The organism is Corynebacterium sp. 122RC1 (assembly GCF_024580955.1).
Classification (GTDB): Bacteria; Actinomycetota; Actinomycetes; order Mycobacteriales; family Mycobacteriaceae; genus Corynebacterium; species Corynebacterium kozikiae.
Window position 1 is genome coordinate 113,876 of the sequence record NZ_JANIKD010000005.1, and the last position, 54,129, is coordinate 168,004.

The following is a 54,129-nucleotide window of genomic DNA, read 5'->3' on the forward strand; positions in this document are numbered from 1 at the left end:
AATATCAATGATGGACAGACGGTTAAAGCCGAACACCGCTTGCTCATCGTGCCAGGTCCCGGCCTCATCGGGGCCGCGGTGATACATGCACGGGAGGGCGTTTTCCACTGCGCCTACAAAATCTTTGGCGTTGTTATTGCTGGTCAACATGCCAAGCAATCCGCACATGGTGAACATCCTTCCAAACGTCAATTGGGCCGCTCAGATTCCCTACTACGGCCAAGATACGTACACGAGCGTACTACCTCGCCCAGACGCGGCTCTCGCGCCGCACCGCCTCGCAGGAGCTTTCCGACGTCCCCGCGTTTGCTCAACACGAGGGGAGGGTATCCATAAGGTTGATACCAAGGCGTTCAATTGTGATATGCCTCATAGGATTTTTGTGTACAAGGCGCCGTTTGCTGTGCGAACGCTAGGAAACTGAAAAGGTGCTGGGAAAATGCCCTCTACACAGGGGGGATCAGCCTGGCAAAACATTCCGCCTTTGCTGGGGCTATGCGCTATCCTGCGTAAATAGACGTGGGCACAGTGCCTTCGTTCTGCCCTGTTTCCCCATAGCCAAGAAGTGCAATGGGGGAGCGTGGTTGGCGGAGGGACTGCGTTTCAAAGAACTATTGCAACAGGAAGGCAGACGCGCGTGGAACAGCAGCAAAAGCGCAGCTTGGGCCGTAAGGGAATGCTCGGTGCGGTCCTCGCACTCGGTGGTACAGCCTTGGCAGGGTGTGACGTAACGCCACCAGGTGGTTTTATTGGGGACTTCCTTGCTTTCGGCTGGCCAAAGGGCATCACCCCTGAAGCCACCGCAATGTACAACTTCTGGTCCTGGGTGTGGGTTGCCGCATGGATCATCGGCTTCGTCATGTGGGGCCTGTTCATCTACGGCATGTTCGCCTGGAGCGCCAAGAAGGCAAAGAAGGCTGGCAAGGATGAGTTCCCACGCCAGACCCAGTACAACATCCCCCTGGAGCTCGTGCTCACCATCATTCCAATCGTGATCGTGATGGCGCTGTTCTTCTTCACCGTGCAGACCCAGGACAAGGTGACCGCGCTGAACAAGAACCCAGAGGTGACCGTGGACGTCACCGGCTACCAGTGGAACTGGAAGTTCGGTTACAACCGCATCGGCGCAGAACTTTCCCCAACCGGTTCCGAGTACAACGGTGTGGACGAAGAGCGTCAGGCTCTGGCACTTGCTTCCCGCGAGGATGAAAACGGCGAGAACCCAATCAACGGCCGTTCGAAGTCCGACGTCTCCTTCCTGAACTTCAACACCATCGAGACCGTTGGTACCACCTCCGAGATTCCAGTTTTGGTTCTCCCAACCAACACCCCGATTGAGTTCAGCCTGGCATCTGCTGACGTGTCCCACGCATTCTGGGTTCCAGAGTTCCTCTTCAAGCGTGACGTGTACGTCAACCCAGAGGCGAACAATGCAGAGCGCCGCTTCCAGATTGAAGGCATCGAGCGCGAAGGCGCATTCGTTGGCCGCTGCGCTGAAATGTGCGGTACCTACCACGCAATGATGAACTTCGAAATCCGTGCAGTCTCCCCAGAGCGTTTCGCTGACTACATTCAGTTCCGCTACGACAACCCAGAGGCTTCCAACGCAGACGCCCTGGCGTCTATCGGCGAGGCACCATACGCTACTTCCACCCAGCCGTTCGTTTCTAACCGCACCGCAACCCGCGACGGTGAGAACTTCGTAGACAACAACGCGGCTTCCTAAGCGGCAAGAAGGGATCATCAATCATGAACGCATCAGCAAAGATCATGTACTCCCTGACTGCATTCCTGGCAGTCGTGACGGTCATCTACTTCATTGCCACAACCTATGTTCAGGATTCCGGCAACATCATCGGCCTTGAGTGGGCAGGTGCTACTGCGCTTGCGTTGAGCACCCTTCTCTGCCTCATGCTCGGCGGTTACCTGCACTTCACGGAGCGTCGTATCGACGTACTGCCGGAGGACTGGGAAGAGGCTGAGATTTCCGACGCCGCTGGCACTCTGGGCTTCTTCAGCCCAAGCTCCATCTGGCCAGCCGCAATGTCCGGCGCCGTGGCGCTGCTCGGCTTCGGCATCATCTTCATGCACTACTGGCTGATCGCCCTCGGTGCTGTGGCCCTGATCTGGACCACGACCATGCTGAACCTGCAATACGGTCTGCCAAAGGAAAAGCACTAGTTTCCTAGAAGGGCTACGCCCGCCACGTCTTTAACATTGCCCCGACGGTTCCTGAAACCGCCGGGGTATTTTGCGTGCCTGGCAGCGTCGGATTGCGATTGTAAAAAGTTCCCGAGGGCCCAAAGAATTCATCTATTGGTCGCGCACCGCACACCCATGGGGGAGCGAGGGGTGTTTGCGCTGGTGGGTGGGTTCAACCGAAAGTATGAAACTCGGCGAGGGTTCAGTCATCCGAGCTGTGAGATAACTCTCATGCGTCGAAATGGTGCCTCCGTGGCTCGGGATGGGGGATGCAACACTGTGATGTGCGTGACCTGCAGCAATGCGTAGTCGTATGAAAGTCCCAAAAAGTTCCCAGCTACTTTCCAGATTCTATTGCCATCAAAGATTGCTGCAGCGGGGGCAATTGAGCTGCAAATTCAACCAAAAGTACGGGGGCAAAGACGTGCATTTACCTAGCTAGGCCGCCATACTAATAGGCGTGACGAGCGCAATTGGAAATACAGAAATGGCAGCACCACAACGTGTTGCAGCACTGAACCGGCCAAACATGGTCAGTGTTGGCACGATTGTGTTCCTGTCTCAGGAATTGATGTTCTTCGCCGGACTGTTCGCGATGTACTTCACCTCGCGTGCAAACGGTGTTGGTAATGGTTCATGGGCAGAGGGTACTGAGCACCTCAACGTGCCTTACGCTTTGGCGATCACCGTCATCCTTGTGTCTTCTTCCTTCACGGCACAGGCTGGCGTGTTCGCAGCAGAGCGTGGTGACGTGTTTGGTCTCCGCAAGTGGTTCCTCATCACCATCTTGCTGGGCACCACCTTCCTCGTGGGCCAGGCATTCGAGTACTACGAGCTGGTGACTCACGGCCTGACCATCCCATCCAGCGTGTACGGATCGGTCTTCTTCATCACGACCGGCTTCCACGCAGCACACGTTTTGGCCGGTGTGCTGGCATTCGTGGTTGTGCTGCTCCGTATCCAGAAGGCAAAGTTCACCCCCGCACAGGCAACCGCCGCAATGGTGACTTCCTACTACTGGCACTTCGTGGACGTGGTCTGGATTGGCCTGTTCATCACGATCTACTTCGTGCAGTAACCCTTTTCGGATCAGCAAGACAAAAATCCGTTCCGGGACGTTCTCCGGGCAGTTTTAGGACTTCCCTCCACTTTCCAACATTCGAGACCAAAGGGAAATGATGGATACCAATAACTCTCAAATCGAGTCCACCAGCGGTGTGACCTCGGCTGAGGCTCAGAAGGTGCGCAAGCGCCGCAAGCTTCGCCGTACCGCTGCCGGCGCACTCGCTCTGACCATGGGCCTCACCGGTGCCGGCATCATCGTGAATGCTGTCACCCCAGATGCTCAGGTTGCCATCGCACAGCTTGACGATCAGGCACTTATCCAGGAGGGCAAGGACCTCTACGACGTTGCTTGCATCACCTGCCACGGTGTGAACCTCCAGGGTGTGAAGGACCGCGGTCCTTCACTCGTCGGCACCGGCGCCGGTGCAACCTACTTCCAGGTGCACTCCGGCCGCATGCCTATGCTGAGCAACTCCGCTCAGGCTCCGCGCAAGACTCCGCGTTACTCCGAGCAGCAGACCCTTGCCCTTGCCGCATACGTTGCAGCAAACGGTGGTGGCCCGGACATCGTATGGAACGAAGACGGCTCTATCGCAATGGAGTCTCTGCGTGGTGCGAACTACGACGGCCAGATTGATCCAGCCGATGTCGCTCGCGGCTCCGATCTGTTCCGCTTGAACTGCGCTTCCTGCCACAACTTCACCGGCCGCGGCGGCGCACTGTCCGGCGGTAAGTACGCGCCTGTCCTTGACCCTGCCAACGAGCAGGAGATCTACCAGGCAATGCTTACCGGCCCACAGAACATGCCAAAGTTCTCTGACCGTCAGCTCACCCCGGACGAGAAGAAGGACATCATTGCTTTCATCAAGGCTTCCAAGGAAACCCCAAGCCCAGGTGGCTGGAGCCTCGGCGGTCTCGGCCCAGTTGCTGAGGGCATGTTCATGTGGCTCGTTGGCATCGTTGTCCTCGTGGCAGCGGCACTGTGGATTGGATCTCGTTCATGAGTAATAACTTTGATAAGCAGTACACCGCCAAAGAACTCGACTCCATGAGCAACGAAGAGCTTGCTCGCCTGGGTACTGAGCTTGACGGTGTGACCGTTGCATACCGCAAAGAGCGTTTCCCAATTGCTGGCGATCCTGCCGACAAGCGCGCCGCCCGCGGTATCAGCATCTGGTTCGGCATCGGCATCGTTGCCGCCATCGCATTCCTTGCGATCTACCTCTTCTGGCCTTGGGAGTACAAGGGTCACGGAGATGAGGGCCTCTGGCTCTACACCCTCTACACCCCATTGCTCGGCCTTACCTCTGGCCTAGCCATCCTGGCACTTGGCATTGGCGCAGTCCTCTTTGTGAAGAAGCTCATCCCAGAAGAGATCGCAGTGCAGCGCCGTCACGACGGTCCGTCGGATGAGGTTGACCGTCGTACCATCGTTGCCCTCCTCAACGATTCCTGGAACACCTCCACCCTTGGGCGCCGCAAGCTGCTGAAGTCCCTCCTTGGCGTTGGCGGCCTGCTTGCTGGCCTCGTGGTAATTGCTCCGCTTGGCGGCATGGTGAAGAACCCATGGCGTAAGGGCGAGCTCGGCATTCAGGGTGATGGCACCCTGTGGACCTCCGGCTGGACCCTCACCGAAAAGGGCGTGAAGGTCTACCTGGGCCGCGACACCGGTGCAATCGCCGAGAAGCACGACACCTCCGTGGGCTCCCACTACACCACCCAGGGCGTTTCCCGCTTGGTGCGTATGCGCCCAGAGGATCTGGATGCAGCGTCCATGGAGACCGTCTTCCCGCTCCCTGCGGACCTGGTCAACGACGGCGAGAACTACGATTCCAGCGCAGTGGTCTACGAGGAGCACATGCACTCCATCCACGGCCCACGCAACGCTGTGATGTTGATTCGCCTCCGTGCCCGCGATGCTGCTCGCGTTGTTGAGCGCGAGGGTCAGGAAGACTTCCACTACGGCGACTACTACGCCTACTCCAAGATCTGCACGCACATCGGCTGCCCAACCTCCCTCTACGAGGCGCAGACCAACCGCATCCTGTGTCCGTGCCACCAGTCGCAGTTCGATGCATTGCGTTACGGCAAGCCAGTCTTCGGCCCAGCCGCCCGCGCACTGCCTCAGCTACCAATCACCGTTGACGAAGAGGGTTACCTCGTCGCCGCAGGCAACTTCATTGAGTCTGTTGGCCCGGCATTCTGGGAGCGTAGGTCCTAATGAGCAATAAACTGGCCGAAATCGGCAACAACATCGACTCGCGGTACACCGCCGCAGCCGGCATCCGCCGACAGATCAACAAGGTCTTCCCGACCCACTGGTCCTTCATGCTCGGTGAGATCGCACTCTACAGCTTCATTATTCTGCTGCTGACCGGTGTGTACCTCACCCTGTTCTTCGACCCATCCATCACCAAGGTGATCTACGAAGGTGCATACCTTCCACTCAATGGTGTGGAAATGTCCCGCGCATACGAAACCGCGCTGAACATCTCCTTCGAGGTTCGCGGCGGCCTCTTCGTCCGCCAGATGCACCACTGGGCAGCACTTATGTTCATGGTCTCTATGACCGTGCACATGCTGCGCATCTTCTTCACTGGCGCGTTCCGACGTCCACGTGAGGCAAACTGGATCATCGGCTGTGTGCTGCTGCTGTTGGGTATGGCAGAAGGCTTCATGGGTTACTCCCTGCCTGACGACCTGCTCTCCGGTGTGGGTCTGCGCATCATGTCCGCAATCATCGTTGGCCTGCCAATCATTGGCACCTGGCTGCACTGGCTGATCTTCGGTGGCGACTTCCCATCTGAGATCATGCTCGACCGCTTCTACATTGCACACGTTTTGATCATCCCAGGCATCATCCTCGGCCTGATCGCAGCCCACCTGGCTCTCGTGTGGTACCAGAAGCACACCCAGTTCCCTGGACCAGGCCGCACCGAAAACAACGTGGTTGGCGTTCGCATTCTCCCGCTGTTCGGCCTCAAGGCCGCTGCCTTCGGTCTGATCACTGCTGGCGTGCTTGCCCTGATGGCTGGTCTGACCACCATCAATGCGATTTGGGTCCTTGGCCCTTACAACCCAGCACAGGTCTCTGCTGGTTCCCAGCCAGATATCTACATGCTGTGGACTGACGGTGCAGCTCGTGTGATGCCAGCGTGGGAGCTCTACTTGGGCAACTACACCATCCCAGGCGCATTCTGGGTGGCCCTGCTCTGTGGTCTCCTCGTTGCACTGCTGATCGGTTACCCGTTCATTGAAAAGAAGATCACTGGTGACGACGCACATCACAACCTGCTGCAGCGTCCACGCGACGTACCAGTTCGCACCTCCCTTGGTGTGATGGGTATTGTGTTCTTCTTCCTGATCACCCTGTCCGGTGGTAACGACCTCTTCGCTTACCATTTCCATGTGTCCCTGAACGCAATGACCTGGGTTGGACGTATCGGCCTGATCGTGCTGCCACCATTGGCTTACTTCATCACCTACCGCATCTGCCTCGGCTTGCAGCGTAACGACCGTGAGGTACTCGAGCACGGCATTGAGACCGGTGTAATCAAGATGCTGCCAAATGGTGCGTTCATCGAGGTTCACCAGCCACTCGGCCCTGTGGACGAGCACGGCCACCCAGTGCCACTGCACTACCAGGGTGCTCCAGTGCCAAAGCAGATGAACCAGCTCGGCTACTCCGGCCACCCAGGCCGCGGCTCCTTCCTGAAGCCAGACGCCCCGGAGATCGCCTCCAAGGCTGCTCAAATTGAGCACGATAACCACCGTGAAGAAGTTGAGATGTACGAAAACCTCCAGAAGGCGAATCGTGCAACCGACGAGGAGAAGGGCCACTAGGCCAAGCGGTTCTCTCCAAACGGTCTCGAATACTCAAACGCCGGCCCCCAAAGGGCCGGCGTTTTTGTGTGCCTGCATTCACTTCGCGAACGCCCCAAACGCTATGAATAGCAATGATGTGAGCAGGGTCACAGGTCAATGTTCTCGGCAAAGGAGCTGTGCCCTGCGGACTAGGTTGTGCCGCTCTTCCTGAGAAGACCAAACCGTGAAGGCCGACCTCAGGTGAGGTGGGGAAGCAAAGTCTTTCGGTTTTCTCAGGTAACTACTTCTCGATTGACATCACATGACGGTGTAGATAACGGTGGTGTAACAATTGGAAATCGGCGTGGTAACTAGACATCGCCGTTGTGGTTTCGTAACCTAATCGAGACATTCAAAGCAATCCGCTTGGGATGCTTGAACAACCAAGAACGCAAGACGCCGTTCCTCACTCCTCTAAAACGCTTTGGGAGAGGGTAGCGGAGCCGCTCGGTATCAAGGGCTCGAAAGGGTTTGTGTGGGCCGAGTTGGTAGGCGCGATGAGATTTGGAGATTTTTGTGGCTAAGCACCGTAAACCAAGCAACAACGTTGCCCGGAACGCAGCGGCAGCCTCCGCTGTGGCAATGGGCGCATCTGCAGTCCTTGCAAACCCAGCACAAGCTGCTGAAGTTGTTGTGCCAGGTACCGCAATTCGCTTTGAAGTGGCCGGTATTGAGAACGTTCAGGGCATTCAGACTGTCCCAGGCGTTGAGCAGTGGATTCCTTCCCTGGGCCAGCAGGCCGGGGCTAACTACAACGCAGCCGTTACCGGCCCAGTTGTGCAGACCCCTTCCACTGGTCAGGCAATCGTGGATATTGCTCGCACCAAGATTGGTTCCCCTTATGTGTGGGGTGCAGCAGGTCCTAATGCTTTCGATTGCTCTGGCTTCACCACTTGGGTGTACCAGCAGGTTGGCAAAGCTATTCCGCGCACCTCCTACGCGCAGGCAGCTGGTGGTGTGAAGGTGTCCCGCGATCAGCTCCAGGCTGGCGATATCGTGGCCTTCTACTCTGGCGCATCCCACGTTGGCATCTACACCGGCCACGGCACCGTGATCCACGCGCTGAACTCCAGCACGCCGCTGTCCGAGACCCCGATCGACTACATGCCGTTCCACTCTGCCGTGCGCTACTAAGAGCGCACGAACCATGGCAAGAGCATGGCAATAACCGCGCGCGGTAGCAGTCCCTCTCCCTACCAGGAGGGGGACTTTTTTTCGTTTAGTCGCCGCCCTTGCGCCCCATTTCTTTAGTCACACTAGCCACAGTGGTCACTGTTTTGCTGGGCATTGTTATGCGTAGCGCGCACTGCGTTTATAGTGTGTACGTTCGTGTTTTTCTTAGTTTGTCAGTCTTCTGGCTGATCTCTTAGCTGCCCCACCCCCAGGAATGTTTGTGAAGTTCTCCCGCCTTCTCCTTGTTGCTGCTACCTGCACTGCATTGGTGCCCATTACTTCCGCCACCATGGTGTCTCATGCTCAAAACATCGAGGAGCTGATCGCATCTATGGAAACTATTTCCACGGAAGCGGGCGCCAAGAACGAGGAAGTCAAGCAACTCGAAATTGACCTGGAGACCAGCGGGCAAGAGGTTGCGGAATTGAGCGCTCATGTGGCTCAAGCTACGGATCAAGTGAATGCGGCAATCGCCGAGCAGGAGGCGTACCGCTTTGAGGTGAACCGCATTGCCTCTGCGAAGTATCGCGGTGCCACTATTGACCCGCTCACCAACGCCATTTCCGCGGAGAATCCGCAAAACGCTCTTGACCGTGCGGCGTACATGACGCTCCTTGGGGACAAGGCAAATAGCGCCCTGGCGCAGCTCACTGAGGCGCGCGAGGAAGCCGTGGAGCGCCGCGGAGAGCTCACCCGCGCGAAGGCTCGTGCGCAGCTCAAGCAGTTGGATCTGGAGGAGCGCAAGAAGGAACTCCACACCCAACAGGAGGAGCTTGAGGCGAAGGCCCGTGAAATCCAGGAGAAGGTGAGCGCCCTCGGCCCCGCAGAGCGTGCGCTGTGGGAAGCGAAGAACGGCCCGGTTGAATATTCGCTTGCCGGCGTTTCCGGTTCCAACGCCGCGGGCATGGAGGCCCTCACCGCGGCAATGACCAAACTGGGTTCCCCGTACTCCTGGGGCGGAATCGGCCCAGACGCCTTCGACTGCTCGGGCCTGGTGTACTGGGCGTACCAGCAGCAGGGCAAGACGCTCCCGCGCACCTCCCAAGCGCAAATGGCTGGTGGCACTCCCGTGAGCCGCGCGGAGCTGCAGCCTGGCGATGTGGTCGGCTACTATCCAGGTGCCACCCACGTCGGTATCTACGCGGGCAACGGCATGCTCATCCACGCGTCTGACTACGGCATTCCCGTCCAGGTTGTTCCTGTAGACTCCATGCCGTTCTACGGCGCACGCCGTTACTAGTCACCACCAACGCCACCGCGGGTACCGACGGCGCGGCGTGGCAAAACACTCAAGGAAGGCAGGGCTGCAGGCATGGGCAAAGTGCTGCTTGTCACCAATGACTTCCCACCCACCATCGGTGGCATCCAGTCCTACCTGCGCGATTTTCTGTCCACCCTCGATCCCGCTGATGTGGTGGTGTTTGCCTCCACGCAGGATTTCGTCGCTGCAAGGGAATATGATGCCTCATTGCCCTTCCCGGTGGTTCGCTGGCCGCGAAAGGTGATGCTGCCTACCCCGGCGACGGCAAAGAAGATGACGCAGCTCATCAACGACTTCGGGATTGACACGGTGTGGTTTGGAGCCGCAGCTCCCTTGGCGCTCATGGCGAAGGCTGCGCACAAGGCAGGTGCGCGCCGCGTTGTTGCCTCCACTCATGGGCATGAGGTGGGGTGGTCCATGCTGCCGGGGGCCCGCCAGGCGTTGCGGTTCATCGGTGAGCACACCGATGTGATCACGTACATTTCCGGATATACGCTGGGGCGGTTTCGTCGGGCGTTCGGCCCTCACGCCTCGTGGGCGCACTTGCCCTCCGGCGTGGATCCGGAGCGCTTCGCCCCCTTGCCCACTGGACAGCGCGAACGGGTACTCGTAGACCTCAAGGCTCCCAAGGAGGCGCCGCTCGTGGTGTGCGTTTCCAGGCTGGTGCCCCGCAAGGGCCAGGACGCGCTGATTCGCGCGCTGCCACTCATCCAGGAACGTGTACCGCAGGCGCAGCTCGTGCTGGTGGGGCAGGGGAGCTATGAACAAAAGCTACGGCACATGGCCAGCTCTAGCCCGAGCGCCGATTCGATTCGCTTCACAGGCAGGGTGAGCGAGGAGGAAATGGTGTCCTGGCTTCAGGTGGCAAGTGTTGTTGCCATGCCGTGCCGGACCCGTGGCTGGGGTCTGGACGTAGAAGGTCTGGGGATCGTGTTCCTGGAGGGACAGTCCTGCGGCGTTCCCGTGGTTGCCGGCGATTCCGGTGGGGCGCCGGAAACTGTCACTGAATCCAGTGGCGTGGTGGTCGACGGCAGGAACGTACCCAAGGTGGCCGCGGCGGTAGCGGCGATTCTGGAAGATCCCGCCCATGCACAGGCAATGGGGGCGGCCGGGCGAAAGCATGTGCTGGAGGAATGGACCTGGGAAGTGATGGGCGCCCGCCTGCGAGCCCTGCTGAGCAATTAATCCAACAGCACTTGCTATACTGACAAGGTTGTCTGCATTTTTGCAGGTCAAGTGAGCAAGTGAAGGCGGATCCATGACCACCATGACCACCATGTCTAGCAAAGTCCCCACGGGGCAAAGCCTCACTGAGGGGCAAAGCCTCACGGTGGGAATTGACATCGGCGGTACGAACATGCGCGCTGGGGTTGTGTCGCCGCAGGGCGAAATCCTCGACTCTCGCCAACGCCCCACGGAAAGCACCACCGAGGCCTTGGACAAAGGCATCGTTGAACTTGTGGAGCAGTTGCAGCGAGAGTACCCGGTGGAAGCTGTGGGAATTGCTGTGGCGGGCTTCTTGGATCCGGAGTGTGAAACGGTGCGCTTCGCGCCGCATCTTCCGTGGCGCGACCGACCAGCGCGAGCAATCCTCGCCGAGAAGCTGGGGCTGCCGGTGCGTTTGGAGCACGACGCCAACGCCGCGGCGTGGGGCGAGTATCAATTCGGTGCGGCCCAGGGTGAAGACAATTGGGTGCTGTTCGCAATCGGTACCGGGATCGGGGCCACGGTGATGACCGGCGGGGAAATCTACCGCGGCGCGTTTGGCACCGCCCCCGAGTTCGGCCACCTCACGGTGGTGCGCGACGGCCGTGAGTGTGCCTGCGGCAAGCGCGGTTGCCTTGAGCGCTACTGTTCCGGCACCGCACTGGAAACCTCGGCACGTGAGATCTTGGCGGCGTCGGAACGCCCCTCCTCCCTTCGGGGGGTCTCCCGTTTGAGCGGGAAGACCGTGATGGAGCACGCTCGCGCCGGTGATCCCTTGGCGCTGGAGGTGTTCGCGGAGTTTTCCTCGTGGCTCGGCCAAGCGCTGTCCATTGTGGCAGATGTGCTGGACCCGGGATTGATCCTGATCGGGGGTGGCCTCTCCGACGCGCAAGATCTTTATCTTGAGCCCGCTCGAAAGGCCATGGCGCAGCAAATTGTGGGGGCGGGGTATCGCCCTTTGCCGGACGTTTCGGTAGCAAAACTGGGCGGTGATGCGGGTATGATCGGAGTATCTGATCTTGCCCGCGGGCTGCTCTAGCGCATGCCATAGCACCTGTGCTTCCACCCTCTGGGCAAGGCGGCCCACACACCCCTGCCGAGGACCAGCCGAGGAGCGCACGATGCAGCAAAACAAGTGGTACTGGACGTTTAAGCACATCCTGGTGGGGCCGCTGTTACGGGTGTACAACCGGCCAGAGATCATTGGCGCACACAATATTCCGGCAACGGGTGGGGCGCTGCTGGTGTCCAATCACCAGGCCGTGATGGATTCCTTTTACCTGCCGCTGTTGTGCCCACGCCAGATCGTGTTCCCGGCGAAGAAGGAGTACTTCACCACCGAAGGCGCGGTGGGCAAGCTGCAAAAGTGGTTCTTTAGCTCGGTGGGGCAAATCCCCATTGACCGTGACGCCCCTGATGCCATGGATAAGCTCCTCGCCGCGGCAAAGAGCGTGCTGGACGCAGGCGAGGTCTTTGGCATCTACCCGGAGGGCACCCGCTCGCCAGACGGCCGCATCTACCGCGGCAAGACCGGCATGGCGCGCATTGCGCTGAGCAACGAGGCGCCGGTGGTGCCGGTTGCCATGATCGGCTCCCGAAACGCGAATCCTATCGGTTCCTGGGTGCCTCGCCCGGCAAAGGTCATTATCAAAGTGGGGGAGCCTATCGACGCGCGCGCGTGGGCAGCGGAGCAGGGTTTTGCCCCGGACTCACACGAGGCAGTACGCGGCTTCACCGACAAGATGATGCATACTCTCGCTGAGCTCGCGGGGCAGCCGTATGTGGACATGTATGCCGCGGACGTGAAGGCCTCCCTCGAAGCCGGTAAGGGATATCCGGAGGGCGCGCGCTGATCAGGCTGGTGTTGGGGTTGTAGGTGCCCGCCAACCGCCACACAGCACCACCGCGGGCACCGCTACGAGCAGCGCCAGGGTGAAGAGGATGTAGGCCTCGGATAGCACAAGGGCGGTGCTGGGAAGCCAATGTGGGCCCACGCCAGCGATTAACGCCGTAAGCCCGCTGACTGCCACCAGTGCTCGCGCCTGCCTACGACCCCGCCCTTTAGCCCAATAGCGCTGTGCAAGCGCACCCGTATAGACCAACAGAATCGCCATCCACACCCAGTGGTGTGACCAACTCACCGGCGAGCACAACAGCGCCACCGCAGCGTTGGCAAGCAGCGCTGCCGGGAAGGCGCCGCGCCGCACGAGCAGCAGCATGACGATTACCACCAGCGGTATCAACCCAAGGCTCAAGCCCAGCCAACTCGTCCCAGTAAGCTGCGGATTCCTTTGCAAGAATCCCTCAAAAGACTGGTTGGTCACCCACGCGAGGCCACCGATTCGCGATGGCTCGCGCACGGTCTCCATCCAGTACTCCCGTGAAGTGTCTGGAGAGATCACCCACGCCAGCGCACTGCACAACACTCCTGAAGCAACAGCGTAAGAAGCTGCCCTCCATTGCTTGCGTACCAAGAAATACAGCCCAAATACCGCTGGGGTGAGCTTGATCGCTGCCGCAATGCCAACGCCCACGCCTTGGAATTTGCCGAACAACCCTGAACTGCCTTTGCCGTGGAGGGTGTCCACCATCACCAGCCACATGAGCAGCACGTTGATCTGCCCGAAGCCCAAGGTCTCGCGCACGGGTTCCAAGAAGAGCAGCGGCAGGGTGATGACAGCGGCCAGTGTGCCTGCACGAGGCGTAGTGGTACCGACGTGCGCCAGCGTGAGCCGCACACAATGCCACAGGGCGGCCACGGTTGCCAGGGTAAACAAGGTGCTGCCGAGTTCCAGGGGGATCACTGCAAGCAGGCTAAACAGTAGGGCGGCAAATGGGGGATAGGTGAACGGTAGGTTGATCCCGGCTACGGAGTACAACTGTGAATACAGCGGTTCGCCTGCGAGAAATGCTGCGCCGCCGTGGCGGTAGACGTCGTAGTCAATGTGATAGCGGATCAGGGGGAGATCCTCGCGCCAGAATGAGAGGGGGTCGATGACCCACAAGCACAGTGCAACTACCGCAAGGGGTACAACGAGGAGCCCAAAAGCGGTGTTGAGGCGAGGGACACTGGCTTTCATGATGTGGTTGAGCGTAGCAAACGGGCGGACGCGAGGGACGCGAAAAAGGGGGTGTACTCTTGGCTTCCGAACGCTCTTGCTGCAAACAACGATTGGGGAAGGTCTGTGCGCTATTTTTATGACACCGAATTCATTGAGGATGGCCGCACGATCGACCTTGTTTCAATTGGCATCGTGGCTGAGGACGGCCGAGAATACTATGCGGTGAGCACAGACGCCCAGTTGGGGAAGGCGAATCGTTGGGTGCGTGAAAATGTGCTGGACAAGCTCCCGAACCCTTCCAGCGATGCGTGGCGTAGCAATGAACGCATCCGCGCAGATGTGCTTGCGTTTCTGACAGATGCCCCAACCCCGCCCCAGTTGTGGGCCTGGGTGGGTGCGTATGACCATGTGGTTTTGGCACAGCTTTGGGGGGACATGGCGGGCCTGCCAAATGCGATCCCGCGCTATACCAGGGAGCTGCGCCAGTATTGGGAGATGGCAGGGCGCCCAAAGCTACCGGAGTTGCCCGCCGGCAACCATGACGCCCTCGTGGACGCCCGCCACAACTTGCGCAAGTTCGAGGTGTGCGCGCGCGTCTTGCCATTGAACAAGAGGGGCGCGGTGGCGCGGTAGCCGCCTGGCGCTTTACAAAGCGCTGCGTGCGCAAACGCTGGGTTTAATAGGGTTTTTTGGGGTAATGGCACCAAAATTAATTGCGTGCTATGAATATGGGTGTGAGTTGGACAGTAGATATCCCCAAAGAAGCGCTTCCTGATCTCCCTCCTTTGCCTAACGGCATTCAGGAGCGATTTGAGGATGCAGTCGCACGCGATGCAAAGCAGCAGCCGAGCTGGGACCGTTCCCAGGCTGAGTATGTTCGCAAGATCCTGGAGTCTGTGCCGCCAATCGTGGTGGCTTCTGAAGTGCAGAAGTTGAAGGCTCAGCTTGCGGATGTTGCAGAAGGTCGCGCCTTCCTGTTGCAGGGCGGTGACTGTGCTGAGACCTTTGAGTCCAACACTGAGCCACACATCCGCGCAAACATCAAGACGCTGCTGCAGATGGCAGTGGTCCTCACCTACGGTGCTTCCACCCCGGTGGTGAAGATGGCCCGCATCGCTGGCCAGTACGCAAAGCCTCGTTCCTCGGACATTGATGAGCACGGCTTGCCAAGCTACCGTGGCGACATCGTCAATGGTGTGGAGGCAACGGAAGAGTCCCGCCGCCACGACCCCGCCCGCATGATTCGCGCGTACGCAAACGCATCCGCTGCGATGAACCTGGTTCGCGCACTCACCACTTCCGGTACCGCAGACCTGCACCGCCTGACCGAGTGGAACCGCGAGTTCGTGGCTTCCTCCCCAGCGGGTGCCCGTTACGAGGCACTTGCCCAGGAGATCGAGCGCGGCCTGCGCTTCATGGACGCTTGTGGTGTAGACGATGAGACGCTGCGTGCAGCAGACCTCTACGCTTCCCACGAGGCCTTGGTGGTGGACTACGAGCGCGCAATGCTGCGCCTGGCAAAGGACGAAAAGGGCGAGCTTGCCCTGTACGACCTCTCTGCACACCAACTGTGGATCGGCGAGCGCACCCGTGACATCAACGATTTCCACGTGAACTTTGCCTCCATCATTGCCAACCCAATTGGCATCAAGATTGGTCCGGGTATTACCCCTGAGGAGGCCGTGGCCTACGCGGACAAGCTCGATCCAAACTTCGAGCCAGGCCGCCTGACCATGGTGGCGCGCATGGGGCACGACAAGGTCCGCACCGTGCTCCCAGGCATCGTGGCTGCCGTTGAGGCGTCCGGTCACAAGGTGATCTGGCAGTCTGACCCAATGCACGGCAACACCTTCACCGCGTCCAATGGCTACAAGACTCGCCACTTTGACAAGGTGATCGATGAGGTACAGGGCTTCTTCGAGGTCCACCGCGCCCTGGGTACCCACCCAGGTGGTATCCACATCGAGCTGACCGGCGAAAACGTCACCGAGTGCTTGGGTGGCGCAGAGGACATCACGGATGTGGATCTGCCAGGCCGCTACGAGTCCGCCTGTGACCCACGTCTGAACACTCAGCAGTCTTTGGAGCTCGCGTTCCTCGTTGCTGAGATGCTGCGAAACTAACCCTTTACACCACCCTCAGGCGGATGGTGGAGCCTGGCTCCGCCCTTCCGCCGGATGGGGATTGCCACAGCACCCGCTCTGTTCCGTCAGGCGAGGTGCTGTTTGTGATTTCTACGCTAAACCCGGCATCCTCGAGGCGCTGCACGGCCGAGTCGAGCCTGCTGCCTATGACCCTGGGCACGTCGACAAGCCCCGCGAGGTTCAGCGTGACCCGTGCCTGCGATGGGTCTACCAGGGTGCCTTCGCGGGGGCTGAGGGAAGTGACTTCGTCGGCGCTTGAACCGCTTTCGGAATCTGCGCGGGCTACGCCTTCCACCACGATGCCGGCTTCGGCGAGGGCGGTGGTGGCTTCTTGGCGGGTCATGCCGACGACGTCGGGGATTTCCACGGCGGTGGAGATTTCCAGGGTCACCTTGGAGCCGCGTGGAAGCGTGGTGCCTGCTGCGGGGACGGTGCCAATGGCGTTGCCGCCCTCGGTTTCCGCGTCAAACTTGCGGGTGACGTTCACGTCCAAGCCCTCCTCTTCCAGGGCTTTGAGCGCATCCTCTTCGCTGAGCTGCGCGACGTTCGGAATGGTGGTGGGTGCGGGCCCCTTCGAAACGGCAACGCGCACCTCGGAATCCACGGCAACGGTACTGCCAACGGCGGGTGAAGTACTGCTCACGTACCCCGCCGGCACATCATCCGAGTACTCCTCCTCCGCCTCCACGGCGCGAAGCCCATACTGGCTCAGCACGGCGGCGTAGCTTCCAAAGGTGTCCTGCGCGCTGAAGCTAGGCACCTCGGGTTGGCCCAGCGACACCAGCACCGTCACCTCGCGCCCGCGAACTTGCCGCTCGCCCTCGCTCGGGACGGTGCCAACCACCTGCGTCTCGGGAACTTCGTTGCTATACACGCTCTCCGTGCTCGCGTTGAACCCGGCTTCTTGGATCACGGCGACGGCCTCCACCTGGTCCATGCCCAGCACCTGTGGGATCTCCCCGTAACGCCCCGAGCCGAACCACCACGCGCCCACGGCGATCGCGGCGGTGAGTAGCATCACGAACAGCGACCAGAAAAACGTGGCCGCCTTCGAGCGGTTCGTCACGGGTTTGCTCTGAACAGGAGCGGGGACAGGAGCGGGGACGGGAGCGGGGGCGGGGGCGGCAGGCACGGGAGCATTTCCGACGCCCCCAGGCGCTACAGGTGCAGGGGGAGCGACTACTTGCGGCTGCACCGTGGTTTCAGCCACAGGTGCCGGTTCAGGCGCCGGTTCCGGAGTGGGTGCGGAGGTGGCTGCGGGTACTTCTGTGGGTGCGGAGGTGGCTTCGGCGATGTGTTTGGTCACCATCGTGGCATCTTGGAGTGGCACCACGGCGGTGTGTTCGCTTGCGGCGGCATGCTGTGGGATGGGGATGGTGTAGGCGGGAAGGCCGAGCTCTTGGCTGACGTCCTCGAGTGCGTTGAGGAACTCGCCGGCGTTGGCAAAGCGCTCGCTGGTGTCCAAGGAGGTAGCGGTGGCCACGAGTTCGTCGAACAGCTTTGGCGTGCCTGGTGTGAGGCTGCTGGGCTGTGGCACTGGGGTGTGCAGACGCTGGTAGGCGTGGGCGAGTTCGGTGTCTCCGGCAAAGGGGGTTTTCCCGGTGAGGAGCTCAAACAGGAGGATGCCCGCGGAGTAGACGTCGGAAGCGGGCCCGATTTCATCCCCATTGACCTGCTCGGGGGAAAGGTAGGCCACGGTGCCCACGATTTGGTGCCCGGTTGCCTGCGCGGCGGAAGCTGCGCGGACCAAGCCAAAGTCGGTGAGTTTTACCAGGTGGTCCTGGTTAATCAGCGCGTTATCCGGCTTGATATCACGGTGGACCAATCCTGCGCGGTGGGCCACTGCAAGGCCCGTGAGAATGTCACGCATTACGGCTGCCGCGGCGTGCGGTGGCAGCGGGCCGCGTTCGGCGAGCAGTTCGCGCAGGGTGCCGCCGTGGATGAGCTCCATGATGAGGAAGATGTGTTCGCCTTCTGCGTTGAAGTCGTACACGCCCACGATGTTGGGGTGGGTGAGGTTTGCCATGGAGAGGGCTTCCCTGCGGAATCGCTGGGCAAAAACGGCGTCGCCGGCGTAGCGTGCGTCCATCACCTTGGCGGCCACGAGGCGCCCCAATCGGGTGTCGGTGCAACGGTACACAGTGGACATGCCGCCACGCGCAATCGGTGCTTCGATGCGGTAGCGGTTTTCCAAAAGATCGCCGGACTGTAGAAATGCCATGCCTCCCAGTATGGACGATCCTCAAGGGTTGGTGTGAAATGTGCGCTAGATTAGGTGGCGTGAGTTCAAAGTTTCCACCGCATACTGTTTTGCCCGAAGGTGAGCCAACGCTGACCGTTGCCGATTACGCTGAGCGTTTGGGCGTGCCCGTAACACGCGTGTTTGATCAGCTCGGCGAGCACAAAATCCTTGCGGTGCTCGAAGACGGCGTCAAGAAGATTCCCGAGGCCTTCATTTCTGCCAAGTCCACCACCAACCGTTTTGTCCCCGGCGTGATCGCCTTGCTTTCCGACGGCGGTTACACCGACGCAGAGATCCTGCAGTACCTCTTCACTGAGGATGAAACCTTGCCGGGAAGGCCTATCGACGCGCTGCATGGCCACCTTGCAAGGGAAGTCATGCGGCGCGCCCAGGCGTCTGCTTTCTAAGTTTCCAAGCGGCGAGCTTAGAAGTCCTTCATCTTCTCCACCCACTCAGGGTTTGGCTCGGTGGGCTCACCCTTTTCGTTGTAAAGGTAGAAGCCCTTGCGGTCTGCCTTGCCAGAGAAGCCCTGTTCGATTGCCTCTTTGAGAAGATTGCCGAACTTAATTTGGGCGGGGTCCTCGGAGTTGATCGCAATGTGGGAGGCTACGTTGAATCCCACGGTGTCGTAGGCAGTGAATGGGGCAACGCGGGAGCCTGTGGCAATGCGCCACGCCTTATCAATTTCCTCTGGGGTGCCAACGCCATTGACGTAGAGTTCAGCACCCGCGAACAGCCAGGGGATGAGCAGCGAGTTGAGGATGTAGCCGGGGGTTTCCTTGTGCACATGCACGGGAACCATGCCGGTTTCCTCGGCGTAGCGGATAGCGTCCTGCACTGCCTCGGGGTCTGTGGCCTCGGTACCCATGATTTCCGCGGTGTTGCGCAGCCACACGTTGTTTGCGTAGTGGATGGCCAAGAACCGTTCGGGGGAGCCGCTTGCATCGGCGAAGTCGCTCGGGAGGAGGGAGGAGGTGTTGGTTGCCAACAGGGTGCGGCTATCTACCAATTCGCCAACCTCCTGCCAGGTCTTGCGCTTGAGGTCGAGGTTTTCGGGGACGGCCTCGATGATGAGGTCGGTATCGCCGACCGCCTCCTTGAGGTCCGAGGTGGGGGTGATGCGCTCGACTGCGGCCTGGAAGGCTTCGTCACTGTAGTCGTCCAGGTCGCGGGCGTAGCCTTGGCGGATAAACTCCCAGCGGTCGGGGAGCTTTTCTAGGGCGGCGGGGAATGGGTCGTAGGCGATCACGTTCTTGCCGTGCCATGCCGCTTGCATCGCGATCTGGGAACCAAGAACGCCGCTGCCCAAAACGGTGACGGTGGTAAATGTGCGTGCCATGATCGTGCTCCTTTGTAGGGTCTTAAGAGATATCTGGTGGATATAACCTGTACGCTACTCCAGATAGCACAATCGCATAGGATTGTTTTCACTCAGGCATGAATGTTTTGTTGATCTGACAACAAAACTTCCCGCTTTTCCTGCTGCACCGTAATGCACATCGCCGCGACGAAGCCCAAAAGTGCCCAGATGGTCATCCAGAATGGCTGGTAGAGCTGGTGATTGCCGCTGCCCGTAAACGCCATGCCGATCGCCACACTCAGAATGATGGCGATCTGCTGGACCCTCTTGCTTGGCGCGATGAGTCCGAGCAGCGGCAGGATGCTGGCGTAGTACCAGGGGAGGGTTACGGCGTTGAAGAAGAAGGCCACCAGGTACGCAACCGTGGTGCCGCGCAGCGCCTGTACCTGGGAATTGCGGCCCCACCACCATGCCGCCACGCAGCCAAGGGTCATGAGTCCCATGGATGCCGTGCGGGTTACTTGCAGAACGCTGTTATAGGGGAACGGCTCAACAAACAGCGATCCCACCTGACTGACCAAACCCGCAAACAGGGATGGGAATGCCAGCGGATTGATCACCTTGGAATTGCCAGTGAGCGCCGCGATCCACCCCCAGGAAGCCCCAGAAGCATAGGTGATCAGGGCGAGCATCGCGATCGTGAGCGCAGCACCACTGAGCGCATAGGCCATAAACCAACCGAACGTGCGTTGCTTGTGCCGCCGGACCGCAATCCACACCACAAATGGCAAGCTGAATGCGGCGGTAACCTTCAGAGCCATTGCTATTGCGATGACTGCCACGGCGGGGTAGAAGCGCCCACGCAACGCCCAGTACAAGCCGAGCATCACTAGCCCCACCATCATGGATTCATTGTGCATGCCGCCCACCAGGTGGAACACCATCACCGGGTTGGCAACGCCCAGCCAGAGCGCCCACACGGGGTCCATCCCGAGGTGCTTCGCAATTGCGGCCACACTCCAGGCAATCAAGGCAAAACCGCCCACGCTGAGCACCTTGAAGATCACCACACCAGCAGTGATGTTGTCCCCGGTGACGCTGGTGATGGCCTCGCCCAGCCACAGGTGCAGCGGCCCGTAGGGAGTGGTGGTATTGCGCCAGTCCTGGGAAACCTCGGTGAGCAGCGGCCCAGGGTTCACTGCGGGGCCTTGGGTGTAGGCGTCAAAGCCGTCGCGCAGCAAGGTGCCCTGCATGAGGTAGGAGTAGATGTCCCTGGACATGATAGGCCCCGCGAACACCAGCGGCACCACCCACCACAGAAGCGCGCAGCGCATCTGATCCAATGAATAGCGCTGCACCTGCACCCCAAGTGCGATCCAGGCCAGCACAAACAGCAATGTGCCCAGCCACAACGTGACGTTGGAAATGCCGGCTCCGTGGCCGAACTTCAAGAACTCCAGCCCCAGGAACTCCAGCACACCGCCGCTTTGGCGGATCGCACCGCCGCCAAAGGACCCCAAAGCAATGAGCGCTGAGGCCACCACGCCCAACTTCACCGGGTCAATCGCCGCAAACAAGCTGCGCACCCGCACTATCAATCTGTCCATGCTATGCCTGCCGCTTCGTCATCCGCTGCGCCAAGTCACGCAACACCTCGCGCACAGCGGCGGGGATCGATGCCTGATCAAGACGGTGAAGGCCGCGTTCCACCAAGGCGTCAATCTGCTTCTCGACGTGCCCCGGCGCCCCAGTGTCCCAGATGAGCTGGGCAAGTGCGGTGATCTCCTCGGGGGTGCTTACCGATCCCACACCCGTGCGGATCTGGGCTGCGAGCTCGGGATCTTCCTGTGCCGCCGTTTGCACGGCCTGCGCCACCAATACGGTGCGCTTGCCTTCGCGAAGGTCGTCGCCGGCGGGCTTGCCGGTAATTTCCGGGTCTCCAAATACACCGAGCAGGTCATCGCGCAGTTGGAAGGCAATGCCGATATCCTCGCCAAAACCACGCAAAGCGGCAATCGTGGTTTCTTCGGCCCCGGCAATCGCGGCGCCAATATGCAACGGGCGCTCGATGGTGTAGGCGGCGGTCTTAAAGCGGTTCACCACGGCCGCCTTTTGGGGGTCGTCGCTCCCGGCGGCCTCCAAACTAATGTCCAAGAGTTGCCCCCCAATTACCTCGGTGCGCATCGCCCGCCACGCCGGCAAGCAGCGGCGGAGAGCATCGGGGCTCAGTCCCGCGGTGAGGAACATGTCATCTGCCCAGGAAAGCGCGAGGTCACCCACCAGAATCGCCACGGAAACGCCGTAATGGGCGGAGTTTCCCCGCCAACCCCGCTGCTCGTGGAACGCCTGCGCGCTGCGATGCACCGTGGGCTTCCCGCGCCGGGTGTGGGAGGAATCAATGATGTCGTCATGGATGAGCGCGCAAGCCTGAATCAACTCCAGTGCGGAAATCGCGCGCAGCACGGCGTCCTCATCCTCAACTGCCGCTGCTTCCAGAGAAGCCAACCCCGCCTGGTAACCCAACCACGCGCACATTGGACGCACCCGCTTGCCGCCGTCCAGCACAAAACGTTCCAGCAACCCCGCGGCCTCCTCAACCTCAGCACCAAGCTTGGCAACCTCAGGACGGCGCTGTGCAAACATTGCCTCTAAGTGTCCCTGCACGCGCTGGATCGGGAAGTCACTGCGGGCCTTGGCCGCGTCGGAAGGAGCTGGGTTGGGCACTGTAGTCCTTTCAAGAGTCCCGCGAAGGGCTTTCCTAACCCTTCCTATCCTTAGCAGTCTAGCGGTTGGGCTGCGCGACTCGACTTTGCACGGGAGAACACCGCTGGCGTGCGGAAAAATTTATTCACCTCGAGGGGGCGCTGACTGAGGTATCCGTGCGCGTGCCCACTACACTCATTGGGCATGCAGGAACACGCGGAACACAAGCCACGAGCGGCATACCAGCGCGCCATCACGGATGTTATTGCCTCGCCAAGCCCAGGCAGGATCCCTTTTTCCGTGGAGTTTATGCCCCCACGTGACGACGCCGCCGAGCAACGCCTCTGGAAGGCAGCCGAGGCATTCCACGACCTCGGTGCCGCGTTCGTGTCTGTCACCTACGGCGCCGGTGGCTCCAGCCGGGAACGCACCATGCGCATCGCGCAGCGCTTGGCGCAGTACCCGCTCACCACATTGGTGCACCTCACCCTGGTGAACCACACCCGCGAGGAGCTGCTGGAGATTTTGCGCGGCTATGCGTCGGCGGGCCTATCCAACCTGCTCGCCCTGCGCGGTGACCCACCAGGGGGCGACCCCCTGGGGCCGTGGACCCCAACCGAAGGCGGTTTAGACTACGCCGCGGAACTCATCGAGCTCGTCCGGGCAACGCAGGAAACGGAGCACTTTGAGGTGGGCATCGCGGCCTTCCCGGAAGGGCATTTCCGCGCGCCTTCGCTGGAGGCGGATACCGAGTTCACACTGGCAAAACTGCGCGCCGGGGCGGAGTTTTCTATCACACAGATGTTTTTTGATGTGGACTACTACCTGCGCTTGCGTGACCGACTCGCCGCCGCTGACCCCGAGCACGGTGCCAAGCCCATCATTCCGGGGCTCATGCCGATCACCAGCTTGCGGTCTGTGCGCAGGCAAATCGAGCTTTCTGGGGCAACGCTCGGCAAGAAGCTCGAGGAACGCCTCTACGCCGCGGCTGCTGGTGACGAAGAAGCGAACGCGCAGGAGATTCGCAAGGTTGGCATTGAGGTGTCCACTCTCATGGCCGAGCGCCTCATCGCCGAGGGCGTGCCTGACATTCACTTCATGACCATGAACAACGCCCGCGCCACCCAAGAAGTGCTCCACAACCTGGGGATGGCACCCGCCTGGGGCACTGCTTACGGCCACGACGCCGTCCGCTAAACCACTTTCCCCAACACCGCAAAGGGCCGCGCATCGCCGGTGAACAGGAAATTGCGAAGCACATCCTGATAGCCAAAGCTGCGGTACAGGTGAAACGCCCGGTTGTTTTCCGCTGGTACTTCCGGGGTGGAAAGGAGGATTGCCGACGCGCCCTGGCGCTGCTCTACTGCAGAAAGCAGGGCGCGGCCAAGGCCCAAGCCCTGAAATGCGGGGCTCACATGGATTTCTGCCAATTGCAGGTAGTTGTCCAAGATCCGCTGAGCGGGCGAATCTGGTGTGAAGCGTTCACGCCCATATTGCTCGCGGATGCCCCGCCGTAGTTGCTGATCCCACCAGTGTTCGCGCCTGCCCAAAAACCCGTAGGCGATGCCGGCGGGCTGGGAGTCCACCAAGGCACAAAAGCCCACAAAACCCTGTTCGAGCACCGCCCGGCGCCAGCTTTCAATGGCATTGCGCTTGAAGCTTTCCTGGTAGCCCATCGCTTCCACGTAGATGTCCACAAACGTGGGGACATGCGTGGAGAACTCCACGCGGCTTAATGCCACAATGGTGAATTCTTTGGAGCTGGTGCACGTCACGCTCTCAATGGAACCACTTTTTCATCAATCACACATGCGTATTGCCCGTTTGGGAATCCGTTGAGTTCGAAAAGACTGTTCCAAATTTCGAACAGATGTACTAAGATGGTGGGTAGTTGAGAGGTTGTGTGTCAGGGGCTGTGCATAGAGTCAAAGCCCATACGGATTCACCAAATGGATCCTGTTCGAACAAATTGCAGAAATCTTGAAAGGAGTGACCCCCAAATGTCTACAATCGTCTCCGCAACAACTAGTGCCATGCGTGGCGGAAATGGTGCAAGTAAGAAGCAGCGGCTTGTGATCAATGCTGAGTATTTGCTCGCGGAATCCTCCAAGAGCTTGCAGGCGGGGGACCAGGTCTGCGCCTTTGACTACGCCTATCAAGCCTCACTGCGCCTCGCCGGAGCGAGGATTGCGGAATCCCCGGTGGCCAAGCGAGTGCGTAAGCCTTCGGGTGCCTGGGATCAGCTCCGCATGGTGGATGCCCAAGCTGCCCAGTGGGCGGACGTATTTCAGCCGTATTCCCAAACCCACCGGCGCATGATTTCTGGGCTGAGCCACACTATGACGGCCGAGCGAATTTTGGCCTTCCAGTACAAAGTTTGGGAGTTCCACGCTGAACTCACGGGAATGCAGGAAGGTCCGGTTGCCGCCTAGGTGGCAGGTGGTTTGTGCTGTGGTTTCACCAATTTTCGCCACCATGGGAACTTTCCTATTAGTGTGGGGGTTATTAGGAGTGAATGGCACCCAAAAACTTGGGGGAGTACACAGCACAACAGGAGGTCCAAGGTGGCACTTTCAGAGCAAGAGCGCCGCGCGCTGCAAGAAATCGAGCGCTCCCTGCTTGCCGATGACCCAAAGTTCGGTGCAAGCGTCAAAGCGGCAGAGGGTACCGGGGGAAGCGGTGCCCTCACCCTACGGGGCGTAGCGGTTGTCGTCATCGGTCTGGTGATGCTCGTGGCTGGCGTCGCGTTGGCGCAACAATCCCTGGCCTTCATCGGCATTAGCATCGCCGGGTTCTTGGTGATGCTGGCCGGCGGCATTTGGATGCTCAAGTCCGGTGGGGGTGCCTCGGGTGCCGCGGCGAATGGCCAGGGGGCGTCCCTGTACCCGGCAGGCGGAGGCGCTCGAGGCTCGCAAACGAAGCAGTCCTCAAACGGCTTCAGCTCCCGTATGGAGGAAAACTTCAGAAAGCGCTTTGAGGAGTAACGAGCGCAGGAGCGCAGGAACGCATCATCGAAAGGCAGGCGGAAACGCCTGCCTTTTCTTATGCCCAAACGATGCCCCCACTTTGCCCCACATTCCCCACTTTGCCCCACCCAGTGTTTCCCTTCCTGTCCATGGGATGAACCACTGGGATTGCTGGAGTGTAGTGTGGCTCATGTTCCAGGCGTTTCAGTTCGGCGCACAGTCCGCGGTGTATAAGCTGCCCCACTGGCAGAGAACTCACAGAACTGCAGGCAAAGCTAAGAAAAAACTGCAAAAATCTTTTGAGAAATCCGGTGCCGCCTATTGTAGGTGGGGCAAAGTGGGGTATTGTGGGTCGCAGTGACGGCGCTGCTCCATGCAAAGGGGGTCTGTGCGGTTACTGCAGGAACATCCAAAATCTGGAAAAACACTTCAGTCCTCTGTGCACGGGTTCTGCGGTTGTCATGAAAAGGAGGTGCATGTGCCATGTTTTTGGGCACCTACACCCCCAAACTTGATGACAAAGGCAGACTCACCCTTCCCGCGAAGTTTCGCGATGACCTCGCGGGGGGACTCATGGTGACAAAGGGGCAGGACCACTCCCTGGCCGTGTATCCGCGTGAAGAGTTCACCGCGCGTGCACGGAAAGCGGCGGCGGTTTCTCGCACCAACCCTGAGGCACGTGCCTTCATCCGCAACCTGGCTGCCAGCGCGGATGAGCAACGCCCGGATAGTCAGGGGCGCATCACGCTTTCTGCGGCGCACCGTGAGTATGCGGGCTTGACCAAGGAGTGCGTGGTGATTGGTTCAGTGGATTTTCTCGAAATCTGGGATGCCCAAGCCTGGGAGCGCTACCAGTCTGAGACGGAGGCCTCGTTCTCCACCGCAGACGGTGAGTTCCTTGGAGACCTGCTCTAAAACACAACTGCATTCAAAGCTGGTGTTCGTAAGGACTCTGCTCGAAGCCTTGCGTTCTGGTGTACTTCCCCGACATCAGAAAGCGCTTCGGGTAGGGCTCTATGCACACCAGCCTCCCACCACACCGAGCGCACTCACATGAAAGGGGGGACGGCGCGCATGTCTCTACAGCACGAACAGCAACCACAGGAACAACCGCAAGCTGCTGAAGCAGCCGTCTCCTACGACATCCAAGAAAACCAAGGCCACGTCCCTGTCATGCGTCAGCGCATGGCGCAGCTCATCGCCCCGAAGGTTGAAGAGCTGGGCGAGAATGCCGTGATTTTGGACGGCACCCTTGGGGCCGGCGGCCACACCGAATACTTCTTGCGCACGTTTCCCCAGGCCAGCGTGATTGGTTTGGACAGGGATACGGATTCCCTGGCCAAGGCGAAGAAGCGCCTAGAGGGTTTCGGGGATCGCTTCTTGGGGCTGCACTGCCGCTTTGACCGCTTTGCGGAGCCACTCGAAGCAGCGGCCGCAACAGGAGGTAAGGCCCGTCCGGCGACCATCGCCCAGGAGTTGGGCTTCGCGGGTGCGCTTTTTGACCTGGGCGTTTCCTCCATGCAGCTTGACCAGGTGGAACGCGGTTTTGCGTACCGGGTAGACGCGCCGCTGGATATGCGGATGGACCCCACGCAGGGGCTCACCGCGGCGGACATTCTGAACACCTACAGCCACGGCGAGCTGGCCCGCATCCTCAAGACCTATGGTGATGAGCGCTTTGCCGGCAAGATTGCCACGGCGGTGCTCAAAGAGCGCGAGCGGGAGCCTTTCCACAGCTCAGCGCGCCTTGTTGAGTTGCTTTACCAGGTGATTCCCGCGGCCACCCGCCGCACCGGTGGGCACCCAGCGAAGCGCACGTTCCAGGCGCTTCGCGTGGAGGTGAATCGTGAGCTTGAGGCGATCGAGCAGGTTGTCCCCGAAGTACTGGGGCGGCTCGTAGAGGGCGGCCGCGCGGTGTTCATGAGTTACCAGTCCTTGGAAGACAAGATCATCAAGCGTCACTTCGCAGAGGCCTCCACTGCGAAGACTCCGCCCGGGTTGCCCATGGATCTGCCGGGTATGGAGGCCAAATTCAAGCTTGTTACCAGGGGCTCGGAAAAGGCCTCGGCGCAGGAGATTGAAGAAAACCCGAGGGCGGCATCAGTGCGGGTGAGAGCAATTGAAGCACTGCAACCCCCAGAACGTATCAGCACAACCGGCACCACCAACACGACTTACGGAAGCTAGCACCATGACGATCACTGAACCCACGCGGTCCACGCAGAAGGTACGTTCGCCACGCCCAACACGAAGCCAGCGTTCCCAAAGCCACCTCTCTCGCGACCTCAGCGGCCAAAGCTACCGTGAGGGCGCCGCTGTGTTGACCCGGACCGACGCTGCCGCCGGCGAACGTCGGAACGCCCCCCAAGCCTTCCGAAAGGCACCTGCGATCGACGCGCCCAAGCGCCGCAATTTCCAGCGCAGGGCTGGCTCGAATCAGGTGTTCTCCTACCGCGGGCGCAGAGTGGAGCGGCCGAAGGTTGATCAGCACACGGTGCGGTTGGTCATCGGCATCACCGGGTTGTTGGTGCTCGGTGTGTTGGCGTCGATGCTGCTTTCCGGAATGGCCACCAGCCAAACCTTTGCGTTACAGCAGCTCAAGGCGCAGGAGCGAATCCTGGCAAACCAGGTGGAAACTCTTAATCGCGACCTGCAGGAAGTTTCCTCCTCTGCAGCGCTTGCCCAAACTGCCGCTCAACAGGGAATGGTGCTGCCCGACCAGCCCGGAATCTTGGGCACGGATGAGCAAGGCAACACGGTGGAGCAACGCCCGGCTGCTGACCTCACCCGCCCTATAGTGGATGTCAATGGTGAGATGCCGTCTGGCGTCCGCGCAACCTCTGACCCGGAAGGCACAGAAGAAGTCAGTGGCACGTTGAACGCCGTGCCGCAGCCTTACGCCCCGAATCAGGCAGTGAGCGCACCATACGCAACCTCACCAACGAGCAACTAAAACCAAACGATTAACCACAGGCAACCACAGCCCGGCAAAGGGCCAGGACACGGTAGCGAAGGCGGAAGTACGAACAGTGAGTACGAGGCGCACGGGCCCGCATCAAGGCAGATCAGGTGACGACGCCCCCATCGCCCGAGCCGCTCAGCGAAGCATGGGGCGGCCAGGCATGAGCCGGCGCGTGCGCATTGCCACCGGGCTAGTACTGCTGCTCACCATCGGTTTGGTGGTGCGCTTGGCAATGGTGCAAACCATGTGGGGGCCCGGACTCGCTGAACAGGCGCAAGAGCAGCGCAAGCGCACGTATGTGGATTCCGCGCGCCGCGGGGAAATCCTGGATAACCAGGGCAAGCAGATCGCGTACACCATGCAGGCGCGTTCCCTGACCGTTTCACCGAACATTCTGCGCGAAGAACTGCGCTACAACGCCATGTTGGAAATGCAGGAGTCCGGAGACTGGAGCAAGTACGCGGGTGAGGCTCGGGAGCAGCAGATCACCGAACGGGTGCAGGGCTACCTTGAGGATTACTCGGAGCAAATCCCGGAGATCATCACGGCCTCCGCAGCGAGCAACAACAACGTGAAGCCGGATGAGATCCTGGAGAAGCTCAACTCCGATTCCACCTACCAGGTGCTGGTGCGCAACGTGGACCCGGATGTAGCGGAGGACATCGCGAGTAAGTTCCACGGTGTGGCCGCGGATATGCAAAACATTCGCCAGTATCCAAACGGCGCGATCGCTGAAAACATTGTGGGCAAAATCAGCGCAGATGGCCAAGGGCAGTTCGGATTTGAGGCCTCAAATGATGCCCTGCTTTCCGGTATTGACGGCAACGTTACCGTGGACGTATCTACCGACGGCCAGGCGATCCCCGGCACCACGCGTGACGTCGTTCCCGCAGTTGACGGTGCGCAGGTCACCCTCACTCTGGATCTTGACCTTCAAACCTATGTGCAGCAGGCCATCGAGCAGGCGCGGGCAAATTCCAATGCGGAGAGTGCTTCCGCCGTGGTGCTCGATGCGAAAACCGGCAAGGTATTGGCCATGGCGAACACGGACACCATCGACCCAAACGGTGACATTCAAAAGCAGCTTGAAGAGGGCAAGGTGTTTGATAACACCTCCATTTCTGCTCCTTTTGAGCCCGGCTCGGTGGCAAAGATCATCACCGCGGCCGGCGCCATTGAGGACGGCCTGACCACACCGGATGAAGTTCTCCAGGTTCCCGGTTCCATTGACATGGCCGGCGTGACGGTGCGAGACGCTTGGGACCACGGCGTGGTGGGCTACACCACCACCGGCATCTTTGGTAAGTCCTCCAACGTGGGCACCCTGATGCTTGCGCAGCGCCTCGGCGAGGCCCGCTTTGACCAACTGCTCACGGACTTTGGCATCGGCCAATCCACCGGCATTGAGCTTCCCGCCGAGTCCCAGGGCCTGCTGCCACAATTCGAGCAGTGGTCCGGCGGCACCTTTGCCAACCTCCCGATCGGCCAAGGTATGTCCTGGACCTTGCTGCAGATGGCAAGTGTGTACCAGACGCTGGCCAATGGGGGCGAGCGAGTGGAGCCCCGCATCATTGAAAAAGTGGTGGATTCCCAGGGCAACCAGGTGGAACAGCCTGCGCCGGAAGTGACCCAGGTGGTGAGCGAATCCACCGCGCGAACCGTAGTGGATATGTTCCGCTCAGTTGCACAGTCGGATCCAATGGGCGTACAACAGGGCACTGGCGCCGGTGCAGCGATCGAGGGCTACCAGGTCTCCGGCAAAACCGGCACGGCCCAGCAGGTGGATCCAAACACGGGCGCCTACTCCAATTCGGCATATTGGATCACCTTTGCCGGCATCGCACCGGCGGATGACCCCCGTTTTGTGGTTGCCTTGATGCTGGACAAGCCACAGCGCGGTGTCCACGGTGAGGGTGGTCAGTCGTCTGCCCCGTTGTTCCATGACATCGCATCTTGGCTGTTGGACCGCGAAAACGTGCCGCTTTCCCGCCCGATGGAAGGCCAGCTCATTCTGCAGGCGCAATAACCTCCCCCTAATCCTCATTGGACCGAGCAAAGACCTGAAAAGAAAGGAAGCCAGGATGTCTTTTGAGCCACTCGACCTCACGCAGATCGCGGCGATCGCAGGCGGCGAGCTGTTTGGTGCTGGCGCCAAGCCGGTGACGATCACCGAGGTGGGCCTCGATTCCACCCAGCTTCCTGAAGGAGCACTGTTCGCGGCCCTGCCCGGTACGCGCAGCCACGGCGCTCGCTACGCAAACAGCACGAAAGCTGCGGCGGTGCTTACCGACGCCGAAGGCAAGGCAATCTTGGACGCATCCTCCGGCGGTGCTGCAGTCCCGGTGATTGTGGTGGATCAGGTGCGTAAAGTGCTGGGCAAGGTTGCAGCGGCGGTGTACGGCAACCCCTCAGCCAAGTTGAAGGTCATTGGCATCACCGGCACCTCGGGGAAGACCACCACCAGCTACTTGCTGGAAAAAGGCCTACTCGCTGCGGGCAAGCAGGTGGGGCTGATTGGCACCACCGGCACGCGGATCAATGGCCGCCCGGTGCCCACCAAGCTCACCACCCCGGAAGCCCCCACGTTGCAGGCGCTGTTTGCCACCATGCTCGGAGAGGGCGTGACGCACGTGGTGATGGAGGTTTCCTCCCATGCGCTTTCCCTGGGCCGCGTTGATGGCACCGAGTTCAGCGTGGGTGGGTTTAGCAACCTCTCCCAGGACCACCTGGATTTTCACCCCACAATGGAAGACTATTTCCAGGCGAAGGCCTGCCTGTTTGCCCCGAATTCACCACTGCGTGCCCAGGCACAAGTGATCATGGTGGATGACCAGTGGGGCCAGAAGATGGCGCACCTAGCCGGCCCAAGTGCGATCACCGTGGGCACCAACCCACCTCAGACCCAGAATCAGGACGAAAAGCCGGACTTCTTCACCCACGACGTCCGCGTTGAGCCCAGTGGCTCCCAGCATTTCCAGCTCACCAATGGGCTCACAACAAAGCAGGTTTCCCTCCAATTGCCTGGGGCCTTCAACGTGGCAAACGCGGCTTTGGCTATTGCCCTTGCGGCCCAGTTGGATTCCGTGGACCTCGATCGTTTCCTCGAAGGCATCAGCCACGCCCAGGTGCCTGGGCGGATGGAACGGATTGACGTTGGCCAAGATTTCCTCGCCGTGGTGGACTACGCCCACAAACCTGCCGCTGTGGCGGCAGTGTTGGACTCTGTGCGCGCCCAAACCGAGGGCAGGATTGCCGTGGTGGTGGGCGCTGGTGGGGATCGCGACTCAACCAAGCGCCCCATCATGGGCGCAGAAGCAGCGCGCCGCGCGCAGCTCGTGGTGGTCACCGATGACAACCCGCGTTCCGAGGACCCAGCCGTGATCCGCAGCCAGGTGCTTGAGGGCGCCCGGGGGCAGGAGCGGGCCGCAGCAGACGAGGCTGCAGAAATTGCAGAAATTGTAGAAATTGCAGACCGCGCAGAGGCGATCCGCTTTGCCGTGCAATGGGCATCCGCGGGCGATGCCGTGGTGATCGCCGGCAAAGGTCACGAGGTTGGCCAGCAGGTGGGCGATACCGTGCACCACTTTGATGATCGCGAGCAGCTCACCCAAGCCCTACAAGAGCGAGCCCTCCAAGAACGAGGGGGCGAGGGCCAAGCATGATTCCACTGACTACCGCGCAAATCGCCGAGATCACCGGCGGTACCCTCAACGATCTGTGTGACCCAAACACCGTTGTCACCGGCACTGTGGAGTTTGACTCTCGCGAGCTCACCCCAGGAGGGCTGTTTGTGGCGCTCAAAGGGGAGCGCGTAGACGGCCACGATTTTGCCCACGCCGCCTGGCAGCAGGGGGCAGCAGCAGTGCTGGCTTTCAACGAGGTTAACGCCCCGGCAATCATGGTTCCCAAGGTGGAGCGGGTTTCGGACAGCGCTCGCGGCAGTTACGCCCTGGCGCACGACACGGACGGCCAAGTAGCCTCCGTCTTGGCCGCGATGGGCAAGCTCGCCCGTTACGTAGTGCAGCACACCGAAGTGCAGGTGGTGGGCGTGACTGGTTCGGCAGGGAAAACGTCCACCAAAGACATGCTGGCCACGATCCTGCGCACCGCGGGCAACACGGTTGCGCCCCCAGGGTCTTTCAACAACGAAATCGGCCACCCCTATACCGCGCTGCGGGTGCAGCAGGATACGCAGTACTTGGTAGCGGAACTTTCCGCACGCGGGCTCGGGCATGTGGCGCATCTCGCGCAGATCGCCCCGCCGAAGGTTGGCGTGGTGCTGAACGTGGGCTCGGCACACCTCGGAGAGTTTGGCTCCCGCGAGGTCATCGCCCAAGCAAAAGGCGAGCTCGTGGAAGCGCTTCCAGCCGAAGGCACCGCGGTGCTCAACATGGATGACCCCCTGGTGTGGGCCATGCGCTCCCGCACCGCAGCCGAAACACTCAGCTACGGCACACATGCAGAAGCCGACGTCCGCGCGAGCAACATCACACTGCAGGCAGGGGCGCTCGCGGCGTTCACGTTGGAGTTTCCCGACGCAGGCGGGCACCGCCCCACGTACCAAGTCGAGCTGCAGGTAGCAGGCGAACACCAAGTGTCCAACGCATTGGCGGCGGCAGCCGCAGCCTTTGCCCTGGGCCTGGAACCGCAGCGCATTGCGGCGGCGCTTTCTGCCCACGTGGCGGCGTCGGCACACCGCATGGCGGTGCGCTCCCTTGGCTCCGTGACCTTGATCGATGATGCCTACAACGCCAACCCTGAATCCATGCTGGCGGGGCTGCGCGCGGCGCGGGTTGCCGCCGGTGATAAGGGCAAAGTGATCGCTGTGCTCGGGCCGATGGGGGAGCTGGGCGCGGACGCAGATCGGGAACATGCCGAGCTTGGTGCGCAGTTGGCGGGCCTTGGTGTGGAAGTATTAGTCGCTGTTGGCGCGCCGCACATCGCGGCCGGTGCAAGTGCCGCCGCAAGTACCGTCACCGTGTTGCAAGCCGAAAGCAATGCCCAGGCGGCGCAGCAGGTTTTGGAATACCTGGGTCAAGCCGGTCATGACGTGAGAGATGTAGTGGTGCTAGCAAAAGCTTCGAACGCCGCCGCTCTGTGGGAAGTCACGGACTTACTCGCAGAAGCATTGGCTGGGCAGGGAATTGGTAGGCAAGGAGAGGTAACACAGTGACACAAATACTGATCGCGGGCACCGTGGGTTTGTTGGTGTCCATCTTTGTCACCCCAATCCTGATCCGCAGGTTCAGCGAGGCCGGCAAAGGCCAGGAGATCCGCGAAGAAGGGCCAAAGTCCCACCTGCGCAAGCGTGGTACCCCTACCATGGGCGGCATTGCCATCCTCGCCGGCATCGTGGCCGGCTATCTGGTCACGGCCATCTACGGTGAGATCACCGGCTACGGTGGGTTCACTATTTCCGGCTTGCTGGTGCTTGGCCTCACCCTGGCGCTCGGCGGCCTGGGCTTTGCGGATGACTTCATCAAGCTATTCAAAGAGCGCAACCTGGGCTTGAACAAGAAGGCCAAGCTCATCGGCCAGCTCGCAATTGCCCTGGTATTCGGCGTCCTCGTGCTGCAGTTCCCCGACGAACAGGGCCTCACACCAGGCTCCACGCACCTGAGTTTTGTGCGCGACCTCGACACCGTGGACTTCATGGTCGGCGGCACCTTCATCGGCATGGTGCTCTTCCTGCTGTTCATGTACATCCTTATTTCCGCGTGGTCGAACGCGGTGAATCTCACCGATGGCCTGGATGGCCTCGCCGCAGGCGCCACCGCGATCGTGATGGGTGCCTACTCCCTGATCACCTTCTGGCAGTACCGCAACTCCTGCTCGCTCGGCGCTGAGCCCGGCTGTTACAACGTGCGTGATCCTCTTGACCTCGCGGTGCTCGCGGCCGCCGGCCTGGGCGCCTGCTTGGGCTTTTTGTGGTGGAACGCCGCGCCCGCCAAGATCTTCATGGGCGACACCGGCTCCCTCGCCCTCGGCGGCCTCGTGGCTGGCCTGTCCGTGGCCTCCCGCACTGAGCTGCTCATGATCATCATCGGCGCCCTGTTTGTGATTGAGGCCGCCAGCGTGGTGATCCAGGTGATCGGCTTCCGCACCAAGGGCGTGCGCATCTTCCGCATGGCCCCGTTCCACCACCACTTTGAAAACGGTGGCTGGGCGGAAACTACCGTGGTGATCCGTTTCTGGCTGGTGGCCGCGGTGGCATCCCTGATCGGCGCCTCCATCTTCTACGGCGACTGGCTCCGCCTCGCAGACGGGATCTAAACATGGCGCATGCACATCCCAACCTCAACTTAGGCCGCGTACTCATCGCCGGTGCGGGAGTCACCGGCAAAAGCGCAGGAAAGGCCCTCGCTCCGCTGTGCGATGCAATGATTACCGACGCCAACAGCACCGCACTCCACAAGGCAGCAGAGGAGATCCGGCGCCACAGTGCTGACGGTGTTGACGGTGCAGACATCACTCCAATTGCCCCGGAGGAGATCGACTGGGAGCAGGTGGACCTTGTGGTCACCTCACCAGGATGGGCTCCTAACTCTCCGCTGCTGGTTGAGGCCGCGGCCCACGGCGTGGAGGTTATCGGCGATGTGGAGCTGGCGTGGCGCCTCGACCAAGCCGAGGTCTTTGGGCCCAAGCGAACCTGGATCGCCATTACTGGCACCAACGGCAAGTCCACCACCACGGCGATGCTGGAGACGATGCTGCAGGCGGGCGGGCTGAAGGCCCAGGCAGTGGGCAACATCGGCGTAGCCGTCCTGGACGCGGTGGTTGGCACACAGCGCATCGATGTTCTTGCCACCGAGCTCTCCAGCTTCCAACTGCACTGGACCAACACGTTTGTTCCGGACGTTGGAGTGTTCCTCAACGTGGCGGAGGACCACCTGGATTGGCACGGCAGCTTTGATGCGTATGCACAAGACAAGGCAAAGGTGTGGAAGGCCCCCATTGCTATTGCAGGCGTGGACGATCCCACCGTTGCTGCAATGGCGGCACAGGCACCCAAAGCAATCACCGCGTTCACCCTGGCAACCCCAGAGCCAGGCCAATTCGGCGTTGCAGGCGGCAATCTGGTGGATGGCCAAGGGCGTGTGATTGCCCCCGCTGAGGGCATCGACCCCGCCGGACCTGCCGGAGTGCTAGACGCCCTGGCTGCGTCGGCAGCCGCGCTCGCCGTGGGCGTGGAACATGCGGCGATCGCGCAAGCACTGTCTACGTTCCGGGTGGCGCAGCACCGCGGCCAGACCGTGGGGAGTGCGAGGGGCATCGTGGCCATTGACAATTCCAAGGCAACCAACCCGCACGCCGCAGATTCGGCGCTCGCGGGTTTTGAGAGCGTGATTTGGGTAGCCGGAGGCCAGTTGAAAGGTGCAGACGTGGCACCCCTCGTGCGCGCCCACGCCCATCGGTTCAAGGCTGTGGCCTTGCTCGGTCAGGATCGTGAGCTTTTCGCCCAAGCCATCAGCGCCCACGCACCACAGGCGCGGCTGATGCTCACCGAGCAGACTGAGCCGGGTGCTGCGATGGATGAAGTGGTGGCCTGGGCGGTCGCGCAGGCAGACCCAGGTGATGCGATCGTGCTCGCTCCTGCCGCGGCGAGCTTGGATATGTACTCCGGGATGGGGCAGCGCGGCGACATGTTCGCGGAAGCAATCACACGGGAACTCGAGGACTAGCCATGCCAGCAGCACCCGCACGAAACCACAAGACGCAGCAAGCACCATCAGCACCGGTGGGCCTGCGCGGCTATATCCGCGACCGATTCATGGAGGTCCGCCGCCGCCCACTCACGGATTACTACATGATTCTGGTGATCGTGGCCCTTCTTTCAGGGATTGGCGTGGTGATGGTGGCCAGCGCATCCATGACGTGGTCGGTGCTCGACGGCATGTCCGTGTGGTCCACCGCGCTGCGCCAAACGATCATGGTTGCCGTCGGCTTCGCGGCGATGGTTGCGGCGATGTGGGTGCGGCCCACCTTCATCAGGCGCTTTTCCGGACTGTTCCTCCTGGTATCAATCGTGCTGCTGCTGCTCGTGCACGTCCCCGGCCTGGGCACAGGTAGGGACGAGGTGGGCGCCCAAAGTTGGTTGGTACTGGGTCCGCTCCAATTCCAACCCTCTGAGGTAGCACGTGTGGCTATCGCTGTGTGGGGAGCCCACTTCCTCGCGGACCGCAAAGCCAACGGCTACTCGGGTGCCGGCTCCAAGCTGTGGAATCCGCTCACCCAATTTTCCTTGGTGGCAATCGGTATCACCTTGCTGATCCTCTTGGAAGGCGACCTCGGCATGGCCGTTGCCTTCCTCCTCGTGGTCGCCGCACTGCTCTTCTACGCTGGCATCGACTGGCGCTTCCTCGCACTTGCAGGCGTCACGCTCGTGGCAGGTCTCGCTCTGGTGTTCATGGGCGGCGGCTTCCGCTCCAACCGCTTCACGGTGTACTTCGACGCCCTCTTTGGTCGCTTTGAGGACACCCGCGGCGTGGCGTTCCAGAGCTACCAGGGCTTCCTTTCGCTTGCCGACGGCGGCATGTTCGGCGTGGGAATCGGTCAATCGCGCGCGAAATGGTTCTACCTCCCCGAGGCTAAGAATGACTTCATCTTTGCCATCATCGGTGAGGAAATGGGGCTCTTCGGTGCCTCCATTGTGATCGTGTTGTTCGGCTTGCTGGGCATAATGGGTCTGCGCACCGCGCGCCGTAGCTCCAGTCAGTTCCTCGGCTTGCTGGCCGCCACGCTGACCACGTCCGTTGTGGTCCAGGCCTTCATCAACATCGGCTACGTGATTGGAGTGCTTCCGGTGACGGGCATCCAGCTCCCCATGATCTCCGCCGGTGGTACGTCGGCAGTGATCACGCTCGCCGCAATGGGCCTGCTGGCAAGCTGTGCCCGCCACGAACCGGAGGCAATATCCGCGATGCAGTCCTATGGCCGCCCCGCGATTGATCGCCTGCTGTTCTTGCGCGAACCCACGCTGCAGGGCCTGGATACGCCGAAGGTGGAGCGGACCAGCCGCAACCCCCAGCGCCCGCGGCAAGCTCAGGACCACCGGGACAACCGGGACCACCGGGGCAACCGGGACAACCGGGAACGCATCCACACTGGTAGCGTGAATGATCGAGCACACCGACGCCCACCGCGCGGCGCCGGTGGCGGTGGTGCGAGCCGGCGGCGATAAACCGGAACGTAGGAAAAGATTGTTGCAAGAGGTAGGGAGCACACAATGGCGCGCAGGCTGCGAGTTGTAGTTGCAGGCGGTGGCACCGCGGGGCATATTGAACCGGCGTTGGCAACTGCGGATGCGCTGAAGGAGCGCGGCGCTGAGGTGATTGCGTTGGGCACCACCAAGGGTTTGGAAACAACCCTGGTGCCAGCCCGCGGATACGAGCTTTCCTTGATTGATCCGGTGCCAGTTCCGCGCAAGCCGAACGTGGACTTGCTGAAGCTCCCGTGGCGGTTGCTGCGCAGCGTGCGCCAGGCGATGGCTGCACTCAAGGCGCACGAGGCAGACGTGCTCATCGGCTTCGGTGGCTACGTTTCCGCACCCGCATACCTGGCCGCGAAACTCACCCGCACTCCGTTCTTTGTGCACGAGGCCAACGCCCGCGCCGGAATGGCAAACAAGCTGGGCGTTGCCTTGGGTGGCAAAGGACTGCTGGCCACCCGCGCCGCGGGGTTCGGGCTCAAAGGTGAGGTGGTGGGGATTCCACTGCGGGCGTCGTTGAGCAATGCCGCGAGCCCGGAGGAACTCGCCGCGCAGAAGGTACGCGCCAGCCAATTGTGGGGGCTTGACCCCCAGCGGCCGACGATCCTGGTCACCGGTGGCTCGCAAGGCGCGGTGTCGATCAACAAGGCCGTCACCGAGGCAGCACCCGATCTGGTGAAGCAGGGCTTCCAAGTGCTGCACCAAGTGGGGAAGAAGAACCCGCTGCCGGAGCTTTCGTTGTCTGGTTATGTGCCGGTGCACTACGTAGAGGACATGGCCGCGGCCTATGCGATAACCGACCTGGTGATCTGCCGTTCGGGTGCGATGACTGTTGCGGAAAACAGCGCACGCGGCAAAGTGGCCATCTACGTTCCGCTGCCCATTGGGAATGGGGAGCAGGCACTGAACGCAGCCGAGGTAGTGGAGCGCGGCGGTGCCGTGTTAATCCAGGATGCGGAGCTCAGTGGACAACTCCTCAGCAGCACCGTTGCGGAAATCAGCGAACCAGGCCGTTTTGCCCAAATGCAGCACGCCGTCAGCTCGCTGCACAGCGGCAACGCCGCGCAGACCATCGCCGACCTTGTCTTTGAAACGGCTTTTCGTACAGAGGACCCAGAGGAGCAGTAACACCATGAACAGCTCAGCGACTGAACAGCAAGAGTTTGATTTTTCTCGGGTGCACCTGGTGGGCATCGGCGGCGCGGGTATGTCCGGTGTGGCTCGTATCCTGCTCGCCCGCAACTGTGTGGTGAGCGGTTCGGATGCCAAGGATTCCCGCGCCATTTTGGCGCTTCGCTCCGCCGGTGCCCATGTGGCGATCGGCCACAACGCGTCCAATCTGAGCATCGCCGGACAATTGCCCACCGTGGTGGTCACTTCCTTTGCTGCCATCCCCAAGGAGAATCCAGAGTTGGTGGCTGCGCGCGAGCGAGGCATCCCGGTTGTCCGCCGCTCGGACATCTTGGCGGAGCTCATGAAGTCCAGCAAGGAGGTGCTGATCGCCGGCACCCACGGCAAAACCTCCACCACCTCCATGGCGGTAGTAGCCATGCAGGCCGCTGGAATGGACCCGAGCTTTGCCATCGGCGGGCAACTCAACAAGGCCGGGATCAACGCGCACTGGGGAACGGGGGAGTGCTTTGTCGCTGAGGCCGATGAATCCGACGCCTCGCTGCTGCGCTACAGTCCTCAGATTGCCGTGGTGACCAACATCGAGCCGGATCACCTGGACTTCTTTGGTACCGCGGAGGCCTACCACCAGGTGTTTGAAGACTTTGCCCGCAGGCTCCCAAAGGACGGCCATCTGGTGGTCTGCCTCGACGATGCACATGCTGCAGCCCTGGGCGAAAAGCTCAAGACGGAGCTCAACGTGGTGGGGTACGGCACCCGAGCGGCCGCGCAGGCACACCCGGAGATTGCCCACACCGTGATTGATGGCGTGACCGTGGGTGCCACCGGCACGAGGGCCACCGTGCAGATAGGCGAGCAGCGGGTAGACGTAGATCTGCAGATCCCCGGCGAGCACATGATGCTCAATGCCGCCGCAGCGATTACCGCTGGCATGCTTGCCGGCGGCGAGCTCACGGAGTTGGCCCGCGGAGTGAGCGAGTTTGGTGGGGTGCGCCGCCGCTTTGAATTCATCGGTGCGGTTCCCGCTGGGGACTCTGCCGGGAAGTTTGCTGGGAAGTTTGGTGGGGTGGAAATTTACGACGACTACGCCCACCACCCAACCGAGGTAGCGGCCGTGCTCTCTGCTGCGCGCCAGCGGCAGGATGCGAAGGCAGCCGAACAGGGGACGTCGGGACGCGTGCTCGTGGCCTTCCAGCCGCACCTGTACTCCCGCACAATTGAGTTCGCCCAGGAGTTCGCGGACGCGCTGAGCCTTGCTGACCAGGCTGTGCTGCTGGAAATTTATGGCGCCCGTGAGCAGCCTGTGGAGGGAGTGGACTCTACCATCATCGCCTCCAAGATGAGCGCGCCTGTGGTGTATGAGCCAGACTTCTCCGCGGTGCCGGCGCGCCTGTACGAGCTCGCACAACCAGGGGATTTGATCCTCACCATGGGCGCCGGCAGCGTGACCATGCTCGCCCCGGAGATCCTTGGCGTGCTGCGCGAGGCTGAATCCGGGGCCGAATCCGAAACAGACACGGGGAAGTAGCGCACTATGACGAAGAAGCGCGCGCTCCTCCTTGCGCTGGTGCTGCTGGTGTTGGCGGGTATCGCTGCGGTGGTGGCGTGGTTCGTGCCGGTGCTTAAGGCAAGCAACGTCGAGGTGGTGGGGAACACCGTGACCACTGTGGATGAAGTTGCCGCTGCGGCGAACGTGCCGGCGGACGCTAACCTCCTGCGCGTTGACCTCCCTGCAACCGCTCGCCAGGTGGCGCAATTGCCGTGGGTGGCCTCGGCGAAAGCTTCCATGCACCTGCCGGATACCATTGAGATCGAAGTGACCGAACATCAGGCGGTACTGTTTGTGCGCAACGCCGACGGCGAGCATTTGGTGGATGAGCAGGGCCGCGTCTTTGTGATTGATACCCCTCCGCCTGGCACGGTGGAAGTCACCGGAACTGGCGCCGGCGCGGAAGACGAAGCCACGCTGAAAGCTGTGGTGGAGGTTGTGCAGGTGCTGGATCCTATGGTGCGTGAGCAGGTAGCGCAGGTCGCCGCCCCGAGCGCACTGGAGTTGGAGTTCAAGCTTCACGACGGGCGCAGCGTCTACTTTGGCTCAACGGACAACCTGCCGGACAAGGTTGCACTCATGCGCACGGCGCTGACTCGCCCAGAGGCATATCTGGATGTTTCGGGTGCTCCGATCATCGCGGTCCGCCCCTAGGGGTGGTGCGCATTTGTGCACGTCAAAACCCTAAAGTAAAGGTTGAGAGTACCGACACGCCACCAAATGAACCGGAAAATAATCCGCCTTTCCCGCACAATCAATAGCGAGCAACTTGGGCTGTTGATCAAGGATGTCGTTTCCTTGGAGCAACCGGTCTGGGAAGTGCAGTAACTGCTAAGACGAACAATGTGAAAGGTGAGTCATACATATGGCTACCCAGGACAATTACCTCGCGGTAATCAAGGTTGTCGGCGTTGGTGGCGGCGGCGTGAACGCTGTGAACCGCATGATCGAAGAGGGCCTGAAGGGTGTTGAGTTCATCGCGCTGAACACGGACTCCCAGGCGCTGATGTTCTCCGACGCCGATGTGAAGCTGGATATCGGACGCGAGGCAACCCGTGGCCTCGGCGCAGGTGCAAACCCTGAGGTTGGCCGCGCATCCGCGGAGGATCACAAGTCTGAGATCGAGGAGACCCTGCGCGGCGCAGACATGGTCTTCGTTGCTGCTGGCGAAGGCGGCGGCACCGGTACTGGCGCAGCGCCAGTGGTGGCTTCTATTGCCAAGAAGATGGGCGCACTCACCGTGGGTGTGGTGACCCGCCCATTCCACTTCGAGGGCCCTCGCCGTACCCGCCAGGCACTCGCCGGCATCGATGAGCTGCGCGAGGTCTGCGATACCCTGATCGTGATCCCGAATGACCGCCTGCTGCAGCTCGGCGACGCCACCATGTCCATGGTGGACGCATTCCGCGCCGCTGACCAGGTACTCCACAACGGTGTGAAGGGCATCACCGACCTCATCACCACCCCGGGCATCATCAACGTGGACTTTGCGGACGTGCGTTCCGTGATGGCTGACGCTGGTTCCGCCCTCATGGGCGTGGGTACCGCCCGTGGCGATCGCCGCGTGCTCCAGGCTGCCGAGCAGGCCATCAACTCTCCACTGCTGGAGTCCACCATGGCCGGCGCAAAGGGCGTGCTTCTTTCCGTTGCCGGTGGCTCTGACCTGGGCCTCCAGGAAGTGGACGAGGCCGGCACGATGGTGCAGCAGCTCGCGGATGACGATGTCAACTTGATCTTCGGCACCACCTTTGACGACAACCTGGGCGATGAAGTCCGCGTGACCGTGATCGCAACTGGCTTCGACCCACAGGGCAACACCGTCGCACAGGCACCAGCACAGGCTCAGGCACAGACTCAGGAGCGCCCGTCCCTGTTCGGTGAGCAGGCGCCACAGGAGCAAACTCCAACCCCAGCCCCAACGTCTGCCCCTTCGCAGCAGCCTGGTCCTCGCCACAGCTACGACGAGCACACCAATTCTGGCGGTAACGGCCTGTTTACCTCCTCCTCCCGGCCGTCCTACCCGCAGCACGAGGAGCGCCCAGCGCAGCCACGCCGCAACGATGGCGATGACCTGGATGTTCCAGACTTCCTCCGCTAACCCGGCAGTTCAACAGCAGCACTGCATTCAAAGAAAGCACCTTTCACGCCGATGACTGAAAAGGGAAACGACCGCCCCGTCCGCAAAGTGTTCACCACCAGAGCGGGCGGGGTGTCCCTTGCGCCCTACGATTCCTTCAATTTGGGTGATCATGTGGGCGACGAGCCCAGCGCCGTAGCGCAAAACAGGGCTCGGCTGGCTGAGGTGTTAGGGCTCGGAGTGGAGAACTTTGTGTGGATGGAGCAAGTCCATTCCAACAACGTCACCGTGGTGGATGGCCCTCAGGCCAATCCGGTGGAAGTTACCGACGCGCTCGTGACATCGGCCCGTGGCCTGGCCCTGACTGTGTTGGTGGCGGACTGCGTTCCCATTTTGCTGTCAGATACCACCACGCCCGGCAACAGCGTGATCGCCGCGGTGCACGCAGGGCGCCTTGGCGCCCGCAACGGGATTGTGGCAAAAACCATTGATGTGATGGTGGAGCAGGGGGCCACGCCTGCACACATTCACGCGCTCATTGGCCCTGCCGCGTCGGGGGCACATTATGAGGTCCCCAAGGAAATGGCGCAGGACGTGGAAAGCAAACTTCCGGGGAGTGCGACCACCACAAAGAAGGGGAGCGTCGGCTTGGATTTGCGTGCCGGCATTGTGCGCCAGCTTTTGGAAAAAGGCGTTCGAGCGATTGACGCCGACCCAAGGTGCACCATTGAAGATGACACTTTCTTTTCCTACCGCAGGCAGGGCACAACAGGGCGCCAAGCTGGGGTTATCTGGCTGCCGTGATGGCCGCCGCGAATTCCCAAACACCTGCCGCGAGTGCATCAGCGGCCGGCCGCGCAAAAGATTAATAATTATCCGCGAACACGCCGAGAAAATGCGCAAAACCCCAGTGTGCAGCATTTAAGTTAGACCACAGTAAAACCTGAAAAACTCGAAGCTTTGCATCAAATTGAAAGGACACGCTGTAGATGTCGATCATGAAGAAGACCAAGGAGTTCTTTGGCCTCACCCCATACGAGGCTGATCGCGAGGACGCCTACTACGACGACGAGCCAGCCTACGAAGGTAACCTCGCGTACGCCCCACGTTACGAGGATGAGCCAAGCTACTCCCACCGATACGCAGCGACTCCAGCCACCTCTGCGCCCTCCGCTTCCTCCGCTTCCCGTGGCGTGGCTTCTGGCCTTTCCACCGCGATCGTGCCCGTGGTCATCAACGGCTACTCCGACGCAGCGCTGATCGGCGAGCCTTTCCGTGACGGCGACGCCGTGGTGTTCAACATGGGCGACATCGAGCATGGCGACGCCCGCCGTATCGTGGACTTCGCCGCTGGCCTGTGCTTCGCCCTGCGCGGCACCATGCAGAAGCTGGATTCCAAGGTGTTCGCAATCGTGCCTGAGCGTGCCTCCATTTCCACCTTGGAGCTCGAACGCGCCGCAGGGCTGCGCTAAAAAGCTAAATAGCTCCCGCTGCGGAACCAAAACTTTCCCCCAAGCGTTGTGCGTTGTGGATGTGTCCCCTCAACGCCCGCTTGGGTTTTTTCTGCCCTGCTGGGCAAGACCCTGGGTAAGACTCAGCGGGGAAGTGAGGGATGCAAAGAAACATGAAAGGGAAGTAGTGCTCACGCTTTTTACAATTCTCGCGCTCATCGTGCGGGTGTATATGTTCATCCTGATCGCGCGCATTTTGATCGAGATGATTCAAGGGTTCTCCCGCAATTTTCAGGCCCCGCGTTGGTTTAACGTGATTGGTGAAATGATTTTCCAGGTCACTGATCCGCCGGTGAAGGCATTGCGCCGCATGATTCCGCCGCTGCGCCTCGGTGGTGTGGCCCTGGATGTATCAATCCTGGTGCTGTACTTTGGCCTGTACTTTGTGCTGATCTTGCTCGGGATTGCTGCGAATAGTTTTGTGTGAGATTTAGCGCCAAAATCCTAGATGAAACCGTATGGAATCCACAGTTGTTCACCTGCTGAAAGGTTAGGATAGGCGGGGAACACTTGGCGTTTCCCTTAGTGGTTACGTTACTGTGGACATGTTAAGAGCCCGAAAGCCAAAAATTATTGGCGGGTAAATGATTCTCGAAGGGAAAAGCTCATGCCGCTGACTCCAGCCGATGTGCATAACGTCGCGTTTAGCAAGCCGCCGATTGGCAAGCGCGGTTACAACGAGGACGAAGTAGACCAGTTCCTTGATCTCGTTGAGGACACCCTCGCTGAGATCCAAGAGGAAAACGAGGAACTGCGCGCGCAGGTTGAGGAGCTCAAGCAGGAGCTTGCCCAGGCCGGCAAGTCTGCGCCAGCCGTCACCCCAGTACCTGCATCCGCCAAGGCTGATTCCAAGGTTGATGAGGCAGCCATCCGCAAGGAGATCGAGGCCATGCTCAAGGCTGAGTTTGAGCAAAAGCTCGAGGCATCCAAGAAGCAGGCCGACGCCGCCAAGGCCGAAGCCGAGGCAGCAAAGCAGGCGGAGGCTAAGGCCAAGGCAGAGGCAGACGCCGCAAAGCGCGAGGCTCAGGCGGCCAAGGCAAAGGCAGATGCAGCACCTGCTCAGGCCCAGGCTGTTTCCGCCGCTGCAGTGCCAGCAGCCGCCAAGGGTGGCGAGGCCACTGCTGATACCCACATGCAGGCAGCCAAGGTGCTGAGCCTTGCTCAGGAGATGGCAGACCGCCTGACCTCCGAGGCTTCCTCCGAGTCCCAGTCCATGCTCGCAGAGGCCCGCGAGGCAGCAGAGCGCCAGATCTCCGAGGCCGACGCACGCTCCAAGGCAACCCTGGAAGACGCACAGCGCCGCGCCCAGGAGCAGCTCACCGAGGCAGAGACCCGCTCCCAGCAGCTCGTTGCAGACGCTGAGAAGCGCGCCGAGGAAACCACTACCTCCGCAAACCAGCAGGCTGCTGAGCAGATCCGCCAGGCTGAGGACAAGGCAAATGCCCTGCAGGCAGACGCAGAGCAGAAGCACACCCAGATCATGGCAACGGTGAAGGAGCAGCAGGAGGCGCTGGAGAAGCGCATCGCCGAGCTGCGCACCTTCGAGCGCGAGTACCGCACACGCCTCAAGACCCTGCTGCAGTCCCAGCTTGATGAGTTGGAGTCCCGCGGCACCTCCGCCCCAGAGGGTAACAACTAAGCTCGTTGAGAGCACCAAAAGGACCGCCTTGCGCAGCATTTGCCAAGGCGGTAACCTTTTGCTCATTATGGCGTTGATCCGGCTATCACCGGGGAGCCTCCGGAAGAACGGCGTCCGCCTAGTAGAACCGGACGGGTAAGACCGTCATCTCCTTCACGAATGAAGCGGAATGCTGTAGTAAAGCAGCGTTCAAGCAGGGTGGTACCGCGCAGTTTGCGTCCCTGCACTAGCAGCTACATGTATGTGAAGGAGTTTTTTCATGGCTGAAGTAGGCGGCGTGTACCCTCGCGTGGACCTCACCGGCGGTTCCAACCGTTTCCCGGACATGGAGCAGGAAGTGCTCAAGTTCTGGAAGCAGGACAACACGTTCCAAGCCTCCCTGGATAACCGGGAGGGGGCAGATGAGTACGTGTTCTATGACGGCCCACCGTTTGCGAACGGTTTGCCGCACTACGGGCACCTTCTGACCGGCTATGTGAAAGACATCATCCCGCGCTACCGCACGATGGCCGGCTATCACGTACCTCGCGTCTTTGGCTGGGACACTCACGGCCTTCCCGCGGAGCTTGAGGCGGAAAAGCAGCTCGGGATTAAGGACAAGGGCGAGATCGAGGCAATGGGTCTGGCCAAGTTCAATGAGTATTGCGCCACCTCCGTGCTGCGCTACACCAAGGAGTGGGAAGAGTATGTGACTCGCCAGGCCCGCTGGGTGGACTTTGAAAACGGCTACAAGACCATGGACCCCGGCTATATGGAGTCCGTAATCTGGGCCTTCAAGCAGCTCTACGATAAGGGCCTGATCTACCAGGGCTTCCGTGTGCTGCCGTACTCCTGGGCTGAGCACACCCCGCTGTCCAACCAGGAAACCCGCCTGGATGATTCCTACAAAATGCGCCAGGACCCAACCCTGACAGTGACCTTCCCAATCACCGGCGTGGCCGAGGGATTCAGCGCGGATGCATCACTGGTGGGGGCAAAGGCCCTTGCCTGGACCACCACCCCGTGGACGCTGCCCTCCAACCTGGCGCTGGCAGTGAACCCCGAGGTCACCTACGCGGTGGTCCAAGCCGGTGAAGGCGCCACCGCTGCGGTAGCGGGGGATCGCGTGATCCTGGCTGAGGCGCTACTGGGTGCTTATGCTGCAGAACTCGGTGAGTACGAGGTACTGCGCACTCTGCCCGGCCGCGAGCTTGAGGGCCTTACCTACGAGCCGATCTTCCCGTACTTCAAGGACCATGAAAACGCCTTCAAGATCCTGCTCGCGGAGTACGTGACCACCGAGGACGGCACCGGTGTGGTCCACCAGGCGCCGGCGTTTGGTGAAGATGATATGAACACCTGCAATGCCTACGGTATTGCTACGGTGGTGCCAGTGGACATGGATGGCAAGTTCACCTCCCTCGTTCCCGAATACGCCGGCCAATTGGTGTTTGATGCGAACAAGGACATCATCCGTGACCTCAAGGCAGCAGGCCGCGTGGTGCGCCACCAGACCATTGAGCACTCTTACCCGCACTCCTGGCGTTCCGGCGAGCCGCTGATTTACATGGCGTTGCCCTCTTGGTTCGTCTCCGTTTCCAAGTTCCGCGATCGTATGGTGGAGCTCAACCAAGAAATTGAGTGGATGCCGGAGCACGTCCGCGATGGGCAGTTTGGCAAGTGGCTGGAAAACGCCCGTGACTGGAACATCTCCCGCTCCCGCTACTGGGGCAGCCCAATCCCAGTGTGGATGAGCGATGATGAAAATTACCCACGCGTGGACGTGTACGGTTCTCTGGAGGAACTGGAGCGCGACTTCGGCCGGAAGCCAAAGAGCCTGCACCGCCCGGACATCGATGAGTTGACTCGCCCGAACCCTGACGATCCCACGGGCAAGTCCACCATGCGCCGCGTCCCGGACGTGCTGGACGTGTGGTTCGATTCCGGCTCCATGCCTTTTGCCCAGTTCCACTACCCGTTTGAGAACAAAGAGTTCTTTGAGAACCACACTCCGGCGGACTTCATCGTGGAGTACATCGGTCAAACTCGAGGCTGGTTCTACCTGTTGCATGTGCTTTCCGTTGGCCTGTTTGACCGGCCCGCGTTCAAGAAGGTGGTGGCGCACGGTATCGTGCTCGGCGATGACGGCCTGAAGATGAGTAAGTCCAAGGGCAATTACCCCAACGTCAATGAGGTGTTTGACCGCGACGGTTCAGACGCGATGCGTTGGTTCCTCATGTCCAGCCCGATTCTGCGTGGCGGAAACCTCATCGTGACTGAGCAGGGTATCCGCGAAGGCGTGCGCCAGGCACTGTTGCCAATGTGGAATGCGTACAGCTTCCTGCAGCTCTACACCTCTCAGCCAGCTCAGTGGTCCACGGAATCCAAGGACGTGTTGGACCGCTACATCTTGGCCAAGCTCCATGATCTCGTGGCCAACGTGAATATAGCTTTGGATAATACGGATATCGCCGCTGCGTGTGATGAGGTGCGCTGGTTCTGTGACGCCTTGACCAACTGGTACGTGCGCCGCTCCCGCGAGCGCTTCTGGGCCGGGGATGATGCCCACCCAGAGGCCTTCAACACCCTCTACACCGTGCTGGAAACCCTCACCCGCGTGGCCGCGCCGCTGCTGCCCATGGCAACCGAGGTGATTTGGCGTGGCCTCACCGGGGAGCGTTCCGTGCACCTTACGGACTTCCCCAAGGCGGAGGACTTCCCGGCTGACCCGGAGCTGGTGCGCACCATGGATGAGATCCGCGGCGTCTGTTCCGCTACCAACTCGATCCGCAAGGCGCACAAGCTGCGCAACCGCCTGCCGCTGCCAGGCCTCACGGTGGCCCTGCCGGAGTCTGAGCGCTTGGCGGATTTCGCGGCGATCATCAAGGACGAGGTGAACGTGAAAGACATCACCTTGACCTCTGATGTGGATTCTGTGGGCCGCTTCGATGTAGTGGTGAACGCAAAGGTTGCTGGCCCTCGCCTGGGTAAGGACGTGCAGCAGGCTATCAAGGCAGTGAAGGCCGGCAACTACGAGCGCGTGGGTGAAAGCGTGGTGGCGGACGGCATTGAGCTGCTGCCAGGTGAATTCACCGAGCGTCTGGTGGCTGCGGAGCCAGAGACCACCGCGCAGATCGACGGCGTGGACGGCCTGGTGGTGCTGGACATCACCGTTACCGAGCCGCTGGAGGCCGAGGGTTGGGCGGCAGACGTGGTCCGTGGACTGCAGGACGCCCGCAAGGCCAGCGACTTCGAGGTTTCGGACCGCATCACGGTGCGTCTGGTGGTCCCCGAGGACAAGCTGGAGTGGGCGCAGCGCCACCAGGACTTCATTGCCGGTGAGGTGCTCGCAACTTCCTTCGAAGTTGTTCCTGCGGATCAGGCTGCAGAGCAGGGCGCGCACAAGGTGGTGGAAGGCGTGACCGCGGACGTGCACAAGGCCTAACCCTCCCACCAGGTGGGCGTGAATAAAATTCCCGCACAATGCCAGAAAATTAGACTAAGCTGTCTAGTCTTGGTTGCATGAATGATATTCACGCCCAAGAAGTCGCGGGATACCGCAAGGATCTGCGCAACCGCCACATTCAGATGATCGCGCTCGGCGGCGCGCTGGGCACCGGGTTGTTCCTTGGCGCCGGCGGCCGCCTCAACGCGGGCGGGCCGGGCCTCGCCATCGTCTACGCGGTATGTGGTGTCATCGGCTACCTCATGCTGCGCTCCCTGGGGGAGATGGTGGTGCACCGCCCAACTTCTGGAAGTTTCACCTCCTACAGCAGAGAGTTCCTGGGGGAGAAGGCCGCATTTTTTGCCGGTTGGATCTACTTCTTGGCCTGGGTGACGGTGGGAATCGCCGAACTCACCGCAATTGCGGTCTACCTGAACTTCTGGCCGATCTTCCAAGAGGTGCCGCAGTGGGCGTTGGTGGGAGCGGCATTGCTGGTGGTTCTCGCGGTAAACCTGCTCGGGGTACGCCTGTTCGGTGAGGCGGAGTTCTGGTTTTCCTTCATCAAGGTGGGCGCGCTCGTGGTCTTTATGATCGTGGGTATCGTGGTCATCCTCAGCGGCCACGAGGTTGCTGGCCACACCCCAGGCTGGTCCACGCTCGCGGAGGGCGGCGGCTGGTTCCCCAACGGCGTGCTGCCGCTGATCGTGATGACCCAGGGCGTGGTGTTTGCCTACGCGGGCATTGACATGATTGGTGTGGCCGCCGGGGAAACTGAAAACCCGGAAAAGGAGATCCCGAAAGCTATCAACACTACTGTGTGGCGCATCGTGGTGTTTTACGTGGGATCAGTGTTCCTTCTGGCAATGCTGTTGCCGGCCAACGCCTATTCCGGTGCGGAAAGCCCATTTGTCACTTTCATGAACGCCCTCGGCGTGCCCGGTGCGGCGGACATCATGAACTTGGTGGTGCTCACTGCGGCGCTGTCCAGCGTGAACGCCGGACTCTATGCCACCGCTCGCATCCTCAAGCCGCTTGCGCTCACGGGCAGTGCGCCAAAGTTCCTGGCCAACATGAGCGAGCATGGAGTGCCCATGGGCGGCGTGTGGCTCACCACGGCGTGCTTCGTCTCCGGCGTGGTGCTCAATTACCTGGTGCCGGAGGAGGCCTTCGAGATTGTGCTTTCCCTCGGCGCAATCGCCATCTTGGCAATGTGGGCCATGATCTGCCTCTCCCACTTGGGTTACCTGCGCGCAGCGAAGCAGGGGACGGTGACGCGCCATAACTACCGTGCCCCCGGTGGGGCGCTCGGCGACGTCGTTGTGCTCGCGTTTTTGCTTGGCGTCCTCATTTTGATGGCCTTTGATTACCCCAGCGGCACTTATACCACCATTGCCGCCGCGGTGCTGCTGCCGCCGCTGTTTGTGGGTGGTTGGTACCTGGCGAAGGCGAACCGCTAAGCTTCTTGCCATGCAGCGGTGGGTTTTGCACATTGACATGGACGCATTTTTTGCCTCCTGTGAGCAGCTCACCCGCCCCACGTTGCGGGGGCGCCCGGTGTTGGTGGCCGGTGTCAGTGGCAGGGGAGTGGTGGCCGGTGCGTCCTACGAGGCCAGGGCGTTGGGCGCGCGTTCGGCGATGCCCACTTGGCAGGCTCGCAAACTCATTGGCTTTCGCGGTGTTGTGGTGGCACCACGCTTTGCCGTCTACAAGGCGGCATCTGCGAGGGTGTTTGAGATTCTCCGCCGTGAGGCCGCGGTGGTGGAACAAGTCTCCATCGACGAAGCCTTTTTGGAGCCCGCCGAACTTGTCGGGGCCAGTGCAGAGGAGGTCCGCGTCTTTGCGAACACCCTCCGCGCGACGATCCGAAAGGAAACGGGGCTGCCGAGTTCCGTCGGTGCAGGCGCGGGTAAACAGGTAGCAAAAATCTCCTCCGACGAGGCCAAACCCGACGGCGTATTCATTGTTGAAGCGGCGCGGCACGAGGAGATCATCCACCCCATGGCTGTAGGCAAACTCTGGGGAGTGGGCCCAGTAACCAGGCAAAAGTTGGCGCTGGCTGGTGTGGATACTATCGGGCAGCTCGCGGGGATGACGGAAAAAGAGGCCATTGCCACCCTTGGTGCCGCCGCTGGCAGGGGGCTGTGGCTGATGGCACGCGGTGTGGACGAGCGCGAAGTTGCCCCACGCGCGGAGGCCAAGCAGATCTCCGCCGAACATACCTACGACACCGACCTGCGCACCAAGGAGGCAGTAGACGAGGCCCTTCACCGTGCCGCAGCGCAAGCACACAGGAGATTGCTTGCCGACGGACGCGTGGCCCGCACGGTCACAGTCAAACTGCGGATGGCAGACTTCCACATCGAATCGCGTTCATTGACCCTGCCCTATGCCACCAGCGAGCTCAAAACTTTGGAAGCTACCGCGCTGAAACTGGTGCGCTACCCCAACGAGGTGGGAGCAATCCGCCTGGTAGGGGTGAGTTTCTCCGGACTCAGTGAAGTGAGCCAAGACGTGCTCTTCCCGGAGTTGGACCTCCCCACGCAAGGAGATCCCGAACCGCAATCCGCGCCAACCCAATCCCAACCCCAATCCCAACCTGATTCCGAATCCGAACCGTGGCGCGCAACCCAGGACGTGTCCCACCCCGAGTACGGCCACGGCTGGATCCAAGGCATCGGCCACGGCAAGCTCACCGTGCGCTTTGAAACGCGCACCACGGCATTAGGGCAGGGGAAGACCAAGACCTTTGATGTCACCGATTCCGAGCTCCAGCCCGCCGACCCCTTGGACAGCCTGGACTGGAAGGACCTCAGAACAGAGTGACCGGGTGCACGTTTGCGGCGATCGCGATGGCGAGCAGCACCCTCGCTTGGCCCGCGCGGAAGTAGGTCGAGCCGATAGCCCCGTTGCGCGCGAGCGTTGCACCGCCGCCTGCACCACCGTAGACGCTGGCAACGTCGCCACGCGGCACCCGGGTGGAAATCACCACCGGAATACCCTGCTTGAGGGCCTCATCCACGGCCTGGGCGAGTTCGGTGCCAACGTTGCCGGAGCCCATTGCCTCCACCACGATGCCCTGGGCGCCGGAGGCAATGGCGGCGTCGAAGAGCGTGCGCGGGGCGCCAGGATAGGCGGAGATAATCTCTACCTTCGTTCCGGCGAGCGGCACGGGAATCACGGGCTCAGCGCGCTGTGGTTCCTCCGGGCCGTTGGTGGCAAAGGCCAGCTCATCGGAGGTGTGCCACTTCACGCAGCCGCGCGCCGGGATGACGGCGTGCCCGAAGACCACCAGGACGCCGATGTCGCGGGCGGAGTTGTCGGCGGCGATCACCACTGCCTCAAAGATGTTGCCGGGGCCGTCGGCTTCAGGGTGGTCGGCAGGCTTTTGCGCGCCGGTGAGTACGATCGGCCTGGGGTCGTTGTGGAAGGTGTCCAGCGCGATGGCGGTTTCTTCCAGGGAATCGGTGCCGTGGGTAATCACCACACCCACCACGTCCTCATCCTCGAGAGCGCTGTGTGCCGCGGCGATGATTTCGTCAACGTCCGCGAAGGTCATGGAGGAGGAGTCCAGCCGGTGGAGCTCGCGGACTTCGATGTTGAGGTTGTCATTAAAGCGTGCTGCTACTGGGGCGATGAGCTCCTCACCGGAGACGGTGGGAACGAGTGCGCCTTGGGGGTCTGTGGTGCAAGAAATAGTGCCGCCGGTGGTCAAAACCACAACTTTGGGTGAACTCATGGTGTATAGAGTGCCACAACATTTGGTAGCATCCCATAAGTCACACCCGCGCAACGAGGAGATTTTGTGAAGCTTACAAAGTACGCTGCTGCCGCCACTGCTGTAGCCGCAGCACTGACTTTGGCCGCTTGCTCCGGCGAGGATGCGAGCTCCTCCGCGAGCAGCACCGCCGCAGCAACCACCACTGCCGTCCAGGAGCAGGCTCCGCTGCCTACCGCAGAGGAACTTAATGGCATCTTGGCGTTGGCCATGGACCCCAACGTGCCCATTGAGGAGCGCGTGCAGACCGTGGAAGGCGGCGAGACAGCCCCCGAGCTCTTTGACGTCCTCGCAGCAAACCAGGTAGCCTCCGGCGCCAGCCTGCACGTGGTGGAGCCAATCCTGCAGTACACCCCAGATTCGGTGCTCGCTACCGTGGTGGTGCAGTACCCAGAGGAGGCTCAGCCGCAAAAGGGCGAAGACGTTGAGTTCGTGTTCCAGGATGGCCGCTGGAAGCTCTCTCGCACCTGGGCCTGCATGATCGTGGGCTTCGTGGTACCCCCTGAGCAGGTCCCACCGGTATGCCAAACCGACGAGTTCGGCGCCCCAGTAGAGGCCCCCGCACCAGAGGCTCCAGTCGAAGCCCCAGTTGAGGCTCCGGTAGAGGCTCCCGCACCAGAGGCTCCGGTCGAAGAAGCCCCAGCACAGTAAGCCCAGTAAGCCCAGTAAGCTTAATTATTGAAGCGCACCGCGGTGGTCTGATCCTGGACCACGCGGGCTTCGCTTTCTTCTTGGCCGTACACAATGCGGGTGGTGTACGCCATTTGCCCAGCGATCGGCAGGGGGTGGCCGAGGTCCACCGTGATTTCCGAGGCGCTGGTGGTCTCTGAGCTCATCACGTTCAAGGTGGTGCCGTCGGCAGCTTCGAGGGCGCCGAGGGAGGGCCGCTGCGCAACGTCTACCTGCAGCTTCACGACGTCACCCTCAATGCTGCTGATCGTGTAGGTATTGGTTTGTAGCATGGAGTATTCGCCGGACACGCGGTTTTCCACGGTCCAGATGGCACCCACACCCACGGGTTCTTCGGGGAAGACCACCTGGGTGGAGATGAGGCGCAGGAGGTGCTGTTCCGCGATGGCCCTGCCGGTGTCGGTGGCCGCGGCGGGCGCTTGGAGGCTGAGTTCTGAGATTTGGCCGCGGGAGGTGGCAAACCAGGTCATGCCGAAGCCCTCGGCGCTGCGGACCTCGCTGGCTTGCTCGAGGTTGTCGTACTCCACCTGCGCAAAGCTAAGTTGTACTGTGCGCTCGGGTGCGTCATCTTCGCCACCTTCGCCATCTTCGCCGCCGCCTGCTGCCTGCGTTGCAGTTGCTTGTGTGCTGAGCGTTACCAGTTCGGAGCTGGTGAGGTCAGGCGCGGCTGGGATGGGCTCCACGGCCGCTGCTTGCCAGGTGTTCTGGCTGAACCCTTCGCTCAGCGCCAGCGTGACCTGTTGTTCGCCAGTGTTCGCGTAGCGTAGCTCCCGCAATTTCCCCGCATCAGTGCCTGCGGTGATGAGTGTGACCTTGGGGACGTCGGCTTGCACTGCCACTCCCGCTTCAACACCAGCATCAGCACCAGCCTGTCCCGTCTCCGTGCTGCTACAGGCGCTCAATCCGATGCTGATGCAGAGGCCGAAGCCCAACGTTGCGGTGAGCATACCGAGACGGCGCTGGGGGCGCTGGGGT

At 61.0% G+C, this 54,129-nt stretch carries 47 protein-coding genes (1 of these 47 running past the window's edge); 38 read left to right on the top strand and 9 right to left on the bottom strand.

Annotation, left to right across the window (positions count from 1 at the left end):
• A protein-coding gene (asnB, locus tag NQ050_RS04060) for an asparagine synthase (glutamine-hydrolyzing) (RefSeq protein WP_257038007.1) crosses the window boundary here: on the bottom strand, window positions 1–168 show its 5' end (the start). 1,761 nt of this gene lie to the left of the window's left edge; the window shows 168 of its 1,929 coding nt (coding positions 1–168); its start codon is at window positions 166–168; its stop codon lies beyond the left edge, outside the window.
• Window positions 169–637: 469 nt separating this feature from the next.
• On the opposite strand from asnB, the gene NQ050_RS04065 reads away from it, so the two are divergent.
• The 11 genes from NQ050_RS04065 to NQ050_RS04115 all read left to right on the top strand — a co-directional run bounded on the left by NQ050_RS04065 (window position 638) and on the right by NQ050_RS04115 (window position 12,624).
• A complete protein-coding gene (locus NQ050_RS04065; protein WP_257038008.1) occupies window positions 638–1,726 on the top strand; it encodes a cytochrome c oxidase subunit II in 1,089 nt (362 codons plus the stop codon).
• A 23-nt stretch (window positions 1,727–1,749) separates the two neighbouring features.
• Complete coding sequence (locus tag NQ050_RS04070) at window positions 1,750–2,181, top strand: cytochrome c oxidase subunit 4 (RefSeq protein ID WP_257038009.1); 432 nt, start codon at window positions 1,750–1,752, stop codon at window positions 2,179–2,181.
• Window positions 2,182–2,662: 481 nt separating this feature from the next.
• Window positions 2,663–3,280 carry a heme-copper oxidase subunit III gene (locus NQ050_RS04075; protein ID WP_257038010.1) on the top strand — a complete coding sequence of 206 codons (618 nt, stop codon included), beginning with the start codon at window positions 2,663–2,665 and terminating at the stop codon, window positions 3,278–3,280.
• Between the two features lie 97 nt (window positions 3,281–3,377).
• A complete protein-coding gene (locus NQ050_RS04080; protein WP_257038011.1) occupies window positions 3,378–4,271 on the top strand; it encodes a c-type cytochrome in 894 nt (297 codons plus the stop codon).
• Complete coding sequence (locus NQ050_RS04085) at window positions 4,268–5,488, top strand: ubiquinol-cytochrome c reductase iron-sulfur subunit (RefSeq protein ID WP_257038012.1); 1,221 nt, start codon at window positions 4,268–4,270, stop codon at window positions 5,486–5,488. The genes NQ050_RS04080 and NQ050_RS04085 overlap by 4 nt, the downstream gene beginning before the upstream one ends.
• The gene (locus NQ050_RS04090; RefSeq protein ID WP_257038013.1) at window positions 5,488–7,110 is read left to right on the top strand and encodes a cytochrome bc complex cytochrome b subunit; all 1,623 of its coding nucleotides are present in this window, start codon (window positions 5,488–5,490) and stop codon (window positions 7,108–7,110) included. Before NQ050_RS04085 ends, NQ050_RS04090 begins: the two co-directional genes overlap by 1 nt.
• Before the next feature lie 537 nt (window positions 7,111–7,647).
• Window positions 7,648–8,265 (top strand): C40 family peptidase, encoded by a 618-nt coding sequence (locus NQ050_RS04095; RefSeq protein ID WP_257038014.1) that lies wholly within the window; start codon window positions 7,648–7,650, stop codon window positions 8,263–8,265.
• Window positions 8,266–8,518: 253 nt separating this feature from the next.
• A complete protein-coding gene (locus NQ050_RS04100) occupies window positions 8,519–9,544 on the top strand; it encodes an NlpC/P60 family protein (protein WP_257038015.1) in 1,026 nt (341 codons plus the stop codon).
• Window positions 9,545–9,616: 72 nt separating this feature from the next.
• Window positions 9,617–10,750: a glycosyltransferase family 4 protein gene (locus NQ050_RS04105; RefSeq protein WP_257038016.1), complete on the top strand. Its 1,134-nt coding sequence runs from the start codon at window positions 9,617–9,619 to the stop codon at window positions 10,748–10,750.
• Between the two features lie 82 nt (window positions 10,751–10,832).
• Complete coding sequence (locus NQ050_RS04110) at window positions 10,833–11,810, top strand: ROK family protein (RefSeq protein ID WP_373456428.1); 978 nt, start codon at window positions 10,833–10,835, stop codon at window positions 11,808–11,810.
• Window positions 11,811–11,892: 82 nt separating this feature from the next.
• The gene (locus NQ050_RS04115; protein ID WP_257038017.1) at window positions 11,893–12,624 is read left to right on the top strand and encodes a 1-acyl-sn-glycerol-3-phosphate acyltransferase; all 732 of its coding nucleotides are present in this window, start codon (window positions 11,893–11,895) and stop codon (window positions 12,622–12,624) included.
• On the opposite strand, the gene NQ050_RS04120 is transcribed toward NQ050_RS04115, so the two are convergent.
• Window positions 12,625–13,851 (bottom strand): glycosyltransferase 87 family protein, encoded by a 1,227-nt coding sequence (locus tag NQ050_RS04120; protein ID WP_257038018.1) that lies wholly within the window; start codon window positions 13,849–13,851, stop codon window positions 12,625–12,627. It lies immediately after the preceding gene.
• 105 nt (window positions 13,852–13,956) lie between these two features.
• On the opposite strand from NQ050_RS04120, the gene NQ050_RS04125 reads away from it, so the two are divergent.
• Window positions 13,957–14,466: a polyadenylate-specific 3'-exoribonuclease AS gene (locus NQ050_RS04125; RefSeq protein ID WP_257038019.1), complete on the top strand. Its 510-nt coding sequence runs from the start codon at window positions 13,957–13,959 to the stop codon at window positions 14,464–14,466.
• A gap of 101 nt (window positions 14,467–14,567) precedes the next feature.
• A complete protein-coding gene (locus NQ050_RS04130; RefSeq protein ID WP_257038020.1) occupies window positions 14,568–15,956 on the top strand; it encodes a class II 3-deoxy-7-phosphoheptulonate synthase in 1,389 nt (462 codons plus the stop codon).
• A 4-nt stretch (window positions 15,957–15,960) separates the two neighbouring features.
• Here NQ050_RS04130 and pknB read toward each other — a convergent pair whose 3' ends face one another.
• Window positions 15,961–18,198, bottom strand: a complete 2,238-nt coding sequence (gene pknB, locus NQ050_RS04135) for a Stk1 family PASTA domain-containing Ser/Thr kinase (RefSeq protein WP_257038021.1) — start codon at window positions 18,196–18,198, stop codon at window positions 15,961–15,963.
• A 38-nt stretch (window positions 18,199–18,236) separates the two neighbouring features.
• On the opposite strand from pknB, the gene NQ050_RS04140 reads away from it, so the two are divergent.
• Window positions 18,237–18,626 (top strand): Rv2175c family DNA-binding protein, encoded by a 390-nt coding sequence (locus NQ050_RS04140; RefSeq protein ID WP_257038022.1) that lies wholly within the window; start codon window positions 18,237–18,239, stop codon window positions 18,624–18,626.
• Window positions 18,627–18,643: 17 nt separating this feature from the next.
• On the opposite strand, the gene NQ050_RS04145 is transcribed toward NQ050_RS04140, so the two are convergent.
• From NQ050_RS04145 to NQ050_RS04155, 3 genes are all read right to left on the bottom strand, one after another.
• A complete protein-coding gene (locus NQ050_RS04145) occupies window positions 18,644–19,558 on the bottom strand; it encodes a 3-hydroxyacyl-CoA dehydrogenase (protein WP_257038023.1) in 915 nt (304 codons plus the stop codon).
• A 92-nt stretch (window positions 19,559–19,650) separates the two neighbouring features.
• Window positions 19,651–21,126 carry an alpha-(1->6)-mannopyranosyltransferase A gene (locus tag NQ050_RS04150; RefSeq protein WP_257038024.1) on the bottom strand — a complete coding sequence of 492 codons (1,476 nt, stop codon included), beginning with the start codon at window positions 21,124–21,126 and terminating at the stop codon, window positions 19,651–19,653.
• A 1-nt stretch (window position 21,127) separates the two neighbouring features.
• On the bottom strand, window positions 21,128–22,162 hold the full coding sequence (locus tag NQ050_RS04155; RefSeq protein ID WP_257038056.1) for a polyprenyl synthetase family protein: 1,035 nt from the start codon (window positions 22,160–22,162) through the stop codon (window positions 21,128–21,130).
• A gap of 264 nt (window positions 22,163–22,426) precedes the next feature.
• Between NQ050_RS04155 and metF the strand changes: the two genes are divergently transcribed.
• The gene (gene metF, locus NQ050_RS04160) at window positions 22,427–23,419 is read left to right on the top strand and encodes a methylenetetrahydrofolate reductase [NAD(P)H] (RefSeq protein WP_257038025.1); all 993 of its coding nucleotides are present in this window, start codon (window positions 22,427–22,429) and stop codon (window positions 23,417–23,419) included.
• Here metF and NQ050_RS04165 read toward each other — a convergent pair.
• Window positions 23,416–23,997: an N-acetyltransferase gene (locus tag NQ050_RS04165; protein ID WP_257038026.1), complete on the bottom strand. Its 582-nt coding sequence runs from the start codon at window positions 23,995–23,997 to the stop codon at window positions 23,416–23,418. The genes metF and NQ050_RS04165 overlap by 4 nt on opposite strands.
• Before the next feature lie 225 nt (window positions 23,998–24,222).
• Between NQ050_RS04165 and NQ050_RS04170 the strand changes: the two genes are divergently transcribed.
• From NQ050_RS04170 to NQ050_RS04275, 22 genes are all read left to right on the top strand, one after another.
• Complete coding sequence (locus NQ050_RS04170) at window positions 24,223–24,654, top strand: SAV_6107 family HEPN domain-containing protein (RefSeq protein WP_257038027.1); 432 nt, start codon at window positions 24,223–24,225, stop codon at window positions 24,652–24,654.
• Between the two features lie 132 nt (window positions 24,655–24,786).
• A complete protein-coding gene (locus NQ050_RS04175) occupies window positions 24,787–25,206 on the top strand; it encodes a DUF3040 domain-containing protein (protein WP_257038028.1) in 420 nt (139 codons plus the stop codon).
• A 465-nt stretch (window positions 25,207–25,671) separates the two neighbouring features.
• Window positions 25,672–26,103 carry a division/cell wall cluster transcriptional repressor MraZ gene (mraZ, locus tag NQ050_RS04180; RefSeq protein ID WP_257038029.1) on the top strand — a complete coding sequence of 144 codons (432 nt, stop codon included), beginning with the start codon at window positions 25,672–25,674 and terminating at the stop codon, window positions 26,101–26,103.
• A gap of 159 nt (window positions 26,104–26,262) precedes the next feature.
• Entirely contained in the window at window positions 26,263–27,375 is a 1,113-nt protein-coding gene (gene rsmH / locus NQ050_RS04185; protein ID WP_257038030.1) for a 16S rRNA (cytosine(1402)-N(4))-methyltransferase RsmH, read from the top strand.
• A gap of 4 nt (window positions 27,376–27,379) precedes the next feature.
• The gene (locus NQ050_RS04190) at window positions 27,380–28,141 is read left to right on the top strand and encodes a hypothetical protein (RefSeq protein WP_257038031.1); all 762 of its coding nucleotides are present in this window, start codon (window positions 27,380–27,382) and stop codon (window positions 28,139–28,141) included.
• A gap of 169 nt (window positions 28,142–28,310) precedes the next feature.
• Window positions 28,311–30,176: a penicillin-binding protein 2 gene (locus tag NQ050_RS04195; protein ID WP_257038057.1), complete on the top strand. Its 1,866-nt coding sequence runs from the start codon at window positions 28,311–28,313 to the stop codon at window positions 30,174–30,176.
• A gap of 55 nt (window positions 30,177–30,231) precedes the next feature.
• The gene (locus NQ050_RS04200; RefSeq protein ID WP_257038032.1) at window positions 30,232–31,812 is read left to right on the top strand and encodes a UDP-N-acetylmuramoyl-L-alanyl-D-glutamate--2,6-diaminopimelate ligase; all 1,581 of its coding nucleotides are present in this window, start codon (window positions 30,232–30,234) and stop codon (window positions 31,810–31,812) included.
• Complete coding sequence (gene murF / locus NQ050_RS04205; RefSeq protein WP_257038033.1) at window positions 31,809–33,323, top strand: UDP-N-acetylmuramoyl-tripeptide--D-alanyl-D-alanine ligase; 1,515 nt, start codon at window positions 31,809–31,811, stop codon at window positions 33,321–33,323. Before NQ050_RS04200 ends, murF begins: the two co-directional genes overlap by 4 nt.
• Entirely contained in the window at window positions 33,320–34,423 is a 1,104-nt protein-coding gene (gene mraY, locus NQ050_RS04210; protein WP_257038034.1) for a phospho-N-acetylmuramoyl-pentapeptide-transferase, read from the top strand. The genes murF and mraY overlap by 4 nt, the downstream gene beginning before the upstream one ends.
• A gap of 2 nt (window positions 34,424–34,425) precedes the next feature.
• Window positions 34,426–35,832 (top strand): UDP-N-acetylmuramoyl-L-alanine--D-glutamate ligase, encoded by a 1,407-nt coding sequence (gene murD / locus NQ050_RS04215; protein ID WP_257038035.1) that lies wholly within the window; start codon window positions 34,426–34,428, stop codon window positions 35,830–35,832.
• Window positions 35,833–35,834: 2 nt separating this feature from the next.
• Window positions 35,835–37,331: an FtsW/RodA/SpoVE family cell cycle protein gene (locus tag NQ050_RS04220; RefSeq protein ID WP_373456445.1), complete on the top strand. Its 1,497-nt coding sequence runs from the start codon at window positions 35,835–35,837 to the stop codon at window positions 37,329–37,331.
• 45 nt (window positions 37,332–37,376) lie between these two features.
• A complete protein-coding gene (gene murG / locus NQ050_RS04225) occupies window positions 37,377–38,486 on the top strand; it encodes an undecaprenyldiphospho-muramoylpentapeptide beta-N-acetylglucosaminyltransferase (RefSeq protein ID WP_257038036.1) in 1,110 nt (369 codons plus the stop codon).
• A gap of 4 nt (window positions 38,487–38,490) precedes the next feature.
• The gene (gene murC, locus NQ050_RS04230) at window positions 38,491–40,017 is read left to right on the top strand and encodes a UDP-N-acetylmuramate--L-alanine ligase (RefSeq protein WP_257038037.1); all 1,527 of its coding nucleotides are present in this window, start codon (window positions 38,491–38,493) and stop codon (window positions 40,015–40,017) included.
• 6 nt (window positions 40,018–40,023) lie between these two features.
• Window positions 40,024–40,692, top strand: a complete 669-nt coding sequence (locus NQ050_RS04235) for a cell division protein FtsQ/DivIB (RefSeq protein ID WP_257038038.1) — start codon at window positions 40,024–40,026, stop codon at window positions 40,690–40,692.
• 211 nt (window positions 40,693–40,903) lie between these two features.
• Window positions 40,904–42,136, top strand: a complete 1,233-nt coding sequence (gene ftsZ / locus NQ050_RS04240; RefSeq protein ID WP_257038039.1) for a cell division protein FtsZ — start codon at window positions 40,904–40,906, stop codon at window positions 42,134–42,136.
• A 51-nt stretch (window positions 42,137–42,187) separates the two neighbouring features.
• The gene (pgeF, locus tag NQ050_RS04245; protein ID WP_257038040.1) at window positions 42,188–42,919 is read left to right on the top strand and encodes a peptidoglycan editing factor PgeF; all 732 of its coding nucleotides are present in this window, start codon (window positions 42,188–42,190) and stop codon (window positions 42,917–42,919) included.
• A gap of 185 nt (window positions 42,920–43,104) precedes the next feature.
• A complete protein-coding gene (locus tag NQ050_RS04250; RefSeq protein ID WP_257038041.1) occupies window positions 43,105–43,587 on the top strand; it encodes a cell division protein SepF in 483 nt (160 codons plus the stop codon).
• 166 nt (window positions 43,588–43,753) lie between these two features.
• A complete protein-coding gene (locus tag NQ050_RS04255) occupies window positions 43,754–44,053 on the top strand; it encodes a YggT family protein (RefSeq protein WP_257038042.1) in 300 nt (99 codons plus the stop codon).
• 180 nt (window positions 44,054–44,233) lie between these two features.
• Window positions 44,234–45,265, top strand: a complete 1,032-nt coding sequence (locus NQ050_RS04260; protein ID WP_257038043.1) for a DivIVA domain-containing protein — start codon at window positions 44,234–44,236, stop codon at window positions 45,263–45,265.
• A gap of 259 nt (window positions 45,266–45,524) precedes the next feature.
• Window positions 45,525–48,689 (top strand): isoleucine--tRNA ligase, encoded by a 3,165-nt coding sequence (gene ileS, locus NQ050_RS04265; protein ID WP_257038044.1) that lies wholly within the window; start codon window positions 45,525–45,527, stop codon window positions 48,687–48,689.
• Between the two features lie 77 nt (window positions 48,690–48,766).
• Entirely contained in the window at window positions 48,767–50,146 is a 1,380-nt protein-coding gene (locus tag NQ050_RS04270; protein WP_257038045.1) for an amino acid permease, read from the top strand.
• A gap of 10 nt (window positions 50,147–50,156) precedes the next feature.
• On the top strand, window positions 50,157–51,512 hold the full coding sequence (locus tag NQ050_RS04275; protein ID WP_257038046.1) for a DNA polymerase IV: 1,356 nt from the start codon (window positions 50,157–50,159) through the stop codon (window positions 51,510–51,512).
• Here NQ050_RS04275 and NQ050_RS04280 read toward each other — a convergent pair.
• A complete protein-coding gene (locus NQ050_RS04280; RefSeq protein ID WP_257038047.1) occupies window positions 51,499–52,425 on the bottom strand; it encodes an asparaginase in 927 nt (308 codons plus the stop codon). The genes NQ050_RS04275 and NQ050_RS04280 overlap by 14 nt on opposite strands.
• Window positions 52,426–52,491: 66 nt before the next feature.
• Between NQ050_RS04280 and NQ050_RS04285 the strand changes: the two genes are divergently transcribed.
• On the top strand, window positions 52,492–53,115 hold the full coding sequence (locus NQ050_RS04285; RefSeq protein WP_257038048.1) for a hypothetical protein: 624 nt from the start codon (window positions 52,492–52,494) through the stop codon (window positions 53,113–53,115).
• A gap of 20 nt (window positions 53,116–53,135) precedes the next feature.
• Here the strand turns inward: NQ050_RS04285 and NQ050_RS04290 are convergent.
• The coding region (locus tag NQ050_RS04290; RefSeq protein ID WP_257038049.1) for a DUF6263 family protein at window positions 53,136–54,129 on the bottom strand (994 nt) is incomplete at its 5' end.

What these genes read in the sequence shown, in the direction of transcription:
- NQ050_RS04085 (WP_257038012.1), top strand. Translation starts at nt 4,268, where the DNA reads ATGAGTAATAACTTTGATAAGCAGTACACCGCCAAAGAACTCGACTCC.
- NQ050_RS04080 (WP_257038011.1), top strand. Translation starts at nt 3,378, where the DNA reads ATGATGGATACCAATAACTCTCAAATCGAGTCCACCAGCGGTGTGACC.
- NQ050_RS04140 (WP_257038022.1), top strand. Translation starts at nt 18,237, where the DNA reads ATGTGCGCTAGATTAGGTGGCGTGAGTTCAAAGTTTCCACCGCATACT.
- NQ050_RS04260 (WP_257038043.1), top strand. Translation starts at nt 44,234, where the DNA reads ATGCCGCTGACTCCAGCCGATGTGCATAACGTCGCGTTTAGCAAGCCG.
- murG (WP_257038036.1), top strand. Translation starts at nt 37,377, where the DNA reads ATGGCGCGCAGGCTGCGAGTTGTAGTTGCAGGCGGTGGCACCGCGGGG.
- NQ050_RS04200 (WP_257038032.1), top strand. Translation starts at nt 30,232, where the DNA reads ATGTCTTTTGAGCCACTCGACCTCACGCAGATCGCGGCGATCGCAGGC.
- NQ050_RS04155 (WP_257038056.1), bottom strand. Translation starts at nt 22,162, where the DNA reads ATGTTTGCACAGCGCCGTCCTGAGGTTGCCAAGCTTGGTGCTGAGGTT.
- NQ050_RS04120 (WP_257038018.1), bottom strand. Translation starts at nt 13,851, where the DNA reads ATGAAAGCCAGTGTCCCTCGCCTCAACACCGCTTTTGGGCTCCTCGTT.
- NQ050_RS04195 (WP_257038057.1), top strand. Translation starts at nt 28,311, where the DNA reads ATGAGCCGGCGCGTGCGCATTGCCACCGGGCTAGTACTGCTGCTCACC.
- ftsZ (WP_257038039.1), top strand. Translation starts at nt 40,904, where the DNA reads ATGGCTACCCAGGACAATTACCTCGCGGTAATCAAGGTTGTCGGCGTT.
- metF (WP_257038025.1), top strand. Translation starts at nt 22,427, where the DNA reads ATGCAGGAACACGCGGAACACAAGCCACGAGCGGCATACCAGCGCGCC.
- pgeF (WP_257038040.1), top strand. Translation starts at nt 42,188, where the DNA reads ATGACTGAAAAGGGAAACGACCGCCCCGTCCGCAAAGTGTTCACCACC.
- ileS (WP_257038044.1), top strand. Translation starts at nt 45,525, where the DNA reads ATGGCTGAAGTAGGCGGCGTGTACCCTCGCGTGGACCTCACCGGCGGT.
- pknB (WP_257038021.1), bottom strand. Translation starts at nt 18,198, where the DNA reads ATGGCATTTCTACAGTCCGGCGATCTTTTGGAAAACCGCTACCGCATC.
- NQ050_RS04090 (WP_257038013.1), top strand. Translation starts at nt 5,488, where the DNA reads ATGAGCAATAAACTGGCCGAAATCGGCAACAACATCGACTCGCGGTAC.
- NQ050_RS04110 (WP_373456428.1), top strand. Translation starts at nt 10,833, where the DNA reads ATGACCACCATGTCTAGCAAAGTCCCCACGGGGCAAAGCCTCACTGAG.
- NQ050_RS04280 (WP_257038047.1), bottom strand. Translation starts at nt 52,425, where the DNA reads ATGAGTTCACCCAAAGTTGTGGTTTTGACCACCGGCGGCACTATTTCT.
- NQ050_RS04105 (WP_257038016.1), top strand. Translation starts at nt 9,617, where the DNA reads ATGGGCAAAGTGCTGCTTGTCACCAATGACTTCCCACCCACCATCGGT.
- NQ050_RS04250 (WP_257038041.1), top strand. Translation starts at nt 43,105, where the DNA reads ATGTCGATCATGAAGAAGACCAAGGAGTTCTTTGGCCTCACCCCATAC.
- NQ050_RS04235 (WP_257038038.1), top strand. Translation starts at nt 40,024, where the DNA reads ATGACGAAGAAGCGCGCGCTCCTCCTTGCGCTGGTGCTGCTGGTGTTG.
- NQ050_RS04070 (WP_257038009.1), top strand. Translation starts at nt 1,750, where the DNA reads ATGAACGCATCAGCAAAGATCATGTACTCCCTGACTGCATTCCTGGCA.
- rsmH (WP_257038030.1), top strand. Translation starts at nt 26,263, where the DNA reads ATGTCTCTACAGCACGAACAGCAACCACAGGAACAACCGCAAGCTGCT.
- murC (WP_257038037.1), top strand. Translation starts at nt 38,491, where the DNA reads ATGAACAGCTCAGCGACTGAACAGCAAGAGTTTGATTTTTCTCGGGTG.
- NQ050_RS04100 (WP_257038015.1), top strand. Translation starts at nt 8,519, where the DNA reads ATGTTTGTGAAGTTCTCCCGCCTTCTCCTTGTTGCTGCTACCTGCACT.
- mraZ (WP_257038029.1), top strand. Translation starts at nt 25,672, where the DNA reads ATGTTTTTGGGCACCTACACCCCCAAACTTGATGACAAAGGCAGACTC.
- NQ050_RS04270 (WP_257038045.1), top strand. Translation starts at nt 48,767, where the DNA reads ATGAATGATATTCACGCCCAAGAAGTCGCGGGATACCGCAAGGATCTG.
- NQ050_RS04115 (WP_257038017.1), top strand. Translation starts at nt 11,893, where the DNA reads ATGCAGCAAAACAAGTGGTACTGGACGTTTAAGCACATCCTGGTGGGG.
- NQ050_RS04275 (WP_257038046.1), top strand. Translation starts at nt 50,157, where the DNA reads ATGCAGCGGTGGGTTTTGCACATTGACATGGACGCATTTTTTGCCTCC.
- NQ050_RS04190 (WP_257038031.1), top strand. Translation starts at nt 27,380, where the DNA reads ATGACGATCACTGAACCCACGCGGTCCACGCAGAAGGTACGTTCGCCA.
- NQ050_RS04145 (WP_257038023.1), bottom strand. Translation starts at nt 19,558, where the DNA reads ATGGCACGCACATTTACCACCGTCACCGTTTTGGGCAGCGGCGTTCTT.
- NQ050_RS04220 (WP_373456445.1), top strand. Translation starts at nt 35,835, where the DNA reads ATGCCAGCAGCACCCGCACGAAACCACAAGACGCAGCAAGCACCATCA.
- NQ050_RS04170 (WP_257038027.1), top strand. Translation starts at nt 24,223, where the DNA reads ATGTCTACAATCGTCTCCGCAACAACTAGTGCCATGCGTGGCGGAAAT.
- murF (WP_257038033.1), top strand. Translation starts at nt 31,809, where the DNA reads ATGATTCCACTGACTACCGCGCAAATCGCCGAGATCACCGGCGGTACC.
- NQ050_RS04150 (WP_257038024.1), bottom strand. Translation starts at nt 21,126, where the DNA reads ATGGACAGATTGATAGTGCGGGTGCGCAGCTTGTTTGCGGCGATTGAC.
- murD (WP_257038035.1), top strand. Translation starts at nt 34,426, where the DNA reads ATGGCGCATGCACATCCCAACCTCAACTTAGGCCGCGTACTCATCGCC.